At 62.1% G+C, this 57671-nt stretch carries 53 protein-coding genes and 2 pseudogenes (1 of these 55 running past the window's edge); 29 read left to right on the plus strand and 26 right to left on the minus strand.

All coding sequences use genetic code 11. The annotated features are described in order from the left end of the window. Positions 1-247 precede the first annotated feature (247 nt). Together CH306_RS24965 and CH306_RS24970 are read right to left on the minus strand one after the other, a co-directional pair. On the minus strand, positions 248-1243 hold the full coding sequence (locus CH306_RS24965; protein WP_015586055.1) for a DUF4192 family protein: 996 nt from the start codon (positions 1241-1243) through the stop codon (positions 248-250). 352 nt (positions 1244-1595) lie between these two features. Then, the gene (locus tag CH306_RS24970; protein WP_052047799.1) at positions 1596-2519 is read right to left on the minus strand and encodes a DNA processing protein DprA; all 924 of its coding nucleotides are present in this window, start codon (positions 2517-2519) and stop codon (positions 1596-1598) included. Positions 2520-2806: 287 nt separating this feature from the next. Between CH306_RS24970 and CH306_RS24975 the strand changes: the two genes are divergently transcribed. Next, positions 2807-3334 (plus strand): hypothetical protein, encoded by a 528-nt coding sequence (locus CH306_RS24975; RefSeq protein WP_015586057.1) that lies wholly within the window; start codon positions 2807-2809, stop codon positions 3332-3334. A 40-nt stretch (positions 3335-3374) separates the two neighbouring features. Continuing rightward, positions 3375-4376 (plus strand): hypothetical protein, encoded by a 1002-nt coding sequence (locus tag CH306_RS24980; protein WP_072692241.1) that lies wholly within the window; start codon positions 3375-3377, stop codon positions 4374-4376. A 13-nt stretch (positions 4377-4389) separates the two neighbouring features. Here the strand turns inward: CH306_RS24980 and CH306_RS24985 are convergent, their stop codons facing one another. The 10 genes from CH306_RS24985 to CH306_RS25025 all read right to left on the minus strand — a co-directional run bounded on the left by CH306_RS24985 (position 4390) and on the right by CH306_RS25025 (position 16956). After that, the gene (locus CH306_RS24985) at positions 4390-5010 is read right to left on the minus strand and encodes a DUF2637 domain-containing protein (protein WP_015586059.1); all 621 of its coding nucleotides are present in this window, start codon (positions 5008-5010) and stop codon (positions 4390-4392) included. After that, on the minus strand, positions 5010-5729 hold the full coding sequence (locus CH306_RS24990) for a CPBP family intramembrane glutamic endopeptidase (protein ID WP_032394817.1): 720 nt from the start codon (positions 5727-5729) through the stop codon (positions 5010-5012). Before CH306_RS24990 ends, CH306_RS24985 begins: the two co-directional genes overlap by 1 nt. A gap of 265 nt (positions 5730-5994) precedes the next feature. After that, positions 5995-6633: a hypothetical protein gene (locus tag CH306_RS24995; RefSeq protein WP_015586061.1), complete on the minus strand. Its 639-nt coding sequence runs from the start codon at positions 6631-6633 to the stop codon at positions 5995-5997. Positions 6634-6639: 6 nt separating this feature from the next. Continuing rightward, complete coding sequence (locus CH306_RS29570) at positions 6640-6765, minus strand: hypothetical protein (RefSeq protein ID WP_254924250.1); 126 nt, start codon at positions 6763-6765, stop codon at positions 6640-6642. 103 nt (positions 6766-6868) lie between these two features. Next, positions 6869-7519 carry a helix-turn-helix domain-containing protein gene (locus tag CH306_RS25005; RefSeq protein ID WP_015586063.1) on the minus strand — a complete coding sequence of 217 codons (651 nt, stop codon included), beginning with the start codon at positions 7517-7519 and terminating at the stop codon, positions 6869-6871. A 3-nt stretch (positions 7520-7522) separates the two neighbouring features. Further along, positions 7523-12895 (minus strand): telomere-binding protein, encoded by a 5373-nt coding sequence (locus CH306_RS25010; protein ID WP_032364989.1) that lies wholly within the window; start codon positions 12893-12895, stop codon positions 7523-7525. A gap of 223 nt (positions 12896-13118) precedes the next feature. Beyond that, on the minus strand, positions 13119-13289 hold the full coding sequence (locus CH306_RS29215) for a hypothetical protein (protein ID WP_015586065.1): 171 nt from the start codon (positions 13287-13289) through the stop codon (positions 13119-13121). A gap of 460 nt (positions 13290-13749) precedes the next feature. Then, positions 13750-14469 (minus strand): hypothetical protein, encoded by a 720-nt coding sequence (locus CH306_RS25015; protein ID WP_032364990.1) that lies wholly within the window; start codon positions 14467-14469, stop codon positions 13750-13752. Then, positions 14466-15380, minus strand: a complete 915-nt coding sequence (locus CH306_RS25020; RefSeq protein ID WP_015586067.1) for a ParA family protein — start codon at positions 15378-15380, stop codon at positions 14466-14468. Before CH306_RS25020 ends, CH306_RS25015 begins: the two co-directional genes overlap by 4 nt. Before the next feature lie 877 nt (positions 15381-16257). After that, entirely contained in the window at positions 16258-16956 is a 699-nt protein-coding gene (locus CH306_RS25025) for a hypothetical protein (RefSeq protein WP_015586069.1), read from the minus strand. Positions 16957-17645: 689 nt separating this feature from the next. On the opposite strand from CH306_RS25025, the gene CH306_RS25030 reads away from it, so the two are divergent. From CH306_RS25030 to CH306_RS28880, 15 genes are all read left to right on the plus strand, one after another. Further along, positions 17646-18206, plus strand: coding sequence for a hypothetical protein (locus CH306_RS25030; RefSeq protein WP_139278540.1), 561 nt, complete (start codon positions 17646-17648; stop codon positions 18204-18206). 168 nt (positions 18207-18374) lie between these two features. Continuing rightward, positions 18375-18923, plus strand: a complete 549-nt coding sequence (locus CH306_RS25035) for an SAF domain-containing protein (RefSeq protein WP_254924251.1) — start codon at positions 18375-18377, stop codon at positions 18921-18923. A gap of 3 nt (positions 18924-18926) precedes the next feature. Beyond that, positions 18927-19751: a hypothetical protein gene (locus tag CH306_RS29575; RefSeq protein ID WP_015586073.1), complete on the plus strand. Its 825-nt coding sequence runs from the start codon at positions 18927-18929 to the stop codon at positions 19749-19751. A gap of 638 nt (positions 19752-20389) precedes the next feature. Further along, the gene (locus tag CH306_RS29580; protein ID WP_254924256.1) at positions 20390-21412 is read left to right on the plus strand and encodes a CpaF/VirB11 family protein; all 1023 of its coding nucleotides are present in this window, start codon (positions 20390-20392) and stop codon (positions 21410-21412) included. Next, positions 21412-22290, plus strand: coding sequence for a type II secretion system F family protein (locus CH306_RS25050; RefSeq protein WP_052047795.1), 879 nt, complete (start codon positions 21412-21414; stop codon positions 22288-22290). The genes CH306_RS29580 and CH306_RS25050 overlap by 1 nt, the downstream gene beginning before the upstream one ends. Further along, positions 22287-23210 carry a type II secretion system F family protein gene (locus CH306_RS25055; RefSeq protein WP_032364991.1) on the plus strand — a complete coding sequence of 308 codons (924 nt, stop codon included), beginning with the start codon at positions 22287-22289 and terminating at the stop codon, positions 23208-23210. The genes CH306_RS25050 and CH306_RS25055 overlap by 4 nt, the downstream gene beginning before the upstream one ends. A 169-nt stretch (positions 23211-23379) precedes the next feature. After that, positions 23380-23610, plus strand: coding sequence for a hypothetical protein (locus CH306_RS25060; protein WP_015586077.1), 231 nt, complete (start codon positions 23380-23382; stop codon positions 23608-23610). Between the two features lie 38 nt (positions 23611-23648). Next, positions 23649-24074 (plus strand): type II secretion system protein, encoded by a 426-nt coding sequence (locus CH306_RS25065; protein WP_015586078.1) that lies wholly within the window; start codon positions 23649-23651, stop codon positions 24072-24074. Continuing rightward, positions 24071-24529 (plus strand): TadE family protein, encoded by a 459-nt coding sequence (locus CH306_RS25070; RefSeq protein ID WP_015586079.1) that lies wholly within the window; start codon positions 24071-24073, stop codon positions 24527-24529. The genes CH306_RS25065 and CH306_RS25070 overlap by 4 nt, the downstream gene beginning before the upstream one ends. Then, the gene (locus CH306_RS25075; protein WP_015586080.1) at positions 24529-24996 is read left to right on the plus strand and encodes a pilus assembly protein TadG-related protein; all 468 of its coding nucleotides are present in this window, start codon (positions 24529-24531) and stop codon (positions 24994-24996) included. The genes CH306_RS25070 and CH306_RS25075 overlap by 1 nt, the downstream gene beginning before the upstream one ends. A 124-nt stretch (positions 24997-25120) precedes the next feature. After that, a complete protein-coding gene (locus CH306_RS29795) occupies positions 25121-28783 on the plus strand; it encodes a LysM peptidoglycan-binding domain-containing protein (RefSeq protein WP_015586082.1) in 3663 nt (1220 codons plus the stop codon). A gap of 115 nt (positions 28784-28898) precedes the next feature. Continuing rightward, positions 28899-29522 (plus strand): hypothetical protein, encoded by a 624-nt coding sequence (locus CH306_RS28875; RefSeq protein WP_015586083.1) that lies wholly within the window; start codon positions 28899-28901, stop codon positions 29520-29522. Positions 29523-30582: 1060 nt separating this feature from the next. Then, positions 30583-32097: a hypothetical protein gene (locus tag CH306_RS25085; protein ID WP_015586085.1), complete on the plus strand. Its 1515-nt coding sequence runs from the start codon at positions 30583-30585 to the stop codon at positions 32095-32097. Positions 32098-32143: 46 nt separating this feature from the next. Continuing rightward, on the plus strand, positions 32144-32773 hold the full coding sequence (locus tag CH306_RS25090; protein ID WP_139278539.1) for a hypothetical protein: 630 nt from the start codon (positions 32144-32146) through the stop codon (positions 32771-32773). 9 nt (positions 32774-32782) lie between these two features. After that, on the plus strand, positions 32783-32971 hold the full coding sequence (locus CH306_RS28880; RefSeq protein WP_015586087.1) for a hypothetical protein: 189 nt from the start codon (positions 32783-32785) through the stop codon (positions 32969-32971). Between the two features lie 636 nt (positions 32972-33607). Here CH306_RS28880 and bcmE read toward each other — a convergent pair. Together bcmE and CH306_RS25100 are read right to left on the minus strand one after the other, a co-directional pair. Continuing rightward, positions 33608-34876, minus strand: coding sequence for a thiamine pyridinylase (gene bcmE, locus CH306_RS25095; RefSeq protein ID WP_032364993.1), 1269 nt, complete (start codon positions 34874-34876; stop codon positions 33608-33610). A gap of 241 nt (positions 34877-35117) precedes the next feature. Next, positions 35118-35824 (minus strand): annotated as a pseudogene (locus CH306_RS25100) (transposase); the annotation flags it as partial. Positions 35825-35934: 110 nt separating this feature from the next. Between CH306_RS25100 and CH306_RS25105 the strand changes: the two are divergent. Further along, on the plus strand, positions 35935-37563 hold the full coding sequence (locus tag CH306_RS25105) for a hypothetical protein (RefSeq protein ID WP_052049375.1): 1629 nt from the start codon (positions 35935-35937) through the stop codon (positions 37561-37563). A 34-nt stretch (positions 37564-37597) separates the two neighbouring features. Here the strand turns inward: CH306_RS25105 and CH306_RS25110 are convergent, their stop codons facing one another. Next, positions 37598-37897 (minus strand): hypothetical protein, encoded by a 300-nt coding sequence (locus tag CH306_RS25110; RefSeq protein ID WP_015586093.1) that lies wholly within the window; start codon positions 37895-37897, stop codon positions 37598-37600. 64 nt (positions 37898-37961) lie between these two features. Between CH306_RS25110 and CH306_RS25115 the strand changes: the two genes are divergently transcribed. The 3 genes from CH306_RS25115 to CH306_RS25125 all read left to right on the plus strand — a co-directional run bounded on the left by CH306_RS25115 (position 37962) and on the right by CH306_RS25125 (position 39244). Further along, positions 37962-38504 (plus strand): hypothetical protein, encoded by a 543-nt coding sequence (locus CH306_RS25115; protein WP_015586094.1) that lies wholly within the window; start codon positions 37962-37964, stop codon positions 38502-38504. A gap of 177 nt (positions 38505-38681) precedes the next feature. Continuing rightward, positions 38682-38969, plus strand: coding sequence for a type II toxin-antitoxin system Phd/YefM family antitoxin (locus tag CH306_RS25120; protein WP_230591632.1), 288 nt, complete (start codon positions 38682-38684; stop codon positions 38967-38969). Positions 38970-38995: 26 nt separating this feature from the next. Further along, the gene (locus CH306_RS25125; RefSeq protein WP_371828030.1) at positions 38996-39244 is read left to right on the plus strand and encodes a type II toxin-antitoxin system RelE family toxin; all 249 of its coding nucleotides are present in this window, start codon (positions 38996-38998) and stop codon (positions 39242-39244) included. 21 nt (positions 39245-39265) lie between these two features. On the opposite strand, the gene CH306_RS25130 is transcribed toward CH306_RS25125, so the two are convergent. Then, entirely contained in the window at positions 39266-39886 is a 621-nt protein-coding gene (locus CH306_RS25130) for a hypothetical protein (protein WP_032364994.1), read from the minus strand. 313 nt (positions 39887-40199) lie between these two features. Here CH306_RS25130 and CH306_RS25135 point away from each other — a divergent pair, with 313 nt between their 5' ends. From CH306_RS25135 to CH306_RS25150, 4 genes are all read left to right on the plus strand, one after another. Then, positions 40200-40703 carry a hypothetical protein gene (locus tag CH306_RS25135; protein ID WP_015586098.1) on the plus strand — a complete coding sequence of 168 codons (504 nt, stop codon included), beginning with the start codon at positions 40200-40202 and terminating at the stop codon, positions 40701-40703. Then, positions 40700-41329 (plus strand): RES family NAD+ phosphorylase, encoded by a 630-nt coding sequence (locus CH306_RS25140; protein WP_015586099.1) that lies wholly within the window; start codon positions 40700-40702, stop codon positions 41327-41329. Before CH306_RS25135 ends, CH306_RS25140 begins: the two co-directional genes overlap by 4 nt. A gap of 63 nt (positions 41330-41392) precedes the next feature. Next, on the plus strand, positions 41393-42463 hold the full coding sequence (locus CH306_RS25145) for an ATPase AAA (protein WP_015586100.1): 1071 nt from the start codon (positions 41393-41395) through the stop codon (positions 42461-42463). Beyond that, positions 42460-43479 (plus strand): ATP-binding protein, encoded by a 1020-nt coding sequence (locus CH306_RS25150; RefSeq protein ID WP_032364995.1) that lies wholly within the window; start codon positions 42460-42462, stop codon positions 43477-43479. Before CH306_RS25145 ends, CH306_RS25150 begins: the two co-directional genes overlap by 4 nt. Positions 43480-43557: 78 nt before the next feature. Here the strand turns inward: CH306_RS25150 and CH306_RS25155 are convergent, their stop codons facing one another. Next, complete coding sequence (locus tag CH306_RS25155) at positions 43558-44079, minus strand: hypothetical protein (protein ID WP_015586102.1); 522 nt, start codon at positions 44077-44079, stop codon at positions 43558-43560. Positions 44080-44390: 311 nt separating this feature from the next. Here CH306_RS25155 and CH306_RS29875 point away from each other — a divergent pair. Both CH306_RS29875 and CH306_RS29600 read left to right on the plus strand, forming a co-directional pair. Further along, positions 44391-44609: pseudogene (locus CH306_RS29875) on the plus strand (TetR family transcriptional regulator); the annotation flags it as partial. A gap of 75 nt (positions 44610-44684) precedes the next feature. Continuing rightward, positions 44685-45020, plus strand: coding sequence for a hypothetical protein (locus CH306_RS29600; protein WP_230596322.1), 336 nt, complete (start codon positions 44685-44687; stop codon positions 45018-45020). Between the two features lie 351 nt (positions 45021-45371). Here CH306_RS29600 and CH306_RS29605 read toward each other — a convergent pair whose 3' ends face one another. Together CH306_RS29605 and CH306_RS29610 are read right to left on the minus strand one after the other, a co-directional pair. Beyond that, positions 45372-45737: a histone-like nucleoid-structuring protein Lsr2 gene (locus tag CH306_RS29605; RefSeq protein ID WP_015586104.1), complete on the minus strand. Its 366-nt coding sequence runs from the start codon at positions 45735-45737 to the stop codon at positions 45372-45374. Positions 45738-45775: 38 nt separating this feature from the next. After that, positions 45776-46399: a hypothetical protein gene (locus CH306_RS29610; protein ID WP_230591901.1), complete on the minus strand. Its 624-nt coding sequence runs from the start codon at positions 46397-46399 to the stop codon at positions 45776-45778. Positions 46400-46706: 307 nt separating this feature from the next. On the opposite strand from CH306_RS29610, the gene CH306_RS29220 reads away from it, so the two are divergent. Both CH306_RS29220 and CH306_RS25170 read left to right on the plus strand, forming a co-directional pair. Continuing rightward, positions 46707-46871, plus strand: a complete 165-nt coding sequence (locus CH306_RS29220; protein ID WP_155289035.1) for a hypothetical protein — start codon at positions 46707-46709, stop codon at positions 46869-46871. A gap of 101 nt (positions 46872-46972) precedes the next feature. Continuing rightward, the gene (locus CH306_RS25170) at positions 46973-47440 is read left to right on the plus strand and encodes a hypothetical protein (protein WP_139278538.1); all 468 of its coding nucleotides are present in this window, start codon (positions 46973-46975) and stop codon (positions 47438-47440) included. 842 nt (positions 47441-48282) lie between these two features. Here CH306_RS25170 and CH306_RS25180 read toward each other — a convergent pair. From CH306_RS25180 to CH306_RS25210, 7 genes are all read right to left on the minus strand, one after another. After that, positions 48283-49281 (minus strand): aldo/keto reductase, encoded by a 999-nt coding sequence (locus tag CH306_RS25180; RefSeq protein ID WP_015586110.1) that lies wholly within the window; start codon positions 49279-49281, stop codon positions 48283-48285. Next, positions 49278-50939 (minus strand): FAD-dependent monooxygenase, encoded by a 1662-nt coding sequence (locus CH306_RS25185; RefSeq protein WP_015586111.1) that lies wholly within the window; start codon positions 50937-50939, stop codon positions 49278-49280. The genes CH306_RS25180 and CH306_RS25185 overlap by 4 nt, the downstream gene beginning before the upstream one ends. Further along, the gene (locus tag CH306_RS25190; protein ID WP_015586112.1) at positions 50936-52579 is read right to left on the minus strand and encodes an MFS transporter; all 1644 of its coding nucleotides are present in this window, start codon (positions 52577-52579) and stop codon (positions 50936-50938) included. Before CH306_RS25190 ends, CH306_RS25185 begins: the two co-directional genes overlap by 4 nt. Further along, positions 52576-53277, minus strand: coding sequence for an HAD family hydrolase (locus CH306_RS25195; protein WP_052047793.1), 702 nt, complete (start codon positions 53275-53277; stop codon positions 52576-52578). The genes CH306_RS25190 and CH306_RS25195 overlap by 4 nt, the downstream gene beginning before the upstream one ends. 2 nt (positions 53278-53279) lie before the next feature. Beyond that, on the minus strand, positions 53280-54251 hold the full coding sequence (locus CH306_RS25200) for a ScbA/BarX family gamma-butyrolactone biosynthesis protein (protein ID WP_015586114.1): 972 nt from the start codon (positions 54249-54251) through the stop codon (positions 53280-53282). A gap of 271 nt (positions 54252-54522) precedes the next feature. Next, positions 54523-55605 carry an alpha/beta hydrolase gene (locus tag CH306_RS25205; protein ID WP_015586115.1) on the minus strand — a complete coding sequence of 361 codons (1083 nt, stop codon included), beginning with the start codon at positions 55603-55605 and terminating at the stop codon, positions 54523-54525. 55 nt (positions 55606-55660) lie between these two features. Then, positions 55661-57671: the 3' portion of an MMPL family transporter gene (locus CH306_RS25210; RefSeq protein ID WP_052069823.1), read on the minus strand. 191 nt of this gene lie beyond the right edge of the window; 2011 of the gene's 2202 nt are visible here — the last part of the coding sequence; its start codon lies beyond the right edge, outside the window; it ends in the stop codon at positions 55661-55663.

Consider the following 57671-nt stretch of genomic DNA (forward strand, 5'->3'; position numbering starts at 1 on the left):
GCGCCCAGCCCCAGCCGGGCTGGGGCTGGGCGCTGCGCGCCCGCCGCTGCAGGCGAAACGGCAAGCCGTTCCGAAGAACTCGCGGACTCGGTCGAAGCGCTGCGCGCCTTCGCGGTTGCATCTGTTATTCGATCGCGCTCAATTTGCAATTTGCAATCGAGAATTTTTCGAGGGCGGTCGAACCGAAACCGGCTCGCCGATGCATGGTGTATTCAGCGAAACCGGTTTCGGATCAATCGCATTCAAGTCATTCGTTACGGGATCGCTCGGATTCTGCATCGAGCGCAGCGGGCCGAATCTGCTCCCACAGCGCCGGGTTGATTCCCGCGTTGTATGCGCGTTCGAGCAGCTGCCCCAAGGAATGATCGGGGGCGAGCCCACGGGCAACGTTCATTGCCTCCCGCGCCGGCACCGCCTCCCGTCCGATCCAGTAACTCAGCGAAGCGAGGACGAAGGCGGGGCCTGCCTCGCTGGCGGGCAACACCGCGCCAACCTGCCGCCACAGTTCGCCGAGGACTGCGGCGTTGGCTTCGGTGAAGTGAACGAACAGCACATCGCGCACGCGCACGTCAGAGGCGGCGGCTGCGAGCATCGCAGCGTGGTAATCCGATATCTCGATTCCGCGGTTGCCTGAATCGAGATACCCGGCGAGTACCTCGCGGTGGATGGTCTCTGCGGCCGAGATCGGCCCTACTGCCGGGAACGCCCCGCGTGCAGCCCGCATCATGTCCACCACACTCGCGGCGCGTTCGGCACCGAACTGTTCGGCAACGAAGCCCGCGCGGATTTGGGCGCGAGAGGCCAGACGTACCTGCCCCTCGAGCAACGCTCCGACCACGTAGGGGTGAGCCGTCAGGTCGACCGCCTCGCCGACCTCGTGCGGTCCCGCCAGTACCCCGTTCATCAAGTAGCGGCGCGCACGTCCCTCGTGGAACTGGAACACAGCAACGTCATCGCCCGAGAACTCGTGGAGAACGGCCATCGATGCCGCATCGGCGTGTGTGTCACTGCCGAACACGACCACCACGCGCGGTCCGGATAGATCACGCACGGGGTGACCGCTGGGCACCAGCAACGGGGCACCACCGATCGGCGCTTCCTCCCCCAGCGGGCAGGCCATGACGGCCCCGCCTGTCGAGTTTGGGGTGAACACCACCATTTCGTTCTCGGGAACGTAGCGGACCAGCATCACGGCCACGGCAACAGCATCAGCGGGTGAGGAGATACGAAAAACAGAGGACATCGGACAAACCCCTTTCAGGGCACAGGGGCAGATGGTCAGTCCGCCCGATCAACAGAACACCCACAATCTAGCCGAGACCACCGACAAGAACGGCTCACGCGCAACACATTTGGTCCCCGGCGCACTCGGTGCCGGGGACCGCACCGAGTGCGCCGGGGCTCGGTGGGGAAAGACAACAGGCCCGCCCATGTGTTTCGCTGGGCGAGCCTGTTGTCGAACGTCTAGGGAGAAGCGAAAGGATCAGAGCGACAAAGGCTCTCGCTCTAACTCCTCGGGAGCGGAGTCGGCTTCCGAGGCCCATCTAGGGCTCACGTCCATACCCGACCACACTTTCGGATCGGTGTCGAGCCGATCAGGAGACGTTCGGATCAGCACACACGCCAGCAGCCGACATTGCAAGACGCGCCACACCGTCGATGATCAACGTATGGCATCCGTTCGACGCTGCGGAGGTGACCGGCCCTGGTACCGCGTACACCGCCCGCCCGAGCCTGTGCACTTCCCTGGCCACAGACAGTGCACGTCCGCGTGACCCGGCCTCGGGCACCACTACCGCATCGGAGAGAGCCGCCAGCAGCGCGCCACTCCCGTTGAATCGTTCTCGTCGAGGCTCTGCACCGAACGAGTACTCGCTCACCACCACACCCTGTTCCGCGACGCGCTCGAGCAACCGAGCGTGACCGGACGGATACGCCCGATCCAAGCCGCACGGCATTACCGCTACCGGTCCTGCACCGACCCCCAACGCTGCCCGCAACACCGCTCCCTCGATCCCGAACCCGCTGCCCGACAGGACCGCCACCCCACGCATCGCCAGATCCCCGGCAAATTCCGACGCGACATGCTCGCCGTAAGCGGTCGCAGCCCGGGTGCCGGTGAGCGCCACCGCCGACACATCAGCACCGGGCAGCGCGCCCTGTCCACGAACCCACAGAGCGACCGGAGTCGATCCCTCCAGCCATCCGGCCATCCGCAGCCGCTGCGGCCACTCAGCGTCCGCAGGAGTGACCAATCGTGCTCCCAGCGTTGCCGCCGTCTCGAGGTCTGCCTCGGCACCTGAGTAGTCCCACGAGCGAGCCGTCGCACGCAACAAGTCCTCCGACACCTCCCGATGCCGCACAGCCTCGGCTGCAGCCTCCACGCCCGATAAGGACACCGCCAGATGCACCAACGAGCCCTGCCCCCGCGCCACGTGAGCGAGATACGCCCACGCAACACGCTCACGCCACACCATCTCGCTACCCGACACCGCGTTCTCGCTCGACACACCGCTCACGACGAAACCCTCCCAGGGCTAACACAAGGGCAGATGGTCAGTCCGCCCGATCAACAGAACAACTCGAACCTACCCCGACACACCGACAAAAACAGCACCTGACAAGCGAAAATGTCCCCGGCGCACCCGGTGCCGGGGACAGCGGGTGCGCCGGGCGGTAAGTTCACGAAGCGGCCAAAAGAGCAGACCGAAGTGTCCTGTTCGAGTGATACAAATACCGGAGCAGATCTCACGGGCCGCCGACGAAAAACGCACCAACCGCGACGTTCGAGAGGGAAGCTGCACACATGACCGAGCCCGAGCCATGGCGTCGAAGCAAGACGCCGGCCCCGCTCCCCTCGAATTCCGCCGACGCCCGAGCGATCAGCGAACTGACGGACCCGGAACTGGCTGCGATCATTCGTGACAACCTCCTGCCGCGCTCGAACACCGCCGGCGATACAGCCAATTGGCGTGCATTCTGGAACACCCTCACTTTCGATCCGCAGCTCAACGATCGCGCAAACGCGATCATCGATGTCTACGTCGAGCAAGCAGCAGCAGCGCTCGATACCGGCGAACTCGACGACGCCCAATACAAACGTGCCGGCAAGTTCCACGACCTGTGTATCCACGCCCTCGACAGGCTCGACAAGGTGGTCGACGACCCCCTGGCCTGGGCTGGTGCGCGAGCTGCCGGATTCAATCCACGCTCTCGTGAGGTCATCAACACCCTCGTGCAGGCCATCGCCGATCACCGAGACGACGGCGACGACGCCAAGCTCTGGGCGATTCTCGCCGAAGTTCGTTTGGATCCAGGCCATCGACGCCGGTAAGCGCTCCGCTCAACATGGCCGCCCGCGGAGCCTCTGACCGATGAGCTTCTGGGATTCACTTGCGGCCGGCCTCTCGGAGGAGCCGCCGCGACGGGTGATCGTGTCGACCAGAACGCTCAGGTCGGCGATCGAGGACACCTTGATCTATGGGTTCTCGCGAGCCGCCCTCGAAGTGGTCCTACCCGACGAACTCGACCTGACGTGGGCAGGTACAGGTACCCCGGTTGAGGCCGACACCAAGCGGTCGCTGATCGATGGTTACCTCGTAGGATTCGAGATCCCCCAGCTCGTCGCACTGGCGCGTCGCGTGCTTGCAGAATGCGACGTCGCGGACCACGGGCTCGCGGTGCTGATCGCAGAGTACGAAAAGGGCTCCAGCGGTGTCGATTCTCCCGCAAAGAACCTCATTTTCGCGGCCAATGGTCCCAAACCGGAGATGGTGCTCCGCGACGCGGTCAGCAACGACATCCTGATCACCAAGAATGCTGAGTTCTGCCTGGTCTACGACAGACCGATAACCGAGGCCGGCCTGTCCTTTCAGGAGCTGATTCAGTGGTGGCGTGAGCACCAAGCAATGGCAGACACGGACGATCGCGATGTCGGGCGGTCACTGTACAAACGGCTGCGAGAGAGCCTCGGTAAGAACGAACCCGAGCGGATGGTCTTGGACGTCTACTCACGTCGATACGGAGAGCACGGCTTCGGTATTCCCGCTCTGATCCCGCAGGTCTACCTCCACTACGACCCGTACACCAAGTATCAACGCAAGGGCAGCAGTCCCCTCGAACGCCAACGCATGGACTTCTTGCTGCTCTTCAGTGCAAGAAAACGCGTCGTCATCGAGGTCGACGGTCGTCAGCACTACGCCAACGAAGACGGCCGCGCCAGCACGCAGCTGTACGCCGAGATGGTCACCGAAGACCGACGTCTCCGGCTAGCGGGATACGAGGTCTATCGGTTCGGGGGCAAAGAGTTCGAGAGCCCCGACGCGCCGTCGATGCTCGCAGCATTCTTCGACGAACTGAGCTCGCGAATGAAGTAGACCGACGGGGAACTCATGCCGGGGCGAGGTATCGATCCTCCTCAGAGCCGATCTGGAGTTCGTCCTCGGCGGCTGCGATGACTGCGTCGACGACCTCAATGGGTAGCCCGGTCTTGGTGGCCACTGCAGCGTGCTCGTGGCCTTCGCTGGCCAGTTTCAGGACGTGGACACACAGAACGGCTGTTTCGGCCTCTGTGGAGCTGTTCGGGGCCGAGTGACGCTGGTCGGTGCTGTCGTCTACAGCTGATGCTTCGAGTCGGACCAGCTGGATCATCAGGTGCGTGGTGACCAGCAGCACCAGCGGCGGCGCAGCAGCGGCCAGCGCGGCCACGGTGAAGGTCGAGCTGTAGTCCACCATCGAGACGTGCACGATGTTGCCGGCCGTCGATGCGATCGACCCGAGAATCAGCAAGGCCCACGCGAACCAGCGGTGTGAGGCGTCGACGACGAGCATGAGTGTTGCGAGGATTACCATTCCGTCGAGCACCAGTGGCAGAACCCATCCCAGTGTTGCCGGGTATCCGCTGGCAGTAGCGAGCTGCCACAACGATATTCCGCTCTTTGTGAAGGCGCTGATACCGATCACCGCATTGCCGATCACCGCGCAACGTTTGATGGTTGTCAGATTCCTCATCAATGTCCTTCGCTGGTGGTGATCGAAAAGTGGCCGGCCGCTGCCGTCGGGCGTGCTAGATCGGCGTGCTTGAGGGTGGGTGTGTTCGACAGTCGGTAAATCGACCACAGGGCGGTGAATGCGATACACCCGCCGATCACTATCTGAGCCGCGGTGTAGTCACCATTGTTCGCAATGACGAATGCATTCCAAGCTGTATGGGCCAGAACGAGTCCCGTGAGACTGCGGAGTCGATAGTAGACGTAGACGGCCACAGCGCCCCATACGAACGCCGACAACGCTTGCCCTGTTCCCTGGTACAGATGGATGGAGGCTCGAAACAGAGCTGAGCTCGCGATGACGATGCCGAGCATCCACGGCTGGACGCGCCAGACCAGTCCGACGACCCCGAAGAGCAACAAGACCGGAAGCGCACTGAAGAACGGTTCCTCGGCCAAGCCGGCGACGAGAAGGTGCGCACTGTTCCACCATTGTGCCGGGTTGCCGTAGTCACTGGTGCGCGAAAGGTTTTCGGCATCCTCGGGGGACAGCAACGAGGCCATGCACAGGCCGATGGGGAACAATCCTGCACTCATCAGCGTCCGCGCTCGCCACGTCCCAGGGAAGCTGTTCGGTTCGGTCTCGTTCGGTTCGATGAACCGGCGCACCGCCGCGACGAGAGCGAGACCGGCAACTGCGGCGAAGAAGAGAATTAGGAAGCCAATTTGAGCGCCGGGCATCGTCGGCGGGGTCGACTCGGTGACTACCTCGGATCCGGTACCGAGATGCCTCTGAACCGAGACTAATGCCTCGAAAGGCCAACACACGACTAGGTAGGCGGCAGCAAGCCCGAGCGGAACAGCAGCGATATACAGGCTTGAGTTCCAGTTGTTGTTGCGATTCATCGCGATTCACTCTTTCTTTGACATTCTCTCGTCGCGGCGACACAGGACAGTCATGGGTGCGGATACGAGTACTGAGCGTGGGTACGGCGGTCGAGGCTGATCAGTTGTCGAGTAGGCCCGCACCGCGGGCAATAGCGGGTAGGTCGATCGGTGGTGCCCATGCGGCCCACACGCGGGTTCGGCCGAGCTCGACGACACGGTCGTCCGGATAGAGCCGCCATGGGCCGACGCGGTCGAGCAGTTCACCGACGAGGGCGTCGGCGTGGAAACGGGTGGGAACGGTGACGAAGTCATCGAGCGGGCCCCGCTTATGTAGTGCCGCGACGGGGCGTGGTGCGCCTCTGGCGATCGCTACCTGCCGCAGGTCCGGAGAGCCGTGGGGACGGAGGATCGCCACGACATGGGGGTCCAGCCATCGTCGCTCTCGCCATTCCTTGCGGACACCGCGGCCACGGGGAAGATCGAGCCCGGTCAAGACAGTTCGTGCATTGTCGAGGGTCTGCTGTTCGACACGTCGGATTTCAGGAAGGGGAAATTGAAGTTGCTGCAACCGGCGGACGGGAATGGCCGCTCGAGCGCGAGGTGAGCCCTGCAGCCAACGCTGAACGGTACGGCGAGTCACCCCGAATGCCGCTGCGACATAGTCGATATCGACACCACCGTTGACCAAGGGGCCGTAGCACGCGGTGAATGCGACCTCGAGCTGTCGTTTGGTCCACCGCGGCCGCTTCGGGTTCATGTCGCTCTAATGGAGTGGTCCGAGAAAGACGCCGTATCCCATTTTGGCCTGCACAGCCATGCTGACGAGGATCAGACCCGCCAACGCAGAAACGACGCGGGTCTTCCACTGCTGAGACTTGGTCTCGAACATGTCTTTCTGATCCCTCCTGCAGAGCGCTGCCGTGCGCGATTCCACCGATACCGTAGCGGTTGCACCGGACACTCCGAACACCTGAACTCGCAGACTCTTATGGTCAGACCGGGTCGATGGAGATGTTGTCGATGCTCTCGAAGGTCCATCCGTCGACGTACCGATCGCTGGCGTAGCCGCTGAGCCACTTCGAGAGCGCTTTGTCGCCGCCGCGTTCGTACGCCGACCACATCGACTCGACATCGGATGGCGACATACCACTCTGATCCGGGGGGATCTGGATGGAACGATTGCGAATGTAGAACCCTCCCCCACCGGCGACGCCTTGTCGGCCCTTGATCTGTACGCGCGCACCGTATTTGGCGATCGACTTGCCCTGTTTGCTCTCTCGGACAGCTTTGATGGCGGCGCGCCGGCCCTGTTGCGTCGTCGCTGCCTGCCGCGACTTGGTGGTGAGCTTGCTCAGAGTCTCGGCCTTCGGCTTCGAGATTCGCTGGCGTCCCTCGGCGGCAACCCAGCGTTCCACCGTACGACGTGAGACTCCGAGATCGCGCGCAGCTGCGGCAGTGTTCACCCCGCCCCGAGTGCCCGGGCCGTACGCGGCGAGGAGCATCCCACGCATGTCAGGGGTGGTGCCGGCCTTGCCGGAGACATCGGCACCACGCCTGCCCGTCAAGCCCTGGAACAGTGAGCTGCGTCGGCGTTCGTCTGCTTCCAGGTTCTCTTTGAAGCCAGCATGCTTGCGCCCGGCCATTGGCTATTCCCCCTTGCCTGTCGTGGCATCCCAGTTCATCGTCAGCGCTTCCTTGCCCTTGTAGCGGCCACCGACGAGGAACTCGAGATGATCGCCGAGTCGAGCGGAGCCCTCCCACTTGTATTGGCCGAACCCTCGACCGAGCTGCTTGTCCTCCCCAGGCCAGGACGCGATCGGATCCGGATCGTTGCTGGTGTAGAGAACCGTGTCGTTCGTGATGGCCACCGGCCACCGGTCGGAGACGGTGCCGATCTTGACGATGCGACGAGTGATGTTCGCCCGCGCTTTGGCGATGATGTGATGGCGTCGCTCAGGCGAGAAACCTGCTCGTCCGGTCATATGAACCGAGGACCCCATCTGGCCGATCGTGCGCGTGTAGACGCCCTTGAGCAGATCTCTGGCCAACTGAGCGTCGACGTCGTCGACGTCCAAAGCTGTTCGTGCGTCCCGGATTCGCTCGTACCACGGATCGAGTACTCGGCCATGTTCGTTCCACACGTAGGCCTCGACAGGTTCGAGCTCGTAGCCGAGTTCTCCGGCGACCTGCAGACTCGGTGTGGTCACCCACAGCAGGCCCGGCCGGCCGCCGAGAGGCATCAATGGATGTGGGATGCGCCAGTCCCCTGCCTCGGGAACCTCTACCCGCCAATAGCCCGGCAGCTTCTTGTCGAACGCTCGCCCGTCTGGATGATGAGTGGCCGATCCGATCGGCATCTCCAAACCGGCGATTCCCGCAGCATGCGAGCCTCCTCGGTCGTACGCGTGGACGTAGATCATCGATGTCTCGTCGCTGGTCGGTTTGCGGGACCATGCGTAATCGTCCTCGAGGGAGCTGATGGTGGCCGGGCCGACGGGAGTCTGTGCCCCGAACATCCGCTCGCGGTCCTTGAATCGAGTCGAGATCATCAGGTCGAAACCTGTGGACTGCGGGGTGATCACCCACGGCATCTTCAACGCGCTGGCGAACAGCGACAATCGACGCGCGAGTTTGCTCGGGGACGGTCGGTCTCCGAGAATAGGGATATCGCGTGGATCGGCGTTCATGCCGGCAGCCAGGACGACCCACACACCGCGGTGCTCGCCCTGGGTGCGCCACACACGGGTCCACGCACCGAGCCGGTCACCGGGCTTGCCCAGGGTCCAACCGTCGGCGATTGCATCTGTGACGAACGCTGTGCCGGCAGTGGCCTCGCCGACGTCTTTGCGTCGCTGCGACGGATCGTCGCTCAGCGTGCTCAGATCCACCCCGAACTTCTCGGTCATCGCCGCGGTCACCCAGATCTGTCCCGGTTCGCTCTGCCACGACGAAGTCTGAGTGCCCAGACGCAGCTCCTGCACCAGCGCGGCGACATGACCGACGTGAGAGATGTTCTGTGGCAAATTGATTCGACTTCCGTCGGGCATCCAAATGCCATCGACGTCCAGGACGGCGGCAGGGGCAGCGAACGGGTTGGCCGCGGTCTTCGCGGGAGCTGAACGCCGAGGCTGCGTGGTCTCGAGCGGCGCACTGGGTTGCGCAACCGTAGGAGCACTCGACTCGGCGGCCTCGGAAGCAGCTCGACGAGCAGGTTCGTTCGACGGCCGCGGGCCAGTGGAGGCGGGTGCAGGCGGCTTCGCTGCGGCTGCGGTATCGGCAACCAGTGCAGCGCGGGAGGCAGCTGTGCTTCCGAACCAGCACTGCGCGTGCAGAACGTGGCCATCGAAGCGAAGGCCCGAGCCCACTCCGCACTTCACGCACGGGACGCTCGGCGAAATATGTTCTGCCACAGCGATATGGCCCTCGGCATCGGGGTAGCTTCCCACTGGAATGTCCTCCTGTTCGGAGTTGTCAGACGTAGCTTCCGCGTCGTTGGCACGAGAGCTGCCCGTCGTCGATGAGGTGTCGCTGTTCGATACCGAGAACAACGTCGCGAGGTCGGCCACTGCGGAGGTCGAACCCGGAACGTCGCTCGGTGTCGTACCGTCCGGTGCATCGTCGGGTCCGCCATCAGCGTCGAAGATGCCGATCTGACCGTCGTCGGGGCCGTCGCCGAGGATCGCCCACAGACGGAGAGCGGTCATCCGCTGCCGCCGTTCCTCACAATGGATGGTGCGTTGGACGGTGTAACGGGGTGTCTTGCCTGCGCGTTCCTCGGCGATCAGAACTCCCTCGTCGTAGAGGGCCCGCAGCGCCGTGCCTCGATCGATCTGTGGAGCATCGGACATCGTCGATGCCGCGGCTTTCAGAACCTGTTCGAGGGCAGTCGATTCGATCAACAGCTGCGCTTCACCGTCGCGTGGTCCGGGGTCGGTGAGCACGTACCCCAACCGGATCCCGCGTGCGTCTTCGCGGTACTTCTTGACGTCCTGATAGTCCGAGACCAACGTCCGTCGCCACCCCAACCGGCCGGCGAGCGGGCGGTCGGGTGCTTCACCGGTACGAACGTCGTCGACGTAGGCCAACCCGGTACGCAGTGCGTGCGCAAGGAGCTCGCGCACCCGCGCCCCGGTACGTGAAGGCAGATCGGGATCGGCCGCAGCGACGACCGCGTCGTGCAATCCGCCGTCGACGACGTCGAGAACTTGCTCGACCTCATCGGCATCGAGCGCGCCGACATCGAGCAGAAAAGCGGTGAACGCCTGCCACCCTGCCCACACTGCACCGACCGCTTCGGCCTGGCGCACGGTCTCACCCTGCTCACGTAAGCCCTCGGCGTAGTGCGCGCCCTCGTTGAAGACCTTTTCCCGCAGTTCCTCGAGGCGGGGGCACAACCACTGCAGGAACGAGGCCATCAGCAGGGCGCGTCCATGTCGAGACTGCTCACTGTCGAGTCGAATCAGCTCGTCGAGTTCGATCTCGTCGGACTGCAACGGCACCACCAACATGCGCTGAGCGCCGGACCCTGGTCGAGGCATGACCTCGGAGGTCACCATCGCGGACGATCGGGGGGCGGTGCCGTCGAGGATGCTCAACCCGTCGCGACTGGAACGGCTCCGTTGTTCGCCGTTGTGGACCATGCGCGCGAACTCTTCGAGCGCTTTCTGTGCAGCCCCCCAGTCTCGTGTGGGAGCGACATCATCGGCCCAGTACAGCGCATCTTTCGACGAATTCAGTTTGATGCGAAGCGCATTGAGAGTGTCACCGTTACCTGACATCGACGATGCCGGCCGCCGACGATCCCACAGCTCACCGAAGTGATGCATCGCGATCGACGCGATCGAGGTCTTGTACGAACCGGGCGAACCAATGAGCGAAAGAACCCAGGGGTTGGGTCCCAAGGCCGCGCGAAAGACGTGCCCGAGCAACGGAGCAGCGATTCGCACCGGCAGACGCGTCAGCATCGATCCCGAATCGACCATGAAGGCATCACGCAATCGAGGTGCATCGGCGATCGGGCACGGCAGGTCGTAACGCGAGAGCGGTCCACTGAGCAGAACCGGCGCAACACGGGCACCGGCAGCACTGATAGCGCCACCCGCGTGCACGTAGAACCACTCGTCGTTTCGGTCCTTACGCCAACCGGTGGAACGGAATCGAACCGTCCGGGCAATCGTCACTCCACCCGCCACTTTCAGGGCGTCGCGAAGTTTGGCGATTCCAGAGGGTTTGGAGTCGTACGTCGGCGGCCCGGGAAGAGAATCCGCCCAGGTGCAGTCCCGATAGTCCTGTGCGTCCACCCGCATACGCATGAACTCGCCCGTATCGGGATGGGTGTACCCGATGACGACAGCGGAAAGCTGTTCGGGCGACGGCGGATTGGCTTCCCGCTGCCCGACGATATCTTCGCGTCCGAGCAGGGTCGGTGCGTCGACGTCGAGGCCGTCGTCCTGCGATTCGAGGTATTCCATCTCCACGATCCGAGCATCGATGCTGAGCACCATTTTGGCGGTCTGCTCGCCATCTCGGTTGGTGACGATTTCGACGAGGCTTCCCTCTACGACCCGATACGTCGGTGCAGATATCTGAGCGCCGCGGGTGGCCGCCCCGACCAGGTGCAGTCGGGGTCCGTCAGGGAGCGGATGTGTCGATTCACCGGCGTCGATGTGGCTGGATCCGGTCGCCGGCGGCACCGCGTCGTGCTCGTCCTCGTCGTGCAGCAGCGGTGGAATCGGAGTGCGCGAAATATCGTGTGCGGCACGGGCAGCCGTGCGGGCAGTACGCCACACAGCGGTAGCGGCATCGACCGCTTCTTGCGACCACTTCGTGCCCTCAGCGGCAGCGAAACTACGCACCGCATCGACGGCTTCGCTCAACGGCTCGAACAGGCGCTCCGCCTCGACGGCCCAGCGCCCAGCGAGGCGGATCTCGTCTGCGCACTCATCCTGGTGACCTGATACTCGCCCGCGCTCGGCACGCGCAGCCGCTTCCTGAGCCGCCTTTTCGACCTCGGCGGCCTTGCCGCGCAGCTTGGCCAGCGCAGCATGTGCCGCAACCTCACCGACATGGACGGGAATCAACCCGTTCCACATATCGTCCGGATCCCACAGCTGGGCCTCGACGTGATCTGTGAAGTCTGATTTGTCATCTGTTGTGCCGGGTAGCAGCAGTTGTACCTCGGCATCAACTGCGCCGAGCAGCGACGCCAGTTCGATGCCGCGCTCGTATCCTGCGGCGTCACGATCGAGCACAACGCGCACTGCGGCACCGGCGAACACCTCGGCGAGCTGTGGCGGAAAGTTCAGGCCACCCTGGGCATTCGTGGTCGCGCACAGACCGAGACGCATCGCGGTCTCGACATCCTTTTCGCCCTCGAGCAGCCACACCGGCTGGCCGGCCGACAGCGCCGCTTGCAGCTGCGGCATCGCGAACAGGACCGGAGTGAACACCGCAGGCTTACGTTTGACGTACGTGCGATTCGGACCGACGAACAACTGCCGGAATCGTTTGTGTTTGACGCCGCACGAGGTGCACTCCTCGCGGATGACCTCCTGCACCAATACGCTGTCGGCATCGGTGTAGGGATAGCGCGCAACTTCCGACCAAGAGTGCTCGACCTCGGGCTCCGGCATCGGACCGGCAATCCGAGCAGGCAGACGCCCCAGACGCCCACGTCGTTTGCCCGCTGCCCGTTGCTGCGGGGATCTACCGACACGCGGTGCGCTCGGATCCCGACTCGGCAAGGGTTCGTCGAACAGATCGGACACACCGATATCGAGACGCTCGGCGATTTCTGCGGCCGTCGCTGAGCAGCCATGGCACCGCAGCAGCACCATTCCAGAACCGTGGTGGCCCGGAGTCCAGGTGACAGACAGCGAAGCGTGACGGTCGTCGTGAACGGGGCATCTCGCCTGAAACTGGGTACTCGATGTGGCTTTGAAGCCGCCGAGCTGCTCGAGGCGTGGACGGATGTTGTCCATCGACCACATGTGGCCGCGGTTGGGAGTCGGTGACGTCACGACTCACCGCCGACACGTAGATGTACGACGCGCGCTGGGTTCGGAGCGCAAATCACGGCGAGGCAGGGGTACTGAGCTATGATGTCAATACACCTCCTGTCGTGTTCGTGGTTGTTCCCGGTGGGTGGTTGGAGCGGAGCGATTCGCTCACTTGTGAATCCGGAAGACCCCCCTTCTCGCCGCCAAGCACGAGGGGGGTTTTTCACTGTCTAGGGGTAGGTCATCACGCGCCCAGCTTGTACTGTGCGGGATCGATTCGATCTTGGATGTAATGCGGCATGGGTAGATCATGGTGCAGCGCCATGACATAGACGTAGTAGTCGCTGAGGTCGAGGCCAAGGGCGTCGGCCTCGTTTTTGTAATGCGCATACTGCGTGTCGGGCGTGCGCACCATTGCGGGTATGCGAGGGCCCTTCGACTCTCTCCCAGGTTTGCTTCCAGCCATGCGATCACATTAAACGGATTCGGTAACAGAAACAGGGAGGCCGCGACATCCGGTGTGTCGCCTGCCTGTCGTGCCACGTTCACATGTTCCTCCGCACCTCGTCCGTACCCGCCCTCGCACCACACATGACAGGTAGATCCGTCTCGATCTACCTCTGTGACAGAAGTGGCGAAATCTCTCGACATTGTCTCTGCGGCACCGGACACGACGAACACCCCAGCTCGTCGAACCGACCCGCTGCGCAAGCCCCTTCATCGATATACGCGTGACCTTGGCTCTTTTATGTGGGGAGCATGGGGAGCATGGAGATAAGGGCAGCTCAAAGGCAAAAAAACGCTCCCCACCGGAGTGGGGAGCATGGTGGGGAGCACGGTGGGGAGCCAGGAGCAAGACGCTCTGGCCCGGCGGATCAAGAGATCAGATAGTCCTCAACGACCGCAGCAATCAGCGCGCTTCGTGAGGGGATGAGCGGACTTGCTTCTACCTGCTCGTCTATCCATCGGGTCTGGGCTACCCACAGATGTGGACGCACCTCCACTCCCCCGCTCGCGACCTTCGGGCGGGCCAGACGCGGCATGCCACCGCGTGGCGATTCGACGGCGCGAGGGGCGAAGAGGCGAACCAAGGTTTCCGGGGTGTGCGCGGCGAAGGCATCCTCGACGATCTCGCCGTAGGACTTCTTCTCCCGCTGAGATCGCGTCTTCCAGGCCTCTTTGACCGTCGCGGGAACGTAGACCGCGATCGGGCGCACATCTTCATCACCGACAATCGCAGCCAACGGCTCCGCTGTAGCGGTGTCGGCCCCGGTTTCGGGTGTGGTGGCTACGTCCTCGGTTGCGGCAGTGCTGCCCCCGGAGGGCGAGGCAGATGTAGCAACCTCGGTCGGAGGCTCTGGTGCAGGTGCTACAGGAGCATCCGGTGCAGATGTCACGTCCGGAGCCTGTACGTGCGGCTCGTCGACGGCTCTTTCGGCAGCCACGTCGGTCGAGCGTGGTTCCACTGCGGCAGGCCTGGCGAGGGAACCCGTTCCATTGCGAGGGAAAATGTTGGCGAGGCCAGATCCACGGGGAGCGGGCTTGTCGAATTGGTCCGCCAGGCTGGGTCGCTTCTTGCGATCAGTGGTGCTCATGCGGGTGCTACCTCTTCTGCGTGATCGGCTTCGGCAGCAAGCTCGGCCAAGCGTTGCAAGACCTCAGCTGCTAGGGCCTCGTAGTCATCCGCCAACCCGGTTGCATCCCGAGAGAGCAGAAGGCTGGGTGGTTTCACCTTGTCCCTCAGCGCTTTCAACCGAGCCTTCTTTGCGCTAGCAGTAGCGCCTTCGAGTTCGTGAGCTAGGAGCCCATGCCGCCGCGCGTCGGCAGCGGCGCTCTCCATGTAGCGGATTGTCGTGCCGAAGATGGGGGCAATGGTGTCAGGAATGGCTTGCGTAATACTTTCCCTCACCTGGTCCTGGAGCCGTTGTGACCTACTGCCGACCGCAAACAGAAGCATGCCAGCCAATCTCAGTTGCGGATTGTGCTCCCGGGCACGCGCGAAGCGCTCGGCGACGCGGTCGAGGCCGTCGAGGCTGCCATCGTCGGCGCGAGTAGGGATGAGAACGGACGACGTGCAGTACAGCACCGCATCACCGATGATCACGTCGCCTGGCGGGGTATCGAAGAGAACAATGTCGTAGTCGGGAACGATCGGGGCAAGGACTTTGTGGAGGATCTGCCCCAGCGATTCGCCCCCGCGGCTGAGCCTGGAGAGCATCATGCCAGCAACGTCGACGAGCGCAGGACCAGCGGGAATGACGTCTAGACCGGGTCGGACGTCTTTGATGATCGGGGGTTGTCCGCCTGACATCAACGACATCAGAAGTTCTTCACCGGACTGCTTTTCGTAACCGAAATCGCGGGCCAGGTTGCCCTGAGGGTCGAACTCCCCGACGAGAACACGGTAGCCGGCAGCGGCGAACAGGCCTGCGAGGTTGGCAACAACCGTCGTCTTGCCCACTCCCCCTTTACCTTGGGTGACTGCGAGGGAATTTGATATTGCCATCGATAGAACCTTCCTTCCAGAGTCCTGGATCCGCGTGCATCTATTCGAGCGCTGCCGTGGAGAAGCGTGACCGGGAGGCGTTCACGGTGCCGAATCGGTACGTGCGAGCGGCTCGACTTGTCCCGCACGCTCTTGTGCGGGCGGATGCGCAGGTTGTCGTGCGTGGTTGTGTGCGCGAGAGTACGCCCAGTCACGCACGTCAGTCAACACGGTCTAAGTCGTGTAACACCATGCGTATCAATGCTCGCACTCTTACGCGGCAAAACACGCGCAATAAAACATGTAGTGCTGCGCCCTAGTAACAGCGTACCAATACGCACGTTAAGTCGCATATCAACACCCTTGTTAACACGTGAAGAAACACGGGCATTGATGTGCTGACCAAAACGGTAATTAACCCGCGTGTTGACGTGCGGAGTTATACCCGGTATTGCATGCGTAGTATTACGCGTATTAACCAACGGTGTAACAAGCGTATTTGTACGCCCTCAAACACGCGGTTTAGTACGCGATGAAACCAACGCTTTACTGTGCGAGGAGTACTACGAAGTGCTACGCCCATTGTGTTGGGATGATTGCCCGGTAGACGGTAACGGAGGTAGGGGAGCAGAGCACTGGGATGATGAACGGGATCGAGAGTGGGTAGTTATGTCGGATCAACAAAGCGTCGATATGTGCGAATCAGCGTGCGATTCGAGCTGCGATCATGGCCGCGACTCCCAATCCGCAGGCTCTGCTGGCTTCGCGAAGGCTCAAGCGAAGTGTTGAGGGGAGAGGTATCGGTAGGGGAGTGCGAGGATTGCTACGTAGTTCGACGCGAGCCTGGCACGAATTTCACATAAGACGCCAGGTCAACGGGGGACTGTTCGCGTTCCAATCAGCGTAGATCCGAATAGCTCTGACGCAGTCGGCGGCGGGGATCGCCAGGCTCTCCGCGGGTCGTTCGCTGTTCGGCTATCCGTTGTTCCAGACCGATCTTCGACGCCATTTGGGTGGCCCACAGCAGGGTGGCGTCAGGGACTGATTCTGAGAGTTCAACGGTGAGATCTACAAGGGTGTCTTCGAGCAGTGTCTCGGCGGCTCGGTAGAGGCTCCACAGGTGGCTCAATTCCCAACTAAGAATGAGGGGATTTCCGAACATCATGCGCTCACAGGAACGTTGAATGCGCCGGACTTGAGGGTTGCTCAGAGCTGTCGGATCGTGCGGGTCGGCCCAGGTCGCAAGGTAGCTGCTCTGCTCGCATGTCCACGGCAACAGCAGGAGCGCATCAGTCGCGAAAGTCCAGCTCTGCGTGTCGAGAACGTGTTGTGACTGTTTGAGGGCGCGGCCCAGGGCTCGCTGGCAGGTCGTGGTGTAGTCGGCGAGCGCTAGCCGACATCGCTCCAGTTGTGCCAGGTCGTGCACTGTGTGGAACTGGTCCTGTCCACGAGTGAATTCGGTGGCAACGAGCGCGGCCTCGGTGTCCCACCAGCGAAACTGGGACTGACGATGGAACTCGCGGTGCCATCGTAGGTCGTCGAGCGTTCGGGCTGCGACGCCGCTGCCTGGCGCGGTGGCGGTGTCGGAGAAGCTCATCGTTCAATGGTTGCAGGTAAATGGTGGTGTGTCACCACCCCTCTGGCATCAGTTCTATGACTGTGCCCACGGCCGAAGAGGTAGATGTGGTGGTTTTCCTGGTGAGCTCTGCATGGCGATCGGTTCAAGATCGTCGGTGAACGACGCTGCGTTGAAGAAACATTGGCGGCAGATTGTGGACACACATGAAAGCCATCAAATCAAATAGCACTGAGTCACGAGAACCACATCAGTCCGACATGAGTGTCAAACGATAACAAAATCGTGTTGTGATCACGTGGCAGTGATCATAATCCAACTTGTCTTGGAGTCAAGAGGCAGCGCCGAGTGCAGTTCGGTTGAGAGTCAGTCAACGGCCCGTAGAAGTTGCAGAGGACATTGCTTGCGGCACGGACCGTCAGGGGTCGGTGCCGCGCCGCGTTTGCTTCGGAACTGAACGAGTGCGCGATCGACTACCTTGTTACTGAAATGTTATGTACCGCGTGTTGATCACCACTGTTGTTGAGGTGGAGATAGCCTTTGTCCTGGTGGGGAGGGGATGGGGTCCTCTTGCGGGACGAACACGGGGTTCGTTTTGCAGGGTTCGGTTCGGATCGACGCTGTTCGCGGTGTCCGGGAGACCCGGTATATCTCGTACGTCGCACTCAAGCCTGCGACTCAGGTACACGGGGACATCGGAAGGATCGTGAGTGAGGACCGACAGCGCTGAGAGTGCGAACGTGCCGACATCTCCGCCTGCGCGACAGTCGCTCGGGGCAGCCTTCATGCCACCGCCGCCGGCCGGATCGATAAGTGCTATGTCAGCGGAGGTGGTGCAGTTGAGTTCAAACGAGGAGGAGACATCCTCTGGTGCAGCTGAATTGGGGCACGACGACACGATTGTGCCGTCGACGGTTCATCTTGCTGTCGGGGTTGCACACGGTCTGGCGAAGGAGAGCAAACGGACAGGGAGAACCCACGGCGAGGTGGTCATCACTGCTATCGAGGATGTCCACAGCGATCTCGAAAGCCTTCTGTTTCCGGGAGGCAAGGTCGGCGGAGGTCTGTTCCGCGCCAGGGGAGTAGGTGGGAAGCCGTCTGAGGGTAAGGCGGAGAAGAAGGGAGTCACGGTCGGGTTGTACGCCGATGACTGGGTGATCATCGATCAACTGAAAGACCAGTTCAAGGCCCGTTCCCGCAGCCACCTCATCGGAACTGCCCTCAAAGCACATCTCGGCCTCGACGCCACGACACAAACGGAAAGTGACTGAGCTATGCCCATGTTCGGCAATCTCAAAGAAAAGACATCGACCGCCACAGTGGGGGAGCCGCGCAGCGCAAGAGAGGCATCTCCTAAGCCGGGCCATGACTTCACCGAAGTCGTATCCACCACCAAAGTGCGCCGTCGACGGTCGTACTGGATCGCGGGAGTCGCCTTGATGACCGTCGCAATCGTAGGAGCGGTCTTTTTGGTGAACGCCATGCGCGCCACCACGACAATTCTGGTGCTCGCCCGCGACGTGCCACAGGGGGAGACGATCACCACCGACGACCTCAAAACCGCAGAGGTCAACAGCGATGCGACCATCGCGACCGTTCCTGCCACAGACAAAGCATCGGTCGTGGGCCAGAGCGCAGCAGTTCCGCTCCTGAGCGGATCGGCACTGAACCCATCGTCGTTCACCAACGCCGTAATCCCCAGCGGGGACAACACTTTGGTCGGCATCACCGTCGCAATCAGCAAACTTCCCGCAGAGCCACTGCTCGCAGGCGACAACGTCCGGATCGTCGACACTCCCCGAGATCAAGACGATTCCCCGGTGCAGGGTCCGGTCACCGCGAACGCACAGGTCGTTGCCGTGAAGGACATCCCCGAGACCGGACAGACGACAGTGGACGTTCTGGTCAAGAAAGACGAGGCCAGCTGGATCGCCGCCCGAGCCGCCACCAACCGCGTCGCCATCGTCCTCGACTCCCGGGAGCGCTGAGCCATGCTCGTCACCCTGACCTCGATCTCCGGCTCGCCAGGCGTCTCGACGACCGGCCTGGGCATCGCTCTCACCGCAGACTCCCGCAAGCTGCTGTACATCGAGGCCGATCCGATCGGATCGTCCCCGACGCTGGCCGGGTACTTTCACGCGCGCCGCCGGCACGACCGATCGATCATCCAACTGGTCGAGCCGAACAGGCACGGCCGAATAGGCCCAGCCTTCCAGCACCAAATAGTTAGAATCGGGCCGTTCGATCCAGAGGAGCCGACCAAGGCGCAAGGATGGTTCGTCCCCGGCCTGGTCAATGCAGCTCAAACGGAATCGATGAAGTCGACGTGGGGCCCGTTGGGGGCACATCTGGCGTTGTTGTCGAAACAGGGCGGCGGTGACCTGCTCGTCGACGCCGGTCGCCTCAATCTACGGTCCGGACATCAAGACCTGATCCGTCACAGTGACGTTATCGCCATAATGCTCAGACCGACCAGGACCGCAGTGGCAGCGGTTCGTGCTGGCTTGGGCCCACTACAGCAGCATCTGGAGAATACGAAGTCGCCGGCCAGCATCGGCCTCATTGTCAGGGGTACCGAGCCCTACAGCGCAGCCGAGACCGCCGCGGCGACCGGCCTCGACGTCATCGCAGTCCTTCCCGAATCACCGGTACACGCGCAAGTTTTTTCCGAAGGTGCCTCGCTCAGTAATTGGCGGCGACGTCGATCAAGCTATCTACGCGCAATCGACGGAACCTGGCAAAAGATCGAGCGCTTCCACGAAACGCACCAGCCCGTATGGATCGCCAACTCGCCATACAGCTCACAGCCCGCGTAACGAGCCGACAAGGCCAAAGGGAGAACACCCGCATGACCAACAACGCCCCCGACTTCGACTACGACGAGCGACCAGCCCTACCCGACCTACCGATGTTTGCCGCCGATCCGATCATCCTCGACGATGGCGACAACGAGATAACTCGTTACAGGAGCGGGCAATACGGCTCCTCATCTGCAGGTCTGCTCGCCGCAGCCGGCAAGGACGGTCGCCACTCCCACCCGGAACCCGAGCGACTCGAGACGGTCCCGTTCACATCGCCATCACCATTTCCAGCTGAGCGGTCGGACGTCGCGAGGACCAACCACCAATTGGTCAAGCAACTGACCAAAGAAGCATCCGAAATCCTCTCTCTCCGTAAGACCCAACGAGCAGATCAGGCCCTCAACCCTGAGCTGGGCGTCACTGCCATGACCCCGGACGAGGAGCGTGAGTCGGGCAGGCAGATCGTCATAGATCTCGTCAGCAAAGAAGTGCAGTCCGCGATCGACACCGGTCACGAACAGCTGAGCGTCCAAGAGGAACAGACGCTGGTCAAAGCGGTCTTCGACACGCTGTTCGGACTCGGCCCACTTCAGCCGCTCGTCGACGACCCGAACGTCGAGAACATCCTCATCAACGGCGACAGCGTCATTGTGATGTACCCCGACGGGAGTCTGCAGGCACGACCGCCGATCGCGGACAGCGACGAAGAGCTCTACGACTGGCTCACCAACCTCGCGCAGCGCGCACCCGGTGGTGGACGACCGTTCTCGCAGGTCAACCCCAACCTCCGCCTCAATCTGCCCGGCGACATCCGCTTGTCCGCGATGGGCTACTCGGTCCGCCATCCCAGTATCGCCATCCGCATGCACCGCCACAAGGATGTGACCATCGACAAGATGGTCGAAATGGGTGTTATGCCCCAACTGTTGTCCGAGATCCTCAGCGCCGCAGTCATCGGTGGTGCCTCCATCGTGATCTCCGGGCCCATGGGATCAGGTAAAACAACCAACCTTCGTGCGCTCGCCAACTGCCTTCCCCTGCAAACACGGATCGGCACAGCAGAGACAGAGTACGAACTGTTCCTCGACAAACTCGACGGTCGCAGACCGTATGTTGTTGCAGCCGAGGCAATCACCGGCGGCGGCGAACGAAACGAGCTGACCGGAGCGCTACGCGGCGCGACGACGCTGTCCGACATCCTTTACCAGTTCGTGCGAATGCAGCTCGACCGTGTCATCGTCGGAGAGGTAGCCGGCGGCGAGATCATCGACATGTTCAAAGCAATGCAGATGGCCAAAGGCTCCCTGAGTACCACGCACGCCGAGCATGCCGCCGGCGCGATCGACCGCCTCGTCACCTGCGCCCTCGAAGCAGGAGTGCCGGTCGAGTACGCCTACCGCCAAGTGGCACACCACATCAATCTGATCATTCAGCTGCAGACGGACTACGAATTTACCGACACCGGCGAGAGGCGTCAGGTCCGATTCGTCAGCGAGGTCATCCATATCGAGGCCGGCGAAAACGCCATGCCCGCAGTAACCAAAATTTACGAAGGAAAGCCGGGCGGGACCGGCGAATACGGAACTTTGCCCCCAGCTTTGCTCCGCAAGCTCTACGCAGGCGGTTTCAGTCCGAACCAAATCCCCATCAACACGATCACAGGTGGTGGGCTCTGATGTACACGTTCACGGCCGTCGGTATCGTCCTTGTCTTTGCCGCCGGGATGTGGTTTTTTGCCAACGGAATTCGCGATCGCCGCGACCCGACTGCGCCGACACGCCACCGCACCTCACGTGCGCGGATTGCCCGGCGGACAAAATTACTCCTCGCCATCGGAACTGCCGTCGGCCTTGCTGCATGGCTCCTCAGTGGATGGTTCGTACTCTTCCCCATCATTCCGATCGCAGCAGTAGGCGTCCCCTACCTACTCGGATCGTCAGCCGCCGCCGACGACATCGAACGCCTCAATGCCCTCGAAGAATGGGTGCGCAACCTGACTGGAGTGCTCGCAGCAGGATCCGGCCTCGAACAGGCCATCATCGCAACGCACAGGGGAATGCCTCAAGCATTGCGTCCGGAAATTACGAGCCTCATCACGCGCCTGCGTGGCAATGTGTCGATCGACGAAGCGTTGCTTCGGTTCGCAGACGATCTCGACGATTCCACCGGCGACTACGTGGTCGGTGCACTGCGGCAGGCAGCTCGCCTGCGCGGCTCCGGACTCACCGCAGCCTTGAAGCGACTTTCAGAATCGGTGGCAGAGAACGTGCGCAACCGCAGAACGGCCGAAGCGGAACGGCAAGGGCCCCGCACGACCGCTCGCGGGGTCACCGTCATCACCGTCGTTGTCATCGTTGGGTTGTTCCTGTTCACCAACTACATGGACCCGTACAAACAGCCCCTCCTCCAGCCCGTTCTGTTCCTCGAATTCATCGGTTTCGGCCTGGTGCTCGGGTGGATGAAGCGATACACCTTGCCAGTGAAATACCCCAGGTTCATCGGCACCAAGGACCGCGACGCAGCAAACACCGCACGTGAGAGGAGCGCAGTATGAACAACTTCGAGCTCTGGGCGATCGCCCTTGCCGCTCTCGCCGCTCTCGGCTTGATCCTCCTCGTTCTCCGCATACTGCCGGCCGACCCAGCACTCGGCGATGCCATGGAACGACTGTCCGGTGCAGCCCCGGACCCGTACACCGTCGACACCCGCGGCGGTGACGACCTCACCGGTTCGGATGCCCTGTCCTACAAGGTCGGTGCCCGCTTCTACCCGCGGCTGCGATCGCAGGCGTGGTTCAGGATCCCGACCGCGGACCTGGCGATCCTCCGAGAAACTCCACAAAAGTTCATCGGAGACAAAATCCTTTCCGCTGCAATAGGTCTGATCATCGCGCCGATTTCGATCGCACTCCTGGCGCTGTTCGGCATGGCAGTGCCCCTGACTTTTCCCGTAGCCGGTTCCCTCGTCCTGGCGCTGGTGGGATTCTTCGCGCCCGACGCCGACGTCAAGACTCGCGCCGCTAGTGCCCGACTCGAATTCACCCGAGCATTGGCGGCGTTCATCGACTTCGTTTCGTTGAACCGAAGTGGCGGCGTCGCTGCATTCCAAAGTCTCGAACGCGCTGCCGCAGTGGGCGATAGCTGGGTGTTTCTACGTCTGGATGCCGAGCTTCAGAAAGCGTCCCTCGCCGGACAGGCACCATGGGCTGCTCTGTCCAATCTTGCAGCCGAACTGGCGCTGCCGGAGTTGGGAGATCTCGCGGACATCATGACCTATACCGGCGACCAGGGAGCGAGCGTGGCCGACACTCTTGCCGCGCGGGCCGGAGCGCTCCGCAGTGCCCTGCTCTCGAAAGAACAAGGCGAAGCAGGAGCCAAAACGAAGAAGATGGACGCACCTCTCGGCACCTTGGCCGTGCTGTTCATGATCATGCTGATCGTGCCGGCCGGAGTGAACATCATGGGCGGCGTCTAGACCGAACAACCCGAATGCGTTGTCATTCAACGATCAACTACCAAGTTTGAGCTGTGCAAACACCGATCCGTGCACTTCACCTGCTCGAAGTGTCCGGTCTTGGCGATAGTCTGACCGGCATCCAGAACCGTCATAACCAGGGCTTTTACATATCGAAGGGAAACGTCACATGGCAGCATCGCGCACAATCGCAAACCGGATCGCAGCAACCACCGCAACACTGTTCGCATTGGCACTGTTCTCCTATACCCGGATGACCGAGCGCGCCGGCGGACGCAAAAGCGACAAGGGCTACAGCATGGAGACCGTCGTCATCACCGCCGGCCTCGTCATCCTCGCCATCGCTATCGTCGCCGGAATCACCGTGGTTGCACAGCGCTACCTCAACCGAATCCAGTAACCCCACCACTCGCCCAACGAGACAGGGGAGGACCAGCGTTGCTCACCGACACACATGTACCACTACGCGAATGGCTCACCCGCATACGTCGAGACGACCGCGGCGCAGCCCTCGAAACAGTCGTGGTATTCGGCGTCGTCCTACTGCTCTTCCTCATCGCAATCCAGGCAGCTCTCTACGCTCACGCACGGACCGTAGCGATTTCGACCGGTGAAGAAGCTCTACGACAAGCGCGATCGCAATTCGGCAGCGCTGCGGCCGGAACAGCGGCGGGCTACGCCTTCGCATCCACCGCCGGCCCGACGACCCTTCGAGCACCCGTCATTGTCGTCAACCGAGGCTTGCGAGAAGCAACTGTCCAGATCACCGGACAACCCATCCGCCTCATCCCCTTCTTCTCCCTCGACATCAATGTCAGCGAGACGCTTCCCGTTGAACGAGTCACTGCCCCAGGAACCAGATGAACACCGCGAACAAACTGCGCCAGCTGGCAGCCGCAGCCAGAGCCGACGACCGAGGATCGGCCCTGCAGACTGTCATCGTCGCCCCCGCCACACTGTTCCTGATCGCACTGATCGTCACCTTCGGCGTTCTCGCGCAAGCGCACCAGAAAGTAGTCCACGCCGCGAACGAGGCCGCGCGTACCGCCTCCATCGCGCGAACGGCGTTCTCCGCAGCCCCCGATGCGCAAGCAGCCGCGCGAAACGACCTGGCAGCACGAGGGCTCACCTGTTCCGCTCTCAACGTCAACACCGACCTCGGCGGATTCAGAACTCGCCCCGGCGTCACGGCTTCCGTCTCGGCCACCGTCACGTGCGTCATCTCCCTCGACGCACTCGGATTCCCGCAAGTCATGGGCTCACGGACCATCACAGCAACCGCGACTTCACCCGTCGACACCTACCGGGAGCGCGCCTGATGACCGAAGCACTACGCCGGGCGGTGGCCGCCTGCACACGGCGAGACGCGCACAACGACGCCGGAACCATCGCCATGTGGAGCGTCATCACAGCCATGGCGTTGCTGATCATGATGGGTCTCGTCGTCGACGGCGGCGGCAAAGTTTACGCCAAGCAGCGCGCCGAGCAAGTCGCTGAAGAAGCAGCCCGCGGGGCAGGACAAGCCATCATCGAACCACTCGCAGTCCGCGGTACCAACGTCGTCGTCAACCCGCTGACAGCCCAAGCCAAAGCCACCAAATACCTTGCCGCAGCAGGAATCCCCGGCGTCGTCGTGCAGACCGGACCGACAACACTGCTGATCACCACCACAACGACCTACCAACCCCGTGTCCTCGGTTTGATCGGCGTCGGGCCACAGCAGATCATCGGAACAGCCACCGTCAACCTGAACCGCACCAACCTCGGAATCCCCGGCACACCATGACCAATCGACCGCAGAGCAGACGAGTCGCAGAACTCCACGAGAAGACGGAGGACGTGATTCGACAGCTCGCGGCGCAACGCTGCACGACCCCGGCCACCCTGCAGCCATCGGAAAGGACACCCGCATGACCACCATCCGACGGCGCTTGACTGGTTTGCTCTACCTGATCGTCCTACTCGTCCTCGTCGTCGGAATTCCGCTCGCACTGTGGACATTCCGCGGCAACCCAATACCGACGACGCTGCCCGATCTCGACCAGATCAAAACAGCTCTGACCACCCAAGACGACGGATCACTCTTCCTCGGATTCGTGACCTGGATCGGCTGGCTCGCCTGGGCCACCTTCACCTTCAGCACCGTCATCGAACTCGTCGCAGCACTACGCGGCATCAAAGCACCTCAACTCCGAGGCCTCGGCTTCCAGCAGCGAAGCGCCTCCGTTCTCATAGGCGGAGCGCTCATGCTGGTAACAGCGGGCACCGCCACAGCCCAACCCCTCACCGCCACAGCACTACCGCTCTTCGACGCCCCTGCCCACTCGGCACCGATCCAAGTAACGCAACAAAGCCAACCGCATCCAGCAGAAGCCCCCGCCCGCCCCATCAACGGGGAAACCATCACGGTGCAGCAGGGCGACAGCCTATGGAAACTCGCAGAACGCCACCTTGGCGATGGCTTTCGATACACCGAGATCAAGCAACTCAACGCCGACGTCCTGACCGTCGACGGATGGCTGCAACCAGGATGGAAACTTCAGCTCCCCGCCGCCGCACCCACAACCGTCGACGGGGCCTACACAGTTCGAGAAGGCGACAGTCTCTGGAGCATCGCCGAGCAACATCTGGGTGACGGACACCGCTACAAAGAAATCATCAACGCCGACGGAACTGCACCGTCGACAATCATCCACGTCGGCCAGCAGCTCACCGTCAACGATCAAACCGCCGAGACCGTCACGCCCGAACCGGGTCCGGTTGCTTCCCCCGACCCGGCCCCGGTTGCTGCCGCTCCTGTACCTGCTGCTGTGCCCGAACCGACCGTCGCTCCTGAACCGGCCCCGGTCGCTGCCGCTCCCGAACCGGCTCCGGCTGCCGCTCCTGAACCGGCCCCCGCAGCAGCGCCTGAACTGTCCTCCGCTGCACCTCTCCTGGGTGGCACCGACGTTCCGGAACAAGCGGAGATGGTTCCGGGCGGTGACGAACAGGCTCAGGCAGAAGCGCAGGCCGCTGCCGCCGCCGCTGCGAAGATTTTCGGCATCGAACTCAACAGCGCTTCGTCACAGCTACCTGCTCCGACAGCGGCGGCTCCTGAGCCAGCGCCTGCTCCAGCAGCCCCTGAGCAGGCAGAGGCCCCCGCCCCGTCGGCGGTTCCTGAGCCAGCGCCTGCTCCGGTGGCCGCCCCTGAGCCAGCAGAGGCTCCCGCCCCGGTGGCAGCTTCCGAACCTGCTGCTGAGTCCGCGGGCGCAGATGTTGTGGCACCCGGGCCGGCACCCGCTCAAATGCCTGCTCCAGCGCAGACGTCGTCACCCAGTCCTGCTGCAGCTCCCGCCCCGACTCAGCCAGCCACCCAGATCCCACTGAATACATCGACGACAGACCCGGTATATATCGCCGCCACTGCGCAGCCAAGCGATGTCTCCGAGGATCAGAACAGCACATTGTGGCTCGGTATCTCAGCCCTAGCGGCCATCGGACTGGCTGGGGCCTTCGGGCTGCGCCGGCACCGTCAACAGCACGATCGCCGCAGAGGCGAGACCCTCCCTCAAACCTGGGGCGCTGCAGCAGTTGTGGAAGAACAGATTCATTCTGCAGCGGACAACAACGTCCTCACGCGGCTCGACGAAGCACTGAGGACTATCGCCGAACACGCTCGGACACAGGGCAACGCACTGCCGGCATTACTCGGCGCATTCATCGGTCCCGATGCGGTGGAGCTAGTAATCCTTGATGACTCCGTACTGCCGGACCAGTGGCTCAGATCAGAGACCGGCACCTGGACCCTCCCCGCCGACGTCCGGATCGCCCCAGCACCCACCACAATCAGCCCGTACCCCACGCTCGTGACACTCGGTTCCACAGACGACCGAACCCAAGTTCTTCTCAACCTGGAAGAACTCGGCTACCTCGGCGTCTCAGCTTCACCAGAGCACGCCCGCGGCACTCTCCAGGCCCTGGCCCTCGAACTCGTCGAATCCCCGCTCGCCGACAATCTGCACCTGACGCTGATCGGTTTCGGACAGGAGCTCCCCGAACTGTTCGGCAACGGTCGAATCGAGCACACCGACCAACCAGGCGAAGTGCTGGCCAGACTCGCCCGACAAGCCGAACGTGACCAAGACACCCTCGTCGAACAACACATCGACAGCATTGCAGCGGCCCGTTCGATCTACGACACAAGCGAAATGACCGCCCCCGAAGTAGTTCTCATCGCGAGTCAGTTGACGGCCGACCAACAGCAATCACTCGATCAGATCCTGGCCGCCACACCGCGCGTGGCGTTCGCTGCCGCCAGCACCGCCAGCACCGCCAGCGAGAACACCCAGGCCGCGTGGACACTCGACATCGTCGACCGCAACACCGCAAGCCTTGTCAAACGAGACACCGACGGCGGCTTCGCATTCCAGCCAGCATTTCTCGAGCCGGACCAATATGAAGGCATTACCGCCTACCTCGCGACCGCCACACAGCCAGCTATCCCCACAGAGTCGTCCATGCACGACCCCTGGGCTGCAGCCGAAATCGACGCACACCTCACCGACGCCGAAAGCGCTGAGACCTTCCTCGACTCCGTCACCACGATCGACCCCACCGACCAGCTGCTGCTGAACGGAACTACCGCATCGGAGACCGCCCCCGACGTCACAAACGTTCCGACCTACAGCCCGGACGCCGCGCAGTGGACATCCCCAGAAGCGATCAGGTACGACGACCAGGCCCCACCCATCGCTCCTGTCGCTGGTGACGTACCGGCCCCGGGACATCTCTGGCTCCATCTTCTCGGGAAACCAGCAGTCACCACCCCGACCGGGGAGCCACCCAAGGACGGCCGTGAAGTACTCCTAACCGAGATCGCCGCTCTTCTCTCCATCCACCCGGGAATCAAACACGACTCCATCGACAAAAAGATCTGGCCTGCAGACAATTTCGACAAACTCCCTCTGGAGGATCAGCCGAAAAAGAAGGCGACACGACGCCAGAACTACCTCTCGAGACTGCGAAATTGGTTGGGAGAGACAGAGAACGGTGAGCAGGCATTTCCGAAGCACGGCGACCGCACCGGCCGCACCGGCTACCGACTGCACCCCGATGTCCGATCGGACTGGGACTACTGGCAACAACTGATCGACACCACTCCGGCCGCCGCCACCGATGCGGAATTGCGGACGGCTGCAGAACTGGTAAACGATCAACCATTCGCCGGGACACGGTCAGACCGTTACGGGTGGGCACGAAACCTACAGCAGCACATGATCTCGACCCTCGCGGATGCCCTCGAAGAGCTCGCCACCAGACAAATAAAGACCGGAGATCTTTCCGCCGCGCTCACCACCGCAAACCGCGGCGTCACCGTCGAACCGTTCCGAGAAGGTCTCTGGAGACTGGCGATCATCGCTACCCACGGGAGCGACGAGATCAGCAAGACCCAGGAGCTGATCGACCAACTGCTCGCGAACCTCGCCGACATCGATGTCGACCCAGAACCCGAAACCGACGAACTCTTGCGCGCCCTCGCGCAATTCCACAATGGCGGCAACGCCCTCTACCGGATCGGAGCAATAGCCAGTTGATAGCAGTCGCGTCAATCGAGGTGTCTGAAGTGTCCGGTAAGCACGTTACGGTCCAAACAGCCGCACCATTATCGTTATCGCAGTACAACGCACAGAACAACGTAGGGGGTCCACGATGATCAGCACACGACGTCGCACAGGCGCGGCAATCCTCGCAGTAGCAGCCGCTGCAAGCATCAGCGTCGCATGCGGGAGCGGTGACATTGAGGCGACCCCCGTAACGACCACCACGCAGCCGGTCCTCACGGGACCAGAGGGCGTCGAAAAGTCCCCGGAACAACAGGCGACCGAGCAGGCAACAGCAAAGGTGAATGAGTTCTTCGCCGTTCTCGCGAAGGTCGAGAGCGATCCTGCTGTAGACATCAACATGCTGGACTCTGTTGCGAGTGGAAAGATCCTCGATCAGTTGAAGGCAAACGTGAACCTGCGCCGATCTCAAGGAATTGTCTCCACGGGTGCTGCGACTGTCGCAGATGCATTCGTGACGGAACTGCAGGCACCAAAGGATGCTGACGGGAACCCAATTAAGGAAGAAGCGTCGGCAACATTGCGAGTCTGCATCGACAGCTCGAACTATGACCAGATCCGTCCGGACGGCACGAGTGTGCTCCCTCCTGACCGAGTCCGGCGGGAGCTGGGCAAGCCGACTCTGGAGAACGTGGCGTGGCCAGATTCATCAGGCTGGCGCATTGTTTCCGATGCAGTGACTTCTTCGGGTACCCCATGCGACGCACCATGATCGACGGTTTGGCAAGTAGGCAACTGGAATCCATAAGGGCGGTGGGTCATGCGTAAGCCGCTTGGGGTTATCGCATCAGTGCTTCTAGTTGGAGTGTTCAACGCGAACCCAGTATTTGCGCAGCCGGGGATCGGCACCGGAACTGGCGGTGCCTTCGGCGGAGGCTTGGGTGGTTCGACAGTTGTGGTCGAAGGTACGTACACGAGTGTGCCGTCAGGGGGTGGAACGACTGGATCCGCGCCAGCTGCTGTGGGCGGGGGAGGTGGTGGGAGCGCCGCGCCGTCCGGACCGCCGCTCGAGTTCGTTCCGTCGACTGACGCCGCCAATATGACGCTTGTTCGAAATGCTGATAGTGGTGCCCCGATGGCAGTGAACGTCGTTAATGATGACGGCACAACATGGTCCTGCGAAGCGGCCGGTCCGTGTGTTCAAATTCCGGACGTTGGGGTGCCGGCTACGCCTCCGGTGGTCGACGTTATGACCGTTGTCGGCCAAGCGGTTACGGCAATGCAGTTGGATCCGCCCGGAATAGGCATCACCCCGAACCCCGCAAACACAGGTGCTGTCGGCCTGGTTGGTCTACCCGGCTGGTTCTGGGTCGCTGACCCACGGGAATCGACAGTCGGCCCCGTGACCAGAACTGCAGCAGGACCGGGTGTCATAGTTTCTGCTACAGGGGTCAATACGTCCGTGGTCGTCAATTGGGGGGACGGATCCGTGCCGTCGGTGTGCCCAGGTGCGTTACTGCCCTTCACGCCGTATACCGATGTTGCACAAGGGCTTCCAAGTCCGACGTGCGGCAATATCGTTTATCACAAGACGTCCACTACCGAGCCCGGTGGGACATTCAAGGTCTCCGCGACATCGAATTGGCTCGTCACGTGGACAGCGACGACACCCAACGGGACGGTCGGTGGAGTCATACCCACGCCGCTGACTTCGCGTACTGAAGTTCGGATTGGTGAACTGCAGGTCCTGGTCACAAATTAGAGCCGTGCGCCCCCGCTCCTCGGGTGCGAAATTGAGTCACTCCAGGCTTACCGGTTTGTAGGCTGGTGGAATGCCTGAACGGTTGACTGTCAACGTCACGATGCCACCGGAATTGGCTGGGGGGCAAGTGCAGGCCTACCTGGAAGAGTTGGGGTTCGAGGTCGCCCACACGTCCGCGCCCGATGTGTGGGCGTTAACCGAGCCGGCTGCCAGCATGGACTGTGTCGATTTTATGACCGTTCGCACCCTGTCGGGTTCGGAAGCGGACGTCGATGACGAGCTCGTCGACCTCCCGCAAGACCCTTACGTCTCCAGGCTGGACCATGGGCGAGTCGTTGAGGAGCGCCTTCGCGCGATCAGACAGATGAGCGCGGGTGCGGTGGGATCGTTCCTGTACGGACTCCAGCTACCTGTCATCACCGCCAGCGATCGAGCCTTGTCCGCGGCAGTACAGGACGCGAGTAGGGAGTTGGCCGGAACTTCGGACGACGATGACGAGCATCCGTTCGACCGGCATGCTGTCCACGTTGTTCGCTATGGCAACGCCACGCACCGTCGGATCAGGTTTCCTGGTTTCGTGTTACGTCTGAATCAGGACCCCGAACTTCTCGACGACATACGACGCGGGCCGATCGACGTCGATGAGACCATTTTCGCGTCGGGATCGTCGATCCTGAGCAGTGTCTTGATTCCCGCGAGCCATCTCGGTCCGTTGTTGGCCGCACGGTCTCCATGGGTATGGGCGTTTCAAGCGAACAGGGTGTCGGGTGCGGTGATTTTCACTCTCGGCACAGATATTGTCGGGAGGTCTCCTGTTCCGTACGAAGCGCATCAGGTACTTCCCCGATCACCAGTGGGTCGCCTTCCCCAGCGGCAGGAGCCGCCGGCACCGGAGGCGTGGGGTGCGGCCGTCGCTTGGTGGGTTGCTCAGATGAACTCTGTTCTCGGGCATCTCCTGAACCCATGCCTGTTCGCAGATGCTGACGGTGACTACCTCCCCTATGCGCAGCAGAACCGGTTGATGGAATTTGCGGATCTTCTGCAACGAGTTACCTCGACGCTGCTATCGCTGCACGACGACTACGCAGCCGGAGTTCTGATGTGGTCAGCAATGGACCTGATCGAGGCGACCTGGCTTTCATGGGATCTCACGGCACTGTGCAAGCCCTCGGTTGCGGCGAAAGCGCTGCAGCAAGTTCGAGAACGTATGCCTGCTGATGTTCAGTCCGTCCTGCTTCCGTACGCGGCTTTTGGTGTGGAAGCGTTGACCGAAGTGGGGGACGGGTTCTTCATCAAGAATTACCGTAGGTCGGAGAAGGTAATTCTGAAGCTGCCCGGTGGAGCGGACAAATCCCTGTCACTCGATGACGCAGTGAGTCAGTTCATGCGTTTGCGCAGGAACACTACACACGGGTTCGACAAACCTGATCCCGTCCGTGACCGACTTTTCGCGCAACACAACGGCCGGCTGCCGGCGACACTGATGTACCTGCCGCTGCTGTACTTGATGTACATCATGTCCGATCCTGATGACCTGAGACGTCGTCTGCTCCGTCGATCCGCTCGAAGACGCAGGACGCAGTGAGAGGTGTTCACACACGTTGCCGGTGGTGTGCTGAGACAATATTGCGGTGAGTGTCATGGTGCGCCGGCTGATGGGTGCGGTGTGGCCGACGAGGTTCGGCGCAGCCGAAATTGATGTCGAAAAGGGGGCGCTAGCAGTGGAATCGAACGACCGGGGTGGGCGCGAAAATGCTTCACCGGACTCCGCTGCTGGCGAAGAGATGGCGTCCGAGCTCAACCCGGTGAGTGTCGAGCTGAATCCGGCGGCAATCGAGATGGTGCACGCGAGCATCGAACGGACGCTGGATTCTCAGGAACGCCGAGTGACGAGCATCGATCAGCGCGGGGGTGTGCTGCTGGGATTCGCGGGCATTCTGGTGGGGATCGTGTTGCGCAATCCCGCGGGGATCGGTGTGTGGGAGGTTGCGGGTGCTGCCCTGGCCGGTGCGGCGGCAATCATGGCGGCATTCGTGATTGCACCCAATACCGCGTCGGGGCTCAATCCGGAAGTGGTGTTGGAGGAGTATTCGACAGTCGATGAGACGACGGGCCGGTTCGAGATCGCGTCGACACTGGTGTCGATTTATCAGGTGACAGAGATGCGGCTTCGGAGCAAGCTGATGCGGTTGCGGATCACGACGGGTCTGTTGGCTGGATCTGTGCTGGTGTTGCTCGTGACGGCTATCATTCGGATGTAGGAGGACATCATGGCTACGGTGAACGAGCAGCAGAAACCTGATCGACCGGTGGGCTCGGCGAGCCCGGCGACGGCGTCGCGGCGTCGCAAGGTGGCCTTGCGTCCCAATCCTCGGCTGGTGGGCAACTACGAGGGCAGTTCCCGCACGATCGACGAAGTGCGACGCCAGATAGAGAAGCAGCAGGGGGCGTCGGCGTGACGGCCTCGAAAGATCAGAATCCGCCGGCGGGGTCGTCGGCTCCACGTGCCAGCGCGCGCCCTGTGGTGGTGGTCCCGACATCGGCTGCGGGTGATCGCACCATTGTTCGGGCAGCACCCAACGAGAGAGCTATCCGCAGCATCACTGCGGGGGCTGCACCTCAAAATGTGCGGTCCGCTGTCCGCCGCGAGCACTAATTTCGCGCGCACGCCTTTGCGCTGTGTCGTAGATGATCCAAAATTGGGCTAGCAGACGGTGCCAAACGTGTTCGTCCAGGTCGCCGATCTGCAGCGTCGACTGTGTCTGCTCCCGATCACGCTTGGCCGTTACCTGGGCAGCTGTGGTGATCGATGCAGCAGCGGGGGAGGGCTTACGATGCGGCCACCGACCCGCGTCGAGTGCTCGATGTAGTAGTCGAGCATCGGGTGAAACTCGGCAGGGTAATCCCTTAGCCAAAAGCTTGCACGGTGTTCGACGAATTTCGACGCAAACCCCGCGACACTCAGACAGCGGTGGTGTGGGCAACCGGACCGCATGTATGGATCTCATAGCGATACTCCATTGCCGCGTGTCCGAACGGCGAGGACCAAACGTGGCACAACCAGCCATTGCTTACGACTTTGCGACGGACTCCTGTCACGGGCGGCGAAGTAGCCCTGCAGGTGTGGAAGCGTACGCGGGGTCGTTGAACACGGCGCTGTCTTCGCCGACATGCTCCGCAACGCCAGCGGGGGGTGGCCCGAGGATTTCAGTTTTGATGCAGCCTTTGGTCGAGTCGAGCCAGGTACGGGAATCGGCCCCAAGTCGAAATGGATGGGCCATGTCGTTGGAAATGATGTTGCGCATGATGTTGTACACCGCCGAATTGGGTTGCCGGGCCAGGAGCTGATTCATCAGCGATTGCCGGGTGGGCACCAGGTATTGCGGTTTCTTTCCTGTTGGGGACATGCACTCGAGCATCACGTTGGTCGATGCAATCAACTTCACGAGCTGGATAGCCGTTGCTCGCTTTTCCTGGGCGATGGCCACATTGACGGAAAGTGCGTCGGTATAAAGCGGTATCCCCACTTTTTCGATAGGTTCGGAGCTCAGCGGCATGACTGAATAGGTCGAGGCGTCGACGTTGTCGATGAAGTGGAAGATTTCGGTCAAGCCTACGAAGGCTCGACCGATCCGCTGGTTCCATTTCGTGATTCGGTCGTAGCCCGAGTCGGGATATGTCGCCTGGGCGTACCCGGCGATGTTTCGCAGCACCTGCATGTCGGCGAGGCCTTGCTGATCGAGTCCTGGACAGGGGGGAAGGGCGGGAGTGAGCGGAAACTGGCCCGACTCCTCCATGACGGCCTGCTCGTACATGCACGCGACGGTCGTTCCCCCAGTAAAATCCAACAGCATGCCTTGACCCTGCGCGGGCCAGACTGCTTTCGGATCCCCGTCGCCGAGGATTTTGTGTAATTCTTCGACAGTCATCCCCGGCGCACCCAGTGCTGCGTCAGTGAGACGGCGAATCAAAATTTGCATGCACCCTAAATACGGTATTCCTTGATACTCCGAGGATTCCGTTTTCAGCGATGCGAGAGACCACGGGTAAAAGTCTGCGGTGCCGTCGATATCGAACTCGACACAGAACTGACGCATGTGATCAGCGAAGATGCAGTCGTAGGCAAAAACGTCCACAGTGGACGGCGGATCGCCTTTGTAACAGTCGTAGGTGTAGACGAAATTGAGAGCGACATCCGGTTGGACGCTGTGCCACGCGGCTCTGATGGTGGACTCGAACCATTTCGGTTCGGGCGTGTACGGGTACAAGGCGACGTTCAACGTGGATGCGTCGCTGGCTGGAGGTGGCTGGTTGGTGGGGCCGGAATCCTTGTTCAAACTGCGTCCGAACTCGGTACTGGTCACTGCACACTTCCCGTCATCACACTGTCTGCAGGGGAACGGCGATTGCCTCATACAGTCGCATGATTTTCCGAAAGTGGCAAGGATCACATTTACTTACCCTCGATCCACGGACTGAGGTGACCCACTGTGGTCGATGACCGAATTGTGGGGTCGGGACTGGTTGGGCGTGTTTCGTCCGCTGGTCTACCCAGCATTTCCACGATTGTCGTTGCTCGGGCCGAGTCGGCGGGTCGGGTGAGGATCAGGCGGGTGTGGGTGGGCTGATGCCAATGATGTTGCGCCATAATTGAAGCCACGCATCGAGCCACGGCCAGTGTCGCGGCAGGTGCAGTGTGGGTGTGCGTTGTGGCCGCACGAAACGCGCGGCAATGTTGACGATTTGCGCCGTAGCGTTATTCCGCGAGCTTTCGCGTGACGCCCGCCGGAGACGGTTCCGGCGGCGCGCAGCAGGTTGTGGGCGATCGCTGCGCACTGCACCCAGGCAGAGCTCGCGCCAAACGATCCTGACGGCATGTGCGCGAGCGGTCCGTCGATCAGATCCGAGAACACAGTCTCGATGACCGCGTGTGCACGGTGGACGACATCTGCGGTCGTCGTCGGCAGGGTGCTGTTGGTAAAAAACGGGTGATACCGCCACACCGGAAACAATGCATCGCGGTAGCGGGCGTCTTTGACCCGCCGCACGATCAACCGTGCAGAAACAGGATACGCGGTGGAAGAGAAAGCGGTGAACGATGTTTCGGCGACCTCGGCGTCGGAGATCCAGCCGTCGGTGTCGGGGTCGCGGACCGCTCCCGGGTAGCGCACGGGCGTCCACGCGGTGTCAGGGATGGAGGCGATCGCTCGTTGGACGATTCGGTTCTTGATCAGTACGAACGAGAACTTGATGCAGGCGCGTACGACGCGGCTGTTGCCGTAGGCGGAGTCGCCGCGGACCATGATTTTCCCGCTGGCGAGACTGGATGTCGCAGCTCAGCCCTAGTCATCCGGGCGAGCACGGGTGGCCCATTCTAAGTCGACTCTCAGCCCGGTCGCCTGCCCTCCGTACGATCAAGGGGGTGCTGACCGATCCACTGCCGAATTCCGGCTCACTTGAGCGCTATGAGGCTTTGCCCACGATTCTCCAGCTGAGGAGCTACCTCTCGGAGATCCAGGCGGAGCCGACCGAGTGGATCTCGGTTCTACGGAATCGAGGGAGCGGAATCAAGTACAGCTCGCTTCAACCTCTTCTGGTGGCGACATCGGACCAGCGCAAATTCCTCGCCACTACCGATTGGTCCATCAACGACCTCGGCGAGCCCAGTTACAGCTCTGATCGCCTCCCGGCCTTCCGCGACGGCTTGACCTCCAACCCTGATGGCTACGACCTTCATCTGTTCGTCAACGTGTCCTGGGTGCCATCGGCAACCACAGAACCCGTTATCGAATTCACGCCGTCGTTCGTATGGTGGTTGGGCCTGATCACGCGATCGAACGAGACAATGTATCGAACTAATCACGCGGGCCGCGATGAGGAGGTCGTCGAGATCGTCAGACCGAATCCTGGTGAATACGAGGTTCGAGTCAATGCACGGCACCTCCGAAAGTATCTCGCGGCCCGGAGCATGAGCCTGGTGATCCAGCACGCCCATTCTCGGGCTGACGACAGCGTGCATGAAGCTCGGATCGACCTTGAGATTCGCACCAAAGACGCAGCGTTCGCCTACACGGCGTGGGACGCGTATCGGGGGCCTGGTTTCGTAGCGCAGTTGGTTGGGAAACAGGCAGTTTTGCCGTTCGCGTCCGCTGGCGAGCACCCCGACGATCTGCAAAGGCCTGAGCGGTTTCAATCGTTCATCGTTGACATCGACCCCTCGACCGGCGACGAGGTTCGTTTGAGTTGCGAGCGCGATGAAGCGAACTACCTCACCCCAGTCTTCTTCGACACGGATGTTCTGACCCGATACCGCGACAACCCAGACCGCTACACGGTGCTGCGGACCGATGTCTCGTGCCACGGTCGGTGGGCCATCGATGTCGACATCAACGGTGCCAACCTCGTCCAGGTGTGGCTGGGACACCTCATCCGGCTACCCGAGACCGAGCGAGAGCACTGGCTCACACACAACGTCCCGCCGAACGGTGGAATAACCATCACACGTAGCGTGCGGGACCTAGCGGGCCAGTGGGTAGAGGACGAACGCCCTGACCCTGCTCGGCTGAGACGAGCTAAGGCAGAACTCATCGAGGCGTTCACTGGCTACTTCGGTGAGTCGTTGTACAAGCAACTCGGCCCGGCTGACCTCCGTGCGTTCGATGCCTTGGCATTGTGTACCAATCCAACCGAAGGCCAAAGCGACAACGGTGTCATGGTTCTGTCGAAAGGGATCGTGGATGCACTCGATGTCAAGACTCTTCGAGAGTCCTCGGGCGCGGACACGAATAGTCCTTCGCTTGCCTGCCTACAGCTACTCGTCGAGAACTTGGGTGCCGACCCGAATGGTCTCGTCGGACCCCTACGCCAGCTTCAGGGAATCCGATCGGCAGGCTCGGCCCACATGAAGGGCACGAAATTTACGACTGCGCTGTCGGCCGCAGGACTGAATTCTCTTCAGCCGGACAAACAATTCGAGACAATCGTAGATCGGGTTACGATGGCTCTGCAGGGCTTGTCCGAGCTGTTCCGAAGGACGCCCCCGCAAGTGTGATGGTGCCGGTCATTTTGTTCCAGTCTCGCTCTGATCATGGGTTCGCATTGATCTCACCCCACGCGTCTAACGCGTGTTGGTAGGTCGCCACAGCACCCGATTCAGTCGGAGCATCGCAGAGCGCGATCGCAGCCCTGGCAAGCGACGCGAGCGCAAGATCTCCCAGATCCAAGATCGCGTCGTCGCCATGACTGAGCAGAGTAAGCATCGTGGTAGCCATCATCTTCGGATGTTCCAGGACTTCAGCGGGCTGAGGCTGGCCCAACTCGATCAAGGCCAGCGCTTCGAGAAACATCGGTACAGCGAACGCCACCCTCGGATTGATTGCGCTCATAGCGTGAAGGTTAGCAATCGGCCGAATACCGGATGTTCTGGAGAATCTCTGAGACGGTGGAGGTATGACATCGAAACGTACCTCCGCCGGCGACAAACGCGCCCGCAAGGTCCAGCAACGTCGAAAGCGACTTGCACAGCAAGGGGTCTCACGTGAGCAGCACGCTGCGCTGGTGCTCGAGCGCAGCGGTGATCCCTCGTTCGTGCAACGGCGCACCAACGCCGACGGTGGGCGCACTCTGTCGTGGAGCAAGGACATGGTGGGTGGTGCGGAGCTCAACGACTCTCTCGAAGAGCAGCGACAGGCGTTTCGGGACAAGTTCGGCCGAGATCTCGGGCCGAACGATCCATTGTTCTTCGACCCAGCTGCTGACACGCCGCAGGAGATCAGTGAGGAGAACTTGTTGGCGGACGTGGACTCCCTGATCGACAAGGCCCGCGAAGCAGGGGAGAACCCCGCCTACTTCCAAGCATGGCGCGACACCGGGTTCTTGCTCACCGAACACAACATGCATCTGTTCTCCGCGTCGGATATCGACGAATGGAACGCGGCGCTCGAACGGCATTGGGACGAAGCGGCATTCGGGCCGTTCGACGATGCATCTTAGGACCTACGGCATGTTCGGGCGGCTGCAGCGAGTCCGAGAGCGGTGGTGAAATTCCCACGCCGCTGACCGCGCGCACTGAAGTCGGATGGGCGAACTTCGGGTTTTGGTCACCAGTTAGTGCTGTGTCGCGTCGAACGGCAATTGCACCCTCGCACTATTTGCGCTCTAATTATGTACATGACTACTTTGCCGGTCGCGGATGCGCGTGCGCGTCTGTCCAAGATTGTGGACGATGCAGAACAAACCCACGCCCGGTATGAGATCACCCGTAATGGGCACCGGGCTGCTGTGTTGCTCGCTGCCGACGATTTCGATGCGCTGCAGGAGACCATTGCAGTGCTATCGGATCAGGAACTGCTGACATCTCATCTTCGGGGCGTGGCGGAGCTGCCTGAGGGTGACAGTCTCGATGCGAAGGAGTTGGCCGAGGTCATGCGGGTCGCTGGCCGGTCTACCCGCGCGTGAGTGAGCCTGAAGCGCCGTATCGGCTTGTGATTGCTCGATCAGCGTCTCGCGCTATCAGTCACACTCTTCCCGAGAAGGTCGCCGCTGCGGTGTACGAGTTCATCACCGGAGCATTGCTGGAGAATCCGCAGCGGGTCGGGAAGCCCCTGGCCCCGCCGCTTTCGCCCGCCTACAGCGCCCGCAGAGGCACCTACCGGGTTCTCTATCTGATCGACGCCGGGCAGCGCATCGTGCAGGTCACCGCGATCTCACACCGGTCAGATGCCTACCGCTGAGAAGATTGCGTAGCTACCGGATTATGTTGCGGAGATCAAGCCTCGTAGGCGTAAGGCTTCCACCAATGGTGGGTGGGTCGCGGTCTCCATCCAACCAGATTTTCGGTCCGCCTTGCTGCCGAGTGAGTCGGATACTGCGCTTCGCAGAATTCGGAGGGCATCTTCGATCGCCTCGCGATCGGCGTGATCGCGATCGAACCAACTCATGTCCGCGCCGATGACTCGTTCGTACTGCACCAGGGCACCATCCTTGTTCACTCCCGCTGTCTCCATCAGATCTAGTGAACCGATCGAGAAGACCAGAGCCCGAGTGATCGTTGTCGGCATTCCGCGCCGGTTTGCTTGGTAGACGGTCGGATCGACAATCCGGCCCATTGCCGGAATCCACAACACTAGGTGTCCTGTCCACCATGTGTCCGACTCCCATTTCGGTGTGCGGCTTCCCAGCTCCACCCACTGCTCGTCCGACCACGCCACCTGCCCGTACACGACCAACGGCTCAGCCTCGATCCCGTAGTCACGCAATGCCGGAATCAGGCAACGCACCGCAGCAATGCAGGTGCCGGAAAAACCGCCCTCGGTGTAGGCCTGCCAAATCTGGCAATGCCGGTCGATGATCTGCACTTCTGCCGGTGCAGTCACGCCAGGATTCGCAGGGGGACGGATCCCCGCTACCGGTGGTGTGACGTACCCGGCCCGCTGCGCCCATTCTGGCAATGCAGCGGCTCCCGGACCGCTACGCGATCGCCCTGACCCCTTGCCTGCACCCTTGCGTTTCTTGCTCACCGGTGACATTTAGACGCTCCCAACCCACCTCGACTCTCTGCCCCGTCGCAGGAGTTTCGCGTCCCGACCGTACCGGCCAGGTACGACACTTCCCGCACGCTAACGATCACATCCCTGTATTCAGGTTGACATGGTTGACATGACGCGAACAGCCGGGGATGATCAGGGTATGTCCACTGTCGAGAAGGATTTCGAGGTCATGGCGCACCGGCTGGTCGAGGCCAGTGGCGCGCCGGACGAGCGTGATCTGGCGTATGCAATAGCGGGCCTCGGCGGCATCGTCAACGGCCTCAAGGCGCGTCGCGCGTGGAGTGAGCACGTAGGGGAAATCTTGACCCCCAGTCAGGCCCTCGACGTTGCGGGTTGGACGCGTGCTGCCTTGAGCAAGGCTGTGAAAGAGAACCGCGTTCTTCGGTTGACCGGCAGCAACGGCAAATACGGCTACGCCGCCGCAGGCTTCACCGATGCCCAACCGGCGAAGCCGATTCTCGGCATCCAAGAGGTGCTGCGTGTGTGGGCGGGGCAGGACCCGCGTGGATGGTTGGCGGTCGCGTGGCTGACTACCGAACAGCCAGAGCTCGACGGCCGTACACCTCGGCAAGCACTTCTCGACGGGGACGTTCCTACGGCTGCTCGCGCTGCCCGGGCTGCGGTCAGTCGGCTTGCGGCGTGAGCGCTGAACGCGCCGTCGTTCATCTGTTCGAGCCCAAGCCCGTCGGTGAATTGGCGGAGCGATTTCCGTCGTGCGTCTACCCGGCTGGGGCCGAGCTGTTTCGATCGCATCAGGCCAGTCTGGGACCGTGGTGGTACTCATCGAATGGCGGCGGCAGGTTCGACCTCGAAGCCCCTGATGGGACTTGCTACCTGGCCGAAGACGAAGTGGTCACTCTCCTGGAGATTTTCGGTGGCCAACAGGTCGTGCCGAGATACGAGGTCGATGCGCGTGCAGCGTCGACGATCACGTTGGATGCTGATATCAGGCTCGCTGATCTGACTGCGAACACCGGTGTCGCGCTCGGAGTCACGGCAGAAATCTTTACTACCGCCGACTATCCGCTGACGCAGCGGTGGGCGGCCGCGTTACGGGAGGCCGGGTTCGAGGGTCTGCGGTACTGGGCCCGCCACGACCTCGAACATGCCCGGCGGTGCATTGCACTGTTCGGGCAAGCGGGGGTGGCAGGCGAGGAGCATCGTCATACCGTCCAGGCCACGGTCACCCTGTCTGAGCGAGCGGACCTGCTGGAGCGGTGGCGTGAAGAAACTGGTGTCGCGATCTTGGACGTACCAGATCTGTTGTAGCGATCGTGGTCAACCGCCCGCAAGGTATTGCTAACGAAACTTACAGTAAGTACTGTAAGTCTCATGAAGATCAGCGCACGTCCTCTGCTCGACAATTCCGTCGACGCCGAACTGTTCGTCGGCCGGCGAGACGAACTCGCCGCGATATGGGACGGATTGAACGCTGAGCTCAACGTTCTGGTGACGGGGGACCGCGGCACAGGCCGAACGTCGCTGCTTAGACAGCTGCAGCTCGACAGCCGAGAGCCGTTCACCGGTGCCCGCCGCGAAGGCGACTTCCCGATGAGCTTCGTTCGGGTCGAGGGGATCTCGGACGGCCGTGACGTGCTCGCCCGCGTCGTAGAACAGGTCACCGGCGAACCGGCAGTCGACAGTGACGGGCCCGACGTCTTGCTGCGGCGATTGAGTGACTTTCGCCTGCAGTTCATCGACGCCACGCTTCGGAGGTGGGCAGCAGAAAGCGACGACGGCACTGCTCCGCTTGGGACGCGGCTGTATCCGGTGATCATCGTCGACGACGTCACCGCATCGGCCGGGCACGCACTGTTCGGGCGGTACCGCGATGAGGTGTGGGCGACGGGATACCTGTGGGCGGTGTCGGTGCGTGAAAGTGACCGTCAAGGTCTCCTGACTCCGCCTGCAGATGCATTCTTCGAGAAGATCGTCGACGTACCCCCGCTCTCGAGAACGGAAAGCATCAAGTTGATCACTCGCCGCGCGGGAATCGACATGGAACCGCAAGCCAGCACCCTCGCTGATGCGGTAGGGCGAAACCCCCGAGATCTGGTAAGTGCTCTGCGGGGATTCCTGCAGGACCCCGGGTCGTACGAGGACAACTACCTGGCCCTCGCCGATAGAGACAATGCGCTCTGGGCTTTGGGTCGCCCAGCGTCGATGCTGGCGGCCGAAATGAAGGTGCGGGGCCCGGTCAGCGCATCGGATGAAGACTTGCTGGCCGCGTTGGGGTGGACGCGTCCTCGTGCTGTACAAGTCTTCAAGCAACTTTACGAGAAGGGGCTGGTCCGGAGCAGCGAAGTCTCGTCAGGTCCCGGGCGGCCGCGGCGGGTGTACGAGTTGACTCCGCCGGCGGAATGGCTGCGGACCGAACACGCTGATCCGGAGGACCAGAAATGAGTGACGCCCTACTGCGTCAATTGCGGGACTCGAAGGCCTTCGACCCGTCGCCGGATCCGGATCGTATGTGGCAGGTCCATGTGCCGTTCGACGTCCTCACTGGCCCCGTGAGTGGTGACTACGAGCAGCGCTTCATGGACGCTGTTCGGCGGCGTGAGCGTGTGGCTCTGATCGGTGCCAGTGGCTCGGGTAAGTCCTCGATCACCGAGTACGTGATGGACGCTCTTCACTCCGAAAACGTTGCAGCACTGAGGATCAGGATGGGATTTCAGACCGACTCCCTCGTCTCCGATCCGGCTGAATTCCCGCGTCTGTTGGTCAACACCATCGCCAAACAGCTCGACGAGAACCGGGCAGTCCAGAAGATTGCTCGGGAAATGCGTGGAGGTTCCCCACATCGACCGGTCAAATTCTCGGTTGGTCTCCCATGGTTGGCCGGCAATCTCGCGATCGAGCTCGGCAGCGTGGTGAACGAACCATCGCAAGGTGAGGATGTCGTGGATCAGGCCATCAGGGTCCTGGAACTGATTTCGCGCAGTGGCTTGATTCCGACGCTCGTGCTCGATGACACGGACCAGTGGATACGTCGTCCAGGTATCGGCGTCGATCCGGAGCCGCGGATCGCAATGTTCTTCGGCTTGACTCTGAGGATGATCGCCGAGCGACTTCCGGCAGCATGTGTCGTCGCCGTCCATAACGACTACATCGACAGCCCCCACTACAAACAGGCTCGCGAATACCTGAACACGCGAATCACCCTGCCCGCCTTAGCTAATTCAGCCGCGCTGGGGTCGATCATCGGTAGGCGGGCCCGCCAGGCCGCGGGAAATCCGAATCTCGGCGCGGTCGACGTCATCGACGCTGACGCCCTCCAGCATCTCTTCGACCACTACGGGGCCGGTCGCAGTGTCCGCCGGGAGCTGGTCGTATTGCAGGATGCGTTGGTACGAGCGTGTTCTGCAGTAAGTGAGACCATCGCCGCAGCTCACGTCGTCGCTGCGATCGCTGCAGGCTAGGACACGACTACCGGCGTAGGTAGTTCGCAAAATGCATCGCCTGAACTGCAATTCGGGTTTACCAACCCCTTTGCAGCTTCAGTAGTAGGTGTGAAACTGCTTGGCCCTGTCCACCGCATCGAGGACCTCAGCGTCGAGGCCTTGAGCTTCTCGTTCGATCGCGTTTACCCGTCGCTTCATGCCTGCTCTGGCGAGCCACGGCGACCACATCAGTCGACTGAGCTGCGCTGCTGACAAGCGCACACATCGCCCCAGCGCAGTGTTGATTCCCCCGGCTTCTTCCTGACCGTCTTTCTGCTTTACGTCGTCGTCGCTCGTCAGGCGCGCCACAGTGGCCAGTTGGATGTACAAACGCAGTGGCCGTCGCGGAACCCGTGCAATGATCGCGGCCGTCTCAAGCTCGCGGACACTGTCCTTGAAGTGCTGAAACGACGGATCAGTGGACGACGACCCTGCCCATCGGGTGCGTTCGGTGCTCGCCAAGTGCCGGAGAACCTCGCTACGCAGTTGACGGCGTTGCTGACTGCCGATCAGGTACTGGCCCGCAAAGGATCCGATACCGAGAGCTCCGATAATCGAGGCCACACCACTGATATCCATTTCGTAACAGTATTCGGATCCAGAACTTGGGGTCGGTTGACGCAACGTGAGTGGTGAAAAAGGAGAGATTTTTCCGTACCTATTGCGCCTCACGCGGCAGCAGATGTTCCGACTCCCGAATATTTGCCGGTGCTCGAAGTGTCCACCTCCGCAGGCATAATCGTGGACTGTTGGAGCCGATCGACTTTGGAATGGCGAAATTCCTCGCCTAGGGACGGTAGTGCTTCGGTCGCCGACAGATGGTCGGATCCGCGCGTGCGAATCGGAGTAGAAGGCAGTCCTATGTGGCGATGGACCGGAGAGAGTGTGACATGACGGTTGCCGATCAGAAGGTTTCGGAGCGGGAGAATGCCGAGCATCGCGCGCGTCCTCCGCAGAAACGTGCGCAACGGACCCGTGACGCGTTGATTACCGGTGCGGCTCGAACCATCGCATGTGGGGGAAGCGGCGTCACGGTCAACGACCTGATACAGGCTGCAGGGGTGACCAAAGGGGGCATGTACTTCCACTTCCCATCGAAGGACGCTGTTGTTCATGCAGTGGTCGACCAGGCTGCTCGACAATGCGAGTTCCTCCGGGCGCATCGCCCGTCTACAGGAGACACTGTGGCCGATGTTCAGGACTTGCTCGGCGGCTACTTCACTCATGCGAAACGGTATTGGTCTCTGAGGGCAGCAGCGGTGTTGTGGACCGACCTCCACTACGAGGACGTCGCACGGGCCGCGACCTACCACCCTCTCAGGGCCGCGGTCCTGGCCCTTCTGACCAGCAACGGCAGGCTGCCGACGATATCGGTGGACACTGCCGATGCTGTCATGGCCATCGTGTGCGGCGTGACGACCACCGCCGGGCCGGGGGGCTTCGGTGACGGCGGCGATCTCGACACCGTCCTGCGGTTGACGGGGCCCGTGATCGCGGCTGCCGGTGCAGTGGCGGTATGAACAGCGGTGGCGGGGACTCCGGGAAGCCTTGATCTCCGCCGGTTACCCGCGGCCGGTAGTGGGCGACGAGCCGGGCCAGCTCACGTTGTCGTGGGGCACCGGTGTCGGCGTACGAGAGATGTGTGTGAGCCCTTCAGGGGTGGTCGCCCGGACACCGGACGCGGTCTTTGCCTTGGGCCTGTTACGTCAGTCGGCAGCAGACTGGGTATCGCCGCTGCACCCGCTGATCGCAGAGCCGATCGTGCGCACATCCGAATCGCCCTTTCGGGTAGTCGAGCCGGTGACCAACATCGTTCGGAGCGCGTCGGTGATCCGGCGTTCGATGACGTGCCAGGTGAGTTTCCTGGGCTGTCAGTGTGCGGCGTTGTACGCCTCTTCGATGTCGGTGGGGATGCGGCCTCGATCGCCGATCTCGTGACCGTTGTCCGCCGCCCACTGCCGAATTGCGCGAGTCTGCGCCGGGTCACGCTTGGCCGGTGTCCCGGCTGTCGAAGGCGTCGACGCGGTTGCGGGGAAGGGTTTACGTTTGCGTCCGCCAACCCGCGCGGCGTGCTTGATGTAGTAGTCGAGCTTTCTGTGAAACTCGCTGGCGTTCTTTGCTTTCAAGTCGATCACGTACTCGACGCCCTGGACCGCGAACTCGATCGTTTCACCGGAGTCGTCGATGACCGATCCGTCGATGTCGTCGACCAATTGAATCGTTTCTAGCTTGGCCACAGTGAAGAAACCCTCTCGCAAAAATGTATGGAAGACAGCTAAGTGAGCGTATAACGGGTCTGCGTGGTCGTGACAACTGTGGGTGCGGCGCGCGTGGTTCGGATGCAGGATCGAGAGAGTGCGATTATGGGCAGCGCTCCATTCGTGGTCGGCGATGAAGCCCAAGTTACTAGTCGGGCGATGACGTCGACGCCGTCGAATGTCTGGTTGTGCTGTTCTGACGACCGTTCGATCAGGGAAATGAGGCGGACCAGCCCTTCCGCGTATCGGGCCAGGGTCCGCGGCGAGAGGTCGTAAAATCGGTACACCCATATCGTCCCGGAAGTGGCCTCGTTGAGAACGCGCGCGGCCGTGCGCGGATCGATGACAACGCTGCCGCCTACATCAGAGGGGTCGTATTCGCCCGTGTCGGCGGGTCCTTCGACATTCTGCGCGTAGTAGCCCACAACGTTGGTCGCGTCTGTGTAGCGGTACCTCTTCGCTTTCAGTGCGCGGAGCAGGAAGCCCTCGTAGATGTAGTTGTCACCACGCTTGGTGGGGTAGACCGTGCCGTCGTTGTATCCCTGATACGCACTACGCTGATCATCAGCGACATCGACGCCGCCGAACCCCCTGATCAGGATTAACGGTCGGCATTTTATTTCGCCCATCTGAACCTCCACGAGTGTTCGTCGCAGCAGGCACATGCCCCCGCTGTAACTCGTCGTCCTTGACTCAAATCGACGGGTGGAGATACCTGAGGTGCAACCGCGAACCCGCTGAGCTGGTCGTTGCGGCCAGGCCGCTTCTGATGGTCCTCGTGTTGGGGGGCGATGTCACTGGTAGTTAGGGCTGACAACCGTTTGAACGGCAGACCCGTTGGCCTGCGGATGAGAATTCGAGCTGTTCGTGGTGTCCGGTCCTGACGCTAGTGTGCATCGACAGAGACAGCCAACAGGGGCCTTGGCCTATCGGTGGGGGTGAATGATCATGCGAGACAAGAGCGGTGGAGATGTGAACGTCGACGGAAGCGGGGACGCCGTAGGACACGTCGTGGACAGGTTCGCCGCGGTGATGACCGAATTCGACGTCGATACTGCCGGCGTGGGTGTGCCGTGTATCGATTCGGTGTGGCAGGGGGAGTTGCGGGGATGAGGGGCCGGCAGCTCGTCGTTGTTGACGTCCACACCACGGGGCCGTCGTTCGAGGCTCACGAGGCCTTCGAGCTCGCCGCGATCGACGGTGCATCCGGGAGGGTGTGGGATCTCGCGCTGCCTTTGACATCGGCACAGCTCGAACGGGCGGATTCAACATTCCTGCAGCTCAGCGGATACCACCGTCGACGGCTGGTGGAAAAGGCGCAGCATGACGCGTTGACCATTGGAACGGAGCTCGCGGCGCTCAGTGATGTGTTGGCTGGAAACACGCTCGGCGGCGCAGATCCGGAGATCCATGCGGCATTTTTGAGCAAGGTCTTTCACCGGCATGGTGTCCGGTCGCGTTGGCACCACCTGCCCGCAGATATCGCGGCGTTGACCGCCGGTGCCCATGGGATCCCCGCAACCAACATTCCGCGGCTGGAGGTGTGCTGCGAATTGTGGAATGTGCAGCTCGCGGAATTTCCTTCGGCGCTGGATCGGGCGCACGCTGTCGCCGATTGCTTCGCGGCGTTCGACCGCAGAAGCGGACGGGAATCGGTGTCGGCAACGCTCAGAGGCGAGTAGGTGTTGAAGCAGCCGCTTATTGCGCTGGGCCACACCTGAGCCCCGCAGTTCTGTCTCGGTAGTCACGCTATCGCAGGCGGCGAATCCAGACGAATGGTATTCTACGAGTTAATACTCGTATTTGATGGCAGCGGCCGTCACCGTTGGACGTGGGGATCTGATGGATCTGTTCATCGATGTCATAGCCTCAATCGCTTCCTGGTGTGCTCCGATGGTTCTGCTCGTGGCTGCCGCAATCCTCTTGGTGGAATCCGGCTTGCTCGTCGGGTTTCTCCTCCCGGGTACTGGCACGGTTCTGGCGGTCGGTGCTCTCGTGGGGCTGGGCGAACTTGATCCCGTCGTGACGGCGATCGTCCTGATCGCTTCGTCGACAGCAGGGGCTCAGCTGGCCTTTCGGTCCATCAGGCGTGGATCGTGTCGCGCTGATATCGCCGGCGCAGGCCGCTTTGCGCGCCTGATCAACAGGGTGCTTGCTCGGGCACGTCAGTTGTTTTCGGGGGATGCGCGCGTCGGGACAGTGACCACGCATTTCGTCGGAGGCGCGAGGACCTTGGGGCCACGTCTCGCTGCGGGTTCCTCGTTGTCGTTCTCGAGGTTCGCGGTGTTGAATATCGTCGCCGCAACCGTGTGGGTCACTCTTCTGTTGACCACGGGAAGCGTGTTGGGAGCCAACCCCGCGTGGATCCCCTGGGCCACTGGCGCTTTCGTCGTGGCCGTAGTTGGAGTCATCGCAATTCGGGCATTTCGGCGCAGTGACGCTCCGGTTCCCGGCGGCACAATTCCCGCCCGTCGATCTGATCGACGGGGCGGGAATGCGGCTGTGCCGTGCAGTTGTGCCCGTGTCATTCGCGGCCGGCTGATACCCAACTCATGTCGGGTGCTCGGGTTCCGGTGACGGCGTCGGCGAGGGTGTCGAGGACGGCGAGCTGGTCCGCGGTGAGTTCGATGTGCACCGAGCCCGCGTTTTCGGTGACCCGATCCGCATTCCGAGTGCCGGGTATCGGAACGACGGGCAGCGCGAACTGTGTACCTTTCACCCGTAGCCACGCCAATGCGATCTGGGCGGGCGTGGATCCGTGCTGTGACGCGATGTCTGTCAATGGGGCGAGGGCGTCGGTGTTCGTTTCGAATGCGTCGAGTTGAAAGCGGGGTAGATACCGCCGAAAGTCGTTGTCGCCGAGCTGTTCCTGTTTCACTTTTCCGGTGAGCATTCCGCGTCCCAGTGGGGAGTAGGGAACGAATCCGATGCCGAGTCGAGCTGCGGTCGGGACGATGGCGTTCTCGACGTCGCGGCTGAACAAGCTCCATTCGGACTGGACCGCGGCGAGCGGATGGGTCCGGTGCGCTCGTTCTAGTTCGGGGGCGGTTACTTCCGATACTCCGATGTGCCGGACTTTTCCGTCGGCGATGAGCTCGGCCATCGCTCCGATGGTGTCGTCGATCGGGATGTGTGGGTCGACCCGGTGAAGGTAGTAGAGGTCGACGACGTCCACGTCGAGGCGACGCAGGCTGTTGTCGATGCACTGGCGGACGTAAGCCCTGTCTCCGCGGCTTCTGCGGCCGGGTTCGGTTACGGAGGTATCGATACCGAATTTGGTGGCGACGGTGACCTCGTCGCGACGGTCGGCGAGGAGTCTGCCGATCAGTTCCTCGTTGGTCCCGAGGCCGTACACATCTGCGGTGTCGATGAAGTCGATGCCGAGGTTGACGGCGTGATGCAGGGTCTTCAGTGCTTGGTCGGGGTCGGATTCGCCGTACATCGAGGTCAATGCCATGCCGCCGAATCCGAGTGCGGATACTTCGAGGCCTGTTCCGAGGTTCACGTGTGGGAAGTCGGTCATGATGCTGTCTCCTTGGAGGCGCTCGTTTCGGGTCGACCGCGTTCGACTGCCTGTGTGTCCGCGGGTCCGGCCACTGCGGTGAGGTAGGTCCGTATGGCTGCAGGGTTCTGCAGCGAGCCGGTCATGCCCACTATGCGGTCGGGACGCACGACAGCGACACCGCCCTGTCCGAGCTCGCTCGAAACGATCTCGTGGGTGTCGATCACGGTGGGAGTTGCGCTCAGAAGTGTGGTGGGGGAGTGGACCACGACCACGACGTGCAGCCGCGACCCCCACGAGTCGAGGATGGCATGTAAGGCCCGGAGTTCGTCGATACTGGTGATGGTGGCCAGCGCCAGGACTCGTCGGTCATCGAGGAGGTCGGGCAGCAACTTGTCGACCTCTCCGTCGAACTGGACGGGATGCGGGGGCAGGAACTTGCCCGGCGAGATGGTTCGACCGCGCCCGCCCCCGCGGGCCACTGACGGGCCGTAGGCCGTATCGATCTGCGCCAGTTGAGGAACGACACGCCGGGTGAGGAGCCCTGTCGCCGAGAGGATTCCGAGGATTCGGTCGCGGATCCACCGCGAAACGGCAGCACGAGTTGTCCACAGTTTCGTCTGAAGATCGGTCATCGCGGCGACCGATTCTGCGACGGGTCGTCGTTCGAGTTCATATGTTTCGAGTAGTGCTGCATCGGCTCCGTCGACCGCTACTGCTGCAAGTTTCCACGCGAGATTCGCCGCGTCCTGTATTCCGGTGTTCATACCTTGACCTCCCGCAGGACTGTGAATATGTGCAGCGTCGCCGGCAAGGATGAATCGGCCCGACACGTAGCGCGAGGACAGTCTCCGGTGTACTCGAAAGTCGCTCTGCCAAAGCACATTACTGACCCGGAAGCGGCCGAGGCCGCGTTGGCCGAGCATGATGTTGGCGCGATCGGTGATCTGAGTCGGCGGTATGAGCGCAGGGGAAGCGGACTGACGGTGTCCGAGAAATACCCGGTGTCCACCACCTGGGAGCGGGACGACGACCGTCACCCCGTCCGGGTGGAGATGGTACTGAGCCTCCCCGACCGACCCATCGGTTTCTAGGGTGCCGTCCACCAGCAGAAAAGCGTCGTCGTAGCTGTCGCCGTCGAAGTCGATGGCCGCTGTTTTCCGCACGGTGCTGTGTGCACCGTCGGTGCCCACGATCCACTCTGCTGTTGTGGTGAAGCGGATTCCGCTCGGACCGACCAATGACGCCCTCGCCCCGTCGCTGGGCCCGGCAGGGTCCGGATCGAGGGCACCGAGGAACTTGTGCCGCCAGCGGACCGTACCTCCCAGCGCCTGGTAGAGCTCGAGGAGAGCTGCCTCGACGAGGGGCTGCGGAAGGGACAGGGGTTTGTGCAGGCCGGGCTGGTCGAGGCCGGTGAAGTCGACGTGGCCGATCTGTGACCCTTTCGACCAGTACGACGCTCGGTCGAGAGTGACGCCGGCATCGAATACCGCGGGATCGACACCGAGGATGCGCAGGCTCTCCTGGGCGGCACTCCAGAGTACGAGGGCTTTCGGTTCGGTCGAGGGCCCCGACTTGCCGTCGATAATCATGTGGTCGACGTTCCTGCGGGCGAGCTCGCAAGCAAGCGTCAGACCTGTGGGGCCCGCGCCGACGATGAGGACGGTGTGCTCGGTCATGTCCGGACTCCTGACGGGCGAGGCGGGGCGAGGCTGGATTGTTCGGCCGAGATCACGTCCTCGTATCCGGTGGACGGCGCGTCGCGGGGTAGGGGAGAGGCCGCTGCGTGCGGGTCTGCTGCCGCGGGGTCGACGAGGAAGTCCTTGCGTCTGATGAGGGTGAATGCCGCGATCGCACCGATGAGGGTGACGATTCCCGCGATCGTCGTGACCTGATGCAGCGCCGAGATGAACGCGATTTCTGCTGCCACCCCAACGTCCTGCCCGGTCTCTTGCAGCGCCGCGACGGCCCCGGAGGCCACGGCGTCGACGGTGGCGTCGAGCTGGGCCGGAGTCAGGGCGGATCCGTACGCGGTGTCGAGTTCGGATTCGATGGTGCGATGAGCCAAAGCTCCGAGTACCGCCACGCCCAATGCCGCACCGACCTGCTGGAATGTCTCGTTGATCCCAGCTCCCATCCCTGAGTCTTCGGCCCGAACGAGAGCCACTGCCGCGCTCGCACGGGGTGGATTGTGTAGTCCCATACCGAGTCCCGCGATCACAAACCCCGGTAACAACGCCGTCCAGCTGTCACCGACGTCCGCGAATCGAAACAACAGAAACCCGATTCCTGTGCACAACAGCGAGATTCCGATCAGAATCGATGTCGAGATCCGGGCGCTCAGTATTCCGCCCACGGCACCGGATATCAGCAGGACGCCGGTAAGCGGCAGGAACCTCAATCCGGTCTCGATAGCCGAGTAGCCCAGCACGCCTTGCATCCACAGCACCGAGAACAAGATGGTGGCCGTGACGGCGAAGTTGATCGCAAACGTTGCCGCGGACAGGCCGTTGAAGGAACGGTTTCCGAACAGGACCATGTCGAGCATGGGATTGCGGACGCGGCGCTCGACCACAGCGAAGCCGAGGAGGGCGAGCACACCGACCGCCAACGCTACCGCGGTACGTGGGTCGGTCCATCCCACGACGGGTGCCCGGATGATTGCAAAGATCAACGCGAACAGACCTGCGGAGAACAGTGCCAGACCGAGGGGGTCGAGACCGCGGCGCGCGGTCGATGTCTGGTGGTCCCGGACTTTCAGAGCGACGACGGCCAGAATGATCAGTCCCACAGGGATATTGAGGTAGAACACCCATCGCCAGTCCACTTCGGTGAGGATGCCTCCGATCAACGGTCCCGCAGCGATGGCGATGCCCGAGGTGGCCCCGAAGATGCCGAAGGCGGTTCCTCGTTGGCGGCCGTGGAACGTCGCTGCGATCATCGCTGGGCCGACGGCGTACATGATGGCCGCGCCGAGGCCTTGAACTCCACGTGCTGCGTTGAGCAGAGTTGCTGACCCAGCGAGACCGCAAGCCACGGACGCGAGGGTGAAGGCCAGCGCGCCGACGGCGAAGATCCGGGTGCGGCCCAGTCTGTCCGCGATCGAGCCGGCGGTGAGCAGAAACGCGGCCAGTGCCAGGGCGTAGGCGTCGATCACCCATTGCAACTGCTCGAAGCTGGCCGAGAGGTCTCGTTGTATCGCGGGCAGTGCGACGTTGACGACGGTGAGGTCCAAGAACAGCATGAATGTTCCGAGGCAGACCGCTGTCAGCGTCCACCAGCGTTCGGGGGCCGACTGCAGCGGTTCGGGGGTGCTCATGCGGACTCCTCGAGGAGCGCGTCCGCGGTGGGTTGCGCGGCCGGCTGCTGGCGTCCGAACCAGGCGTCGATTGCCTCGATGGCTCCCGCGGTGTCGGTGAAGTGATGTATCTGCATTCCGTGCGCTCGGGCGGCTTGGCAATTGCGTAGGTCGTCGTCGACGAACAGGCATCGAGCGGCAGGGACGCCGAGTCGTTCGGTCGTCCGGCGGTAGATTTCGGGTTCGGGTTTGCGGACACCTTCGTTCGCGGAGACGACCTCGACGCTGAACAGGCCTGTGGGGACGATTCCTCGCCACTCGGGTTCCCATTCTCGGACGTTGTTGGTCAACAGTCCCAGAGTTCGTCCTTCGGATTTCAGCGTGTGCAAGTAGTCGAGAAGTTCCGAGTTGGGGACCCGGCCGGAGAACCATGCCGGCCGGAACTGTGACAGGTCGATAGCGCGTCCGGTCATGGTTTCCAGTGCCGATCCGACTCGGTCGAGGAAGGCCGCTTCGGTGATTTCGCCGCGTTCGAGCGGGGCCATGATCGTTTCGTCCGGGTCATCGTGCGCGGTGAACAGGGCACCCATCAGGTCCTCCGGTTGCACGGACATGTACTCGGTGAACGCCGCGATGGTGTCGGCGATGGGGTTGGTCAGGACGCCGCCGTAGTCGACGACGAGAACGAGGGGACCGGTGTCGATACTGTTGTCGGACATCGTCATCCCACCTCGACCTGCGAGCGGACGATGACGACGTCACCCTGGACGAGTTCGAAAGATGCGACGATCCCAGTCCCGGACTCGGTGGGTGCGGTGTCGATCAAGCGGCAGTAGACAGGAAGCTCGTGTTCGGCGAAGTCGAGGAACTGGATGTCGTAGCGCACCGGGGAACCGACCGACGATTCCGGCAGTGAGTGGGTGTCGAGGACGGCGCACACCGATGCCTGCCTGCACGCTTCGGTCAAGAGCATCCCCGAGACGTGGTCGACCTTGTGATCGGAGAGCGACGGGTGGTTGTTGTCGACGACGACCTCGTACGTCGTGTCGGGGTGTTCGGTGCCGGTGGAGGCGATGACGACGTTCTTCGAGTCCCGCCGGGCAACGCGTGCAGGCGGAAGCGGAACGGCGGCAGAGGTATACGGCTGATCGGGGGTGTTCTTCGCTGCCCGCCCGGCCGCGCGCATCTCGGCGAACATCTGCTTGGGCATGAAGCTCAGGGATCCGACGAATTCGCCGACAGGCACGCCGTCGAGAACGGTCTGGTACCTACCGACTGCCCCGGTCAGGTACCCCTCGACGTGGAACCGCTTCTCGAATTCGACTCGGATGACCAACCGGCCCGGTGTTTCCCCGACCTGGAGGGCAGCGAGGTCGGTCACCGACACCGAGGCCTTGCGGAAGACGAACGCCCAGTCCTTGGGTACTCCGTAGAACTGGTGACTGATCAGGATCGAGGCCTGCCTGCATGCCTCCACGAGGATCATGGGGTCGTACCGGTCGTCGAGTCGGTCGCTGTAGAGGGCATGCCCTCGCGGTAGCTGCGCGGCGACGACGAATCGGTTCTCGCCCGTCGCAGCAGCGTCGGTGAGGAAGACCTCGCTGACAGCTGCGCGGTGGACGAGGCTTCGCGGCACAGTGCGATCGAATGTCAGTTCACTGGCGATATCGAACGGTGGTGTGGTGACAGTCATTTCTTCCCCCAGGAAGGTGGTCGCAGATTTTCTGCTTTGTGCGAAACGCACCGATCGGTACGTGGTTTCAAGTACAGCGCCACGTTTTCGATAAGTCAATTCTTTTCACGTTAATTCCAAATGTTCGGAAAGTGATTCCCGTAACAATATAATTTCAGTTCGAGCGCAGATATACCGCCAGTAATTCGAGCACTATTGTGAGCCTGTGCACACGGTTAAGTGCACAGGCTCGCAATAGTGCGTTCAGCTATTTGATGCCGATCTGATGCGGTCAGTGGGGTTGTCGGGCGTCGAGCCACTGGTCGAGCGAGTCGAAGACGATGGCGGCGTTCCGTGCGTGGCCCATGTAATGGCCTGCGTGAGGAATCGTGATCGCCTTTCTGTCCGATGTTCCGGTGAACGATGCAATATGTTCGTCACCGAATTGCACGCGTGCGTCGTCCTGTCCGTAGAGGCCGAGAACTGGAATGTCTATGCTCGACATTTTGGCCAGGTCGAGAAGAATTCCGGGGCCTTGTGAAAGCATGTCGCCGCACGGGTGTTGGTTCTGATAGGGCGCTGCTGTATCGATTACTTGTTGTTCGGTATCGGCATAGTTTCCTGTCACGAATTCAGTGGTTCCTTGGTCGTAAAAGGTGTAGCCCTTGGCGGCGGGATTGTTTTCCGATGCCGAGCCTCCGGTGAGGCAGCGTGGTGTGGCGGCGAAGAATCTGACGTAGGCCTCGGGTGTCAGTCCGCGATCGGCCCAGTCCATGACGACGAGAGCGTCGACGTCGTCGAAGGTGTAGGCCTCGATCTGGACGATCTGCCCGCCGTTCGACTGGCCGGCGAGGGTGATGTGCCCGAAGGTGGGGGCCGTTCCGGATGCATCCCATTGATAGGTGCCGGTACGCAGCGCTTGGACGATCTGATGGGCCATCGTTGCTTGGGACCCCACGCACATGGCCCCGCCTGCCGGAGCGTCGCTCGTGTCGTATCCGAGTCTGTCGATCGTCAGTGAGGTCTGTCCGCGAGCGGCCATTTCGTAGGTGTGGTGGTATCCCTCGACTGGAAGACGCCAGTACCATTCGCCGGCTGCGATGCCGTGTTCGTAGAGGGTGATGGCGTTGCCGAAACCCTCTGCGGGAGCGGTGAGATGGCCACGGATGGTGTAGGTTCCGCCGTCGGCGGTGCACGGGACGGCTGTGTCGTTGGTGTTGCGGACTGTGAAGGACACCGGTACGTCGATCACGTCCGATCGGGTCGGCTGCGCGGAGGCGATGGCCGTTCCACCGAGAAAGATGGCGGTCGACGCGACGGTTATCGCAATCGCGGCGAGGAGCCGTGAGAGGGGGTGATGGCGGCTGTCGAGCATGGGGTACTCCGATCGGGGCGGGGATGTGGTGGCTGGGAGCGTGCGAGTGCAGTGCTCATACAGGGGTTTTGGGTCTTCCAGGGTCGACTTCGGTACCAGGTGTATCGACGCGTGGAGCATCGGTGATGCCGATGAGCTGGTGCAGGCGTGCCAGTGGGCGCGGTGCCCACCAGTTCCAGCGGCCGGTCAGGGCCATGATGGAGGGGACGAGGATCGCTCGGATGACGGTGGCGTCGATCAGGACCGCCAGTGCCATGCCGATTCCGAGTTGCTGAAGGAAGGTCACCCCGGAAGTGGCGTAGGTGGCGAAGGATGCGGCCAGGATGAGAGCTGCTGCGGTGACGACGGGTGCGGAGCGTGAGATGCCATCGATGATGGATTGGCGATTGTCTCCGGTACGGTCGAATTCTTCTTTGATGCGCGAGAGCAGGAAGACTTCGTAGTCCATCGACAGGCCGTAGGCGATGCAGAACATCAGGATGGGGATGCTCGGCTCGATGGCACCGGTAGGGGTGAAACCCAGCAGCCCAGCAAGATTGCCGTTCTGAAAACCCCACACCAGGACACCGAACATGACCGTCAGTGACAGCAGATTCAGAATGGTGGCTTTGATGGGGGCGATGATCGATCCGGTCATCACGAACAGAATGGCGAAGGTGATCAGTGCAATGAGCACGGCCACGAGCGGGAGCCGGGCGGTGACGCCGTCGGTGTAGTCGTCGAGCATCGCGGGTGAGCCGCCGACGAGTACCTGGCCGGGAGGCTCCACCGACCGTACCGCGGAGACGAATCCGGCTCTGTCGTCCAGTGATTCGCGAGTCGGTACCACCGAGAGGTAGCTGCCTGCGGTGTCGGGAGTGAAACGGACGGCGCCGTTCGGTGGAGCAGTGAGCGCCCTGTCGGGTTCGACGGTGCCCAGTGCGCTGTCCACTCGTAGCACCTGGGGCAGTGCTGCGAGATCGGAGGCGTACCGAGCGAGGCCGTCCGGTGCGATGGTCGGTGCGACGAGCAGAATTGCGTCTGCATCCTCGCTGGCGTAGTCGTCGCGGATGGTGTCGTACAGGGCGCGGACCGGAACCGACTGCGGCAGGATGCGATCGTCCGGTGCGCCGAACCGAACGCCTAGTACCGGCGCTCCGAGCAGTATCAAGATCACCACACCGGCGATCGCGAACACTGCAGGTCGGCCGGTCGTGGCCACGGTGATCCGCCGCCACACGGTACTTCCGTCGGTGTCCGGTTCCTTGCGCCGTAAGGCGCGGTGCCCGAGCAGCACCAATGCGGCCGGGAGTACGACCGTAGCGGCGAGCACGGCGGTGGCGACGACGGCTATCCCGGCGTAGGCGAACGAGGCCAGGAACGGGAACGGGAAGACCAGCAGAACGGCCAGTGACGCGGCGACGGTGGCGCCGGAGAACATGATGGTGCGTCCGGCTGCCTGCGCTGCTCGCTGCACGGCCAACGTCAGGTCAGCGGTGCGGCGGGCTTCCTCTCGGAAGCGGTAGATCAGGAACAGTCCGTAATCGACGCCGAGTGCAATGCCCATCACCAGCGCGATGTTCGCCGCGAAGGTCGATACTTCGGTGAAGGCTGCCACCACGCGCATGATGGCCAGGGTGCCGACGACGGAGAACAGTCCGGTTGCGAAGACCACTGCGGCGAGACGGAGCCGCCGTAGGACGGCCCACAACAGTGCGATCACCAGCGGGGCGATGATCAGCTCTGCTCGGAGAAAGTCGGTCCTGGATTGTTCTGCGACGGAGCGGAACACCTCGTCGCTGCCGCCGAGAGCGATGTCGATGTTCGAGGTAGCCGACCGGCTGAGTGCCTCGTCGAGAGCGGGAAGGACCTGTTGCCGGATTTCGGTGGCGTCGCCCGGTGCCCACGCCTGGATCAGCGCCGAGCTGCCGTCCCCGGCGGCGAGGGTCGGAACCTCTTCGGTCCAGTAGGACCATGTGTCGTCGATGCCGGGGAAGGTGTCGACGAACTCGGTCAGACGTAACCCGTCCGCGGCGACGGCCGAGCTGTCGACGTCGCCGGTCTTCGCGGTGACGAGGATGGTGATG

This window comes from Rhodococcus sp. 15-725-2-2b (assembly GCF_002259075.1).
In the GTDB taxonomy this organism is placed as follows: Bacteria; Actinomycetota; Actinomycetes; order Mycobacteriales; family Mycobacteriaceae; genus Rhodococcoides.

What these genes read in the sequence shown, in the direction of transcription:
- CH306_RS24965 (WP_015586055.1), bottom strand. Translation starts at nt 1,243, where the DNA reads ATGTCCTCTGTTTTTCGTATCTCCTCACCCGCTGATGCTGTTGCCGTG.
- CH306_RS24975 (WP_015586057.1), top strand. Translation starts at nt 2,807, where the DNA reads ATGACCGAGCCCGAGCCATGGCGTCGAAGCAAGACGCCGGCCCCGCTC.
- CH306_RS24980 (WP_072692241.1), top strand. Translation starts at nt 3,375, where the DNA reads ATGAGCTTCTGGGATTCACTTGCGGCCGGCCTCTCGGAGGAGCCGCCG.
- CH306_RS24985 (WP_015586059.1), bottom strand. Translation starts at nt 5,010, where the DNA reads ATGAGGAATCTGACAACCATCAAACGTTGCGCGGTGATCGGCAATGCG.
- CH306_RS24990 (WP_032394817.1), bottom strand. Translation starts at nt 5,729, where the DNA reads ATGCCCGGCGCTCAAATTGGCTTCCTAATTCTCTTCTTCGCCGCAGTT.
- CH306_RS24995 (WP_015586061.1), bottom strand. Translation starts at nt 6,633, where the DNA reads ATGAACCCGAAGCGGCCGCGGTGGACCAAACGACAGCTCGAGGTCGCA.
- CH306_RS29570 (WP_254924250.1), bottom strand. Translation starts at nt 6,765, where the DNA reads ATGTTCGAGACCAAGTCTCAGCAGTGGAAGACCCGCGTCGTTTCTGCG.
- CH306_RS25005 (WP_015586063.1), bottom strand. Translation starts at nt 7,519, where the DNA reads ATGGCCGGGCGCAAGCATGCTGGCTTCAAAGAGAACCTGGAAGCAGAC.
- CH306_RS29215 (WP_015586065.1), bottom strand. Translation starts at nt 13,289, where the DNA reads ATGGTGCGCACGCCCGACACGCAGTATGCGCATTACAAAAACGAGGCC.
- CH306_RS25015 (WP_032364990.1), bottom strand. Translation starts at nt 14,469, where the DNA reads ATGAGCACCACTGATCGCAAGAAGCGACCCAGCCTGGCGGACCAATTC.
- CH306_RS25020 (WP_015586067.1), bottom strand. Translation starts at nt 15,380, where the DNA reads ATGGCAATATCAAATTCCCTCGCAGTCACCCAAGGTAAAGGGGGAGTG.
- CH306_RS25025 (WP_015586069.1), bottom strand. Translation starts at nt 16,956, where the DNA reads ATGAGCTTCTCCGACACCGCCACCGCGCCAGGCAGCGGCGTCGCAGCC.
- CH306_RS25035 (WP_254924251.1), top strand. Translation starts at nt 18,375, where the DNA reads ATGACCGTCGCAATCGTAGGAGCGGTCTTTTTGGTGAACGCCATGCGC.
- CH306_RS29575 (WP_015586073.1), top strand. Translation starts at nt 18,927, where the DNA reads ATGCTCGTCACCCTGACCTCGATCTCCGGCTCGCCAGGCGTCTCGACG.
- CH306_RS29580 (WP_254924256.1), top strand. Translation starts at nt 20,390, where the DNA reads ATGTACCCCGACGGGAGTCTGCAGGCACGACCGCCGATCGCGGACAGC.
- CH306_RS25050 (WP_052047795.1), top strand. Translation starts at nt 21,412, where the DNA reads ATGTACACGTTCACGGCCGTCGGTATCGTCCTTGTCTTTGCCGCCGGG.
- CH306_RS25055 (WP_032364991.1), top strand. Translation starts at nt 22,287, where the DNA reads ATGAACAACTTCGAGCTCTGGGCGATCGCCCTTGCCGCTCTCGCCGCT.
- CH306_RS25060 (WP_015586077.1), top strand. Translation starts at nt 23,380, where the DNA reads ATGGCAGCATCGCGCACAATCGCAAACCGGATCGCAGCAACCACCGCA.
- CH306_RS25070 (WP_015586079.1), top strand. Translation starts at nt 24,071, where the DNA reads ATGAACACCGCGAACAAACTGCGCCAGCTGGCAGCCGCAGCCAGAGCC.
- CH306_RS25075 (WP_015586080.1), top strand. Translation starts at nt 24,529, where the DNA reads ATGACCGAAGCACTACGCCGGGCGGTGGCCGCCTGCACACGGCGAGAC.
- CH306_RS29795 (WP_015586082.1), top strand. Translation starts at nt 25,121, where the DNA reads ATGACCACCATCCGACGGCGCTTGACTGGTTTGCTCTACCTGATCGTC.
- CH306_RS28875 (WP_015586083.1), top strand. Translation starts at nt 28,899, where the DNA reads ATGATCAGCACACGACGTCGCACAGGCGCGGCAATCCTCGCAGTAGCA.
- CH306_RS25085 (WP_015586085.1), top strand. Translation starts at nt 30,583, where the DNA reads ATGCCTGAACGGTTGACTGTCAACGTCACGATGCCACCGGAATTGGCT.
- CH306_RS28880 (WP_015586087.1), top strand. Translation starts at nt 32,783, where the DNA reads ATGGCTACGGTGAACGAGCAGCAGAAACCTGATCGACCGGTGGGCTCG.
- CH306_RS25110 (WP_015586093.1), bottom strand. Translation starts at nt 37,897, where the DNA reads ATGAGCGCAATCAATCCGAGGGTGGCGTTCGCTGTACCGATGTTTCTC.
- CH306_RS25115 (WP_015586094.1), top strand. Translation starts at nt 37,962, where the DNA reads ATGACATCGAAACGTACCTCCGCCGGCGACAAACGCGCCCGCAAGGTC.
- CH306_RS25120 (WP_230591632.1), top strand. Translation starts at nt 38,682, where the DNA reads ATGACTACTTTGCCGGTCGCGGATGCGCGTGCGCGTCTGTCCAAGATT.
- CH306_RS25135 (WP_015586098.1), top strand. Translation starts at nt 40,200, where the DNA reads ATGTCCACTGTCGAGAAGGATTTCGAGGTCATGGCGCACCGGCTGGTC.
- CH306_RS25145 (WP_015586100.1), top strand. Translation starts at nt 41,393, where the DNA reads ATGAAGATCAGCGCACGTCCTCTGCTCGACAATTCCGTCGACGCCGAA.
- CH306_RS25150 (WP_032364995.1), top strand. Translation starts at nt 42,460, where the DNA reads ATGAGTGACGCCCTACTGCGTCAATTGCGGGACTCGAAGGCCTTCGAC.
- CH306_RS25155 (WP_015586102.1), bottom strand. Translation starts at nt 44,079, where the DNA reads ATGGATATCAGTGGTGTGGCCTCGATTATCGGAGCTCTCGGTATCGGA.
- CH306_RS29220 (WP_155289035.1), top strand. Translation starts at nt 46,707, where the DNA reads ATGCGAGACAAGAGCGGTGGAGATGTGAACGTCGACGGAAGCGGGGAC.
- CH306_RS25180 (WP_015586110.1), bottom strand. Translation starts at nt 49,281, where the DNA reads ATGACCGACTTCCCACACGTGAACCTCGGAACAGGCCTCGAAGTATCC.
- CH306_RS25185 (WP_015586111.1), bottom strand. Translation starts at nt 50,939, where the DNA reads ATGACCGAGCACACCGTCCTCATCGTCGGCGCGGGCCCCACAGGTCTG.
- CH306_RS25190 (WP_015586112.1), bottom strand. Translation starts at nt 52,579, where the DNA reads ATGAGCACCCCCGAACCGCTGCAGTCGGCCCCCGAACGCTGGTGGACG.
- CH306_RS25195 (WP_052047793.1), bottom strand. Translation starts at nt 53,277, where the DNA reads ATGTCCGACAACAGTATCGACACCGGTCCCCTCGTTCTCGTCGTCGAC.
- CH306_RS25200 (WP_015586114.1), bottom strand. Translation starts at nt 54,251, where the DNA reads ATGACTGTCACCACACCACCGTTCGATATCGCCAGTGAACTGACATTC.
- CH306_RS25205 (WP_015586115.1), bottom strand. Translation starts at nt 55,605, where the DNA reads ATGCTCGACAGCCGCCATCACCCCCTCTCACGGCTCCTCGCCGCGATT.